The organism is Arthrobacter sp. NPDC056886 (genome assembly GCF_042788715.1).
Lineage (GTDB): Bacteria > Actinomycetota > Actinomycetes > Actinomycetales > Micrococcaceae > Arthrobacter.
The window spans coordinates 112,264-159,729 of the sequence record NZ_JBHUBT010000012.1 but is presented as its reverse complement, the minus strand read 5'-3'; the positions used below and the strand labels follow the sequence as shown (position 1 = coordinate 159,729).

Sequence of the window (47,466 nt, the reverse complement as noted above, 5' to 3'; positions counted from 1 at the left end):
GGCTACGGTCGCGTCGGACTCTCAATCTGCTACGACAGCTGGTTCCCAGAACATGCCCGCCACCTGGCCTGGAAGGGAGCAGAGCTAATCCTGAATGTCGTCCAAACTGCAACGGGCGACCGTGTTCAGGAAGTCGTCCTGGTGCAGGCGAACGCAATTGCAAACCAACTATTCATCGCCAGTGTGAACTGTGCCGCACCGACGGCAACCGGGCAAAGCCTGCTTGTCGATCCAGAGGGTCGGATTCGCACGTCGACTCTAGGTATGGACGATTTCACCCTCGTTGATGTAATCAACCTTGATCAGGTACAAGACGTTCGAAAGTTTGGCACGGCGGGTGTAACACGGCCATGGGCTCAGTTTTCCGACCTTGGTGCGGCCGTTCCATTGCCTTTCTATGGCGGTGAGATTAGCCCGGAGCGCTGGAGTGCCGTCTCCCTGGCCGACGGCAACTCCGGCGCGCAGGGCAGACACTAGCCTCCGAAACTTGGACGCTTCCACTTGTCTGCTGTTCCCAGGTGTCGGGCAGTCATCAGTCTCGTTCGCCTCTGCTGGCCACCCTTACAGAGATTCAGGAGCACCACCGACCTGGGCAGTCGCCCGCGGCCGGCCCTCGCCGCAGGGCCGGCCGCGGGGGAGGCGCACCCAGTCGATGACGGTCTACGGTTCGCAGCGGCGCTAGCATCGATCCACAAGGCCGCGCCCTGATCAATCGCCCCGTCGCTTTCGCAGGCTCCCAGCACTTGAGCTCGGGCGCAGTTAGGCCGTGGGACGGACCGACCTACGCGCATATCTGCTCGACCACCGCAGCATCAGAGGAACCGATGACGTCTCGCATCACGGGCACGGCCGCCGCGGGAATCGCCGCGGCGCTGCTGTTAAGCAGCTGCACCGCCGCCCACGCGAACGAGCCGGGCGGGCGCAAGGCCCGCTTCCGACGACGAGCCCGCTCCGTCGCCGTCCGCGACGTTCCCCCGACATGAACGACACCAGGATCTCGCCGGCACAACTCAAGGCTGGGTGATTTCCACCGATCGTCGCAACGGCCTGTTTTCAACGTCAGCGGCATTGCAAGCGGGCTGCTCGCACCCAGGCGAGGCATCGCGGGGCACCCCGTTCCGATTCGCCACGACTGTGGTGTGAGCGCTAAGAATCCGGCAACACCTGATTCCGAATAGCCGACGCCGGATCTTGCGAAGATGCAGCTTTATGAGATGACCGCGGTCGTGCGCCACCCGGTCGCGCAAGATAGGACGGACAGCAGCCATGCGAGGCAAACCCATTATCAGAATCGCGTCCACCGATCCGGGCCGCTCCTCCGTGCCAATCCCGGAGGATGCAAGCCCCGGTCGCACGAAGACTGCCCGGGAACAACCCACGCCGTCTCTGTCGGCTCAGGCATTCGACGTGCTGCTAACCGCAGAGCTTGAGGACCTGGGGAGACGGCGGCAATCCGGTCTGCACCAGCCTCGCTCAAACTCAAGCCGAAACGGCTCTGCGCAGAATTCCGACGTGTGGCGGGATCAACTCTTGGCGGAGATCGAGGAGCGCGCCCGCGAGCTGAGACGGAAGGCAGCCCGCTTTGCGTTGTTCTGCGCGGTCGAATCGTCCGATGAGGCCGCAGCCCGAGTCAATGCGGCCGCCGTGACATGGATGCAGGAAACCCTCGAGGATATTGCCGCCACGGCTCTGGGCATGGAAACGGCGTTCCGGGAAGCACTTCTCCATGCACACCAGGTCGATTTTCTCCGGGCGAGTGAGGCCGACAAGCAGGTGCGCCCATTCGGACGGGAAGACTCCATCTGAACGGGCGCTGTTCGCCGTGATATTGAGGGTTATTTGTCCTGACGTACTAACAAGCTTACATAAGGTCCATTATCGGCGTTGTTTATTCAGCCAAAAAATGTTGGCTTTTGCGGTTCCGACCGAGCAGCAAGCGGGGCGGCCGATATCGCCAGCGGACTCCCCGGCGGCGCTCGTCGACCATTACCTGGAGCTTACATTCTGCCAATTGACTTGCTGATGACTAGATTGTGAAGTTCGTGACAACTATTGACAGAATCCGTTTGCGATGGAATTCTTTCCGAGGTAAGGGGTAGGGAAGATCCGGCGACACCCCGTGTCAACGTGCGTTCCTGCCCTCTCATGCCGATTGCCGGCTCCTCTGAAAGGAAGTTCCATGACCGTTAAGACTGCCCTGCTTCAGGAAAGCTCCTGCAACCTCATCACAATCGCCAAGGGCCAGAAGCCTTCCAAGCCGAAGACGACCCGCGTCGGCAAGTAACGAACACGTGCAGGAAGGGCAGTGGCCGGGCACTTAGCGTGCACCGGCCGCTGTCTCCCACTTTAAGTGCGTTGGTTACTGCCAACCAATAATGAACTTGGGGACCATGTGATGAGAATCTCTCCCGCAGTAGCCGTATACACGGACAATGATCAAGATTTTTGGTTGGAGACCAGCACCGGTCAGCCTGCGGTGTTGATCAGCCCGGAAATGGCGGGCTTCTTGGAGTCAGTACGAACCGACGAGACGCTGAGCTCTGAAGAAATCGATAGGGTTGCCAACAAGACGGGCCCTGGCCAATTGACAGGCGAAGGCACTCAGGCAGTTTCCGCTGAAACTCTTCTCTCCAGTGAGCAGTCGCCCCCTTCGGGATACCATCAGGCGACTCGGGATCACCCATTTCTGGACATGTCACAGGGCATGGACGCTCGCATTGCAGACGCAAAGATCATGGCTGGCTTCGTCGAGGCCGACGAATACCCAAGCATTGTTCTCGAACCTGAATCCGATTTTGAGATACTTTTGGAAGATGCCACGCATCTGGGAATAGATGAGTTAAGGCACTCGATGACGTGCCAGCTGAGCCTGATCCTCTCAGGAACATTTGGCGCCCGCAGGCATCAGGCCGCCTATCATGATCCCGAAAGCGGCTACCGCCAGGTCGAGCTACTCAAGAAATCGATTCCATCGGGCGGGTCTCGTCATCCCTCCGACTGCTTTGTGTACATTCACCGTTCCCCATCCCTAAAAAGCGGAGCTTATTATTTCAATGGGCGCCGACATTCCCTTGTTTCCATTCAGAACGACACGATCCGAACCCTTCACCAGGACCACATTGCAGACTCCAGCGCCGACTGGGTCATAGGGGTAGTCATTGGCTCGATCGTACGGAGGGCGATGTTTCGATATCGGGACCCTAGAAGCTTCAGAGCTATTCTGGTCGATGCTGGTCACGCCGATGGTCAAATTGCGGCTCTCGCAAGCTACTGCAACTGGAGATACCGGTCCAAGTCCGACGTCAACTTCTCTATTCTCGAGGACACATCTGGATTGGGCCCTGCGGAGGCGCCCGTACTCATCTCAGGTATTTTGGAGGGCTGGGAATGACTGCGTCAATCTGGACTACCGCCGGTAAATACTCCGTTCCCGACTTTTGGGCTGACAAAAACTGGCAGCGTCCATATGCCTTCCTTCGCTCCGTGGAATCAGAGACCCGTGAAGCGGCTCACCGTTCTAATGCGCACCGATTTCTTGAAGATAAGATTACTTCGGGATTTGAGCTCAAGAGAGTGTTGTATCGGTCGAGCCTTACTAAGAATGCGGGGACCACCATCCCGTTTTCCGTGTTCTCTGAGATTCTTCGGACCGCTTATCAGGTCTTGCCTAGTCATCCGTACCTTTTTGCAGGTGTGATCACTCAATCTGTTGAAGGCTGGAAAGACGGTTATTGGATACTCGACCATTCTCCCCGCTCCATAAAGCCCACGTTTGTCGACTTTGATGAACATTCTGTGGCCGGGATGATCCAAGGTCAACAGTGGGCTTCGGGGCCCGGTATTTCGTTCCTGATAGGGATCGACTGGGAATATGCGCGCTCCGAGGCCGATGAGCGGGATGCGATCTATGCGCAGTCACTAATGGACGTTGGTCGTGCGGGCCATGCCTTGCTCCTTCGTGGCCTGCACAGCGGGTTATCGGCTCGCATGACGCCCGCCATACGGGAGTCCCTTGCGGCAGCAGCGTTCAACCTCGGACCGGAACGCGACTTCTTGTACTTTCTCAAACTGGCGTACCCGGCAGCGCACCCTGGAGATCAACCATGACCGCTGCCAACCTTGAGCGTGCGTCGGTAGCCAGGGCAGACCTTGAACAGCGAGGCTACACAATCGCCCGGGGTCTTCTCCCCTTGGATCTGTTGAAAGAAGTTCAGAAGAAGGTAGTCGCTGAGCTGAAGGCCCTGAATGTATGCACCGGAGAACTCAATGGCCAACACCAGCCTACGTTTGTTGCTACGGGAGACGACCCGATCGAAGCCGCGCTCCTCCCCCGGACGTCCAGGGACGAGATCTTGGAGGAAATATTTCAGTCGCACGAGGCCTTGGCGTTTGTCCAGCATCTGTTCGACGGTTCCGCCGTTTTCAGCCATCCAACTAAGTGGATGCGTGCCCTGCCGCCCTCGTCTTCGGACATCTACTCCCCGCCAGACGTACACCAAGACTTTCCTGAACTACAAGGCAGCGCGAACCAACTGACCATGTGGACTCCCATCTTTCCGGTGGATGCGGAGACCGGATCCTTGCCCGTCTATCGACGACCAGCCATCAAGCATGTACTACCGTTTGAGTTGGATTCGGGAAACCCATCCGGGTGGCGGATCCGGCAGGAATTCCTAAACGACCGCCACGTGCCCGAATTGCAACCTGGAGACGTGCTCATCTTCAATACTTTCACTCCTCATGGCGGTGCCAGTAACTCTGGGTCTGGGTGGCGAGTTAGCGTGGAAGCCAGATATCAACCGTTGAGTGAGCCCATCTGCGTTCAACATCTGTCGGCGCCGCTACAGTTCCCATCTTGGGAGGAGCTGTACGAGGGGTGGTCAAAGCACGCACATTACTGGGCCGACAGACGCCCAGAAATGATCCCGTTCGATGACTCGTGGGAAAGGTGGCGCGACGTCGAGGCACTTGATCAAGCGGCCAAGGGCAATCCAGAAGCACTCGTCGCTCTGAGAATCGCTGAGAGGTTTGCGAAATCTCCTAGCACTCGCTCCAGGGCCACCGATCTGCTCGGGCGGAACTGGTGATGAGCCCAACGACATCGGCGCGACGGGCCGGGCTTCAAGGGTCCATTGGTCGAGGCGGCCTTGGACGAAATTTCACGATCCTCTGGGCCGCGCAGGCTCTCTCTTCGTTCGGTGAGTTCCTACTCGCCAGCACCCTCACCGTTTGGATTATCACTGATATTGGGGGCGCCGACCCCGCCACACCGCTAATGGTGGGTGCCGTTGTTGCGGCCGCTGCCTTGCCACGCATCCTCATTGGGCCATTTGCCGGGGTGCTGACGGACCAATGGTCGCAAAAGAGGACAATGATCTTTAGCGACTGGACCCGCGTTGGGGTGATCGTGGCTTCGGCTGCGGCCATTAAGTACATGGAATCCAACGGTCTCGCGATCATATTGCCAATAATCATGATGACAGCAGCCGTGAGTGCTCTGGCGCAGTTTTTCAATCCAGCCCGCGCCGCGGTCATGCAGAGAATCCTTGCGCCGGAGATGCGGCTTGCTGCCGCTGCTCGATCAAGTTTTGCGACAACTGGTGTGGCCATCGTTGCTACCGCGTCTGGTCCTGCGTTGTACGCCTTGGCCGGACCTTGGTTTGCCTTGGCTTTCAACGCGGTTACGTTTGCGCTGTCCGCTTTCCTCCTCGTTTTTCTGAACGGCGCAGAATCGAACCGCGAGACCACGATGGAGGGCTCGAGCTACTGGAGCAAGTTTGCTGACGGATTCAAAACGATCTGGGGCGTCGGAGAGCTACGCCTTATCTTGTACGCCACGGCCCTATACGGCACGTCACTGGGCATCAACAACGCTTCATTGTCGCTCTTCGCGCTCCAAACGCTCGGGCTCTCTCCGGCACAATACGGAATCGTGGCCGCGATGTTTCCTGCCGGAAGCCTGCTAGTGGCAGTCATTGCGAGCAGGGTGCCGGCATTTGGACGCCAAGACCCACGAGTCTATGTTGGCGCGATTGTTGCTTTGGGTCTTTCCTATGTGGCGTACGCTTTCTCCACTTCATTTCAACTTGCGGCTGCACTCATGTTCCTGTCTGGCGTCTTCTTCTCAGTTTTTGCCATATGCCAGGGCCCGATACTGCAGCGAGCAACACCCCCCAGCTACATGGGCAGAATGACAGCCACTACAGCCCCCATCATGGCTATCAGCTCATTGGCAGCCACGATGCTGGTTTCAGTGCTCTTGGGCCCGGCCGGAGGCGAACACCAGTCCTCTTCTGGTCCAGGACCGCAGCTTGCGCTTTTGTGCTCGGCCGTAGTTTTAGTCGCCGGCGGCTCAATCCTGTGGCACCGTATCCGCGCTGATAGCGATCGATCCCTCGAAAATTCCGAATAGCCTCCGCCTTCCCTCTGTGGCTCGGTGACTTTACTAATGTGTTTGGAGCCCACCCCACCGGAGCCGTACCCGCTGCTTGGCGTTCGGGCAGGGACAATCCGAAGTGCGGCCGCACGGTTGCACCTGGTCAACGCTATTGGCGATGCAAACCCGGAAGACCCCAGCTACGACCGTCAAAAGGGCCCAACTTCCTTGCGCCCGGCTCGTGCGGCGTAATATGCCTGCGGCAGGCCGCCATGCTGTCCGCGGGCCGCAAAACCAAACCGGCAATCGAGGCCGTTGCGGCCGACCTCATTGCAGAGTTCGTCCCAGCCTATTCACCATTATTTCCAAGACCCCTCCAACGCACTGCCAGTGTTCGGATATCCATGGATCTAAGGGGTCGCCGTCCCTGTGTTTTGCCTTGTTCCGCCGCTTGGTCAGTTCGCTCAAGAGCAGCTTGTCCGAGTGGAAGTGCAGTTTATTCTCAGCGTTCGTTTCTTCTTCATCGCCGGGTTTGCTGTGGTGGGACCTCGACTGCGCCAACAAGTAGCCGGCCGCCTCGGCTGCTTCAATAAGCCTGGGCCATCTGGCGTTCTCCGGCAATTCTGGAAACAGCTCCCGCAAGGTTTGCTCCAACGCGGTATGAAACTCCTCAAGCATCACGGAAGGCTCGTAGCGGCCCAATCCAAAATCTGTCACAACGTCTTCGGTTATACGCAAGCGTGCTTGCAACAGGGGTGAGCCTTTCCCTGGTTCGACGAAGTCGAACACTGGGAAGTAAAGACTAGTCTCATCGACCGGTCTGAGGACTGGGCATCCATCTTCCTTACCTGTGTGCCTGCCGACCAGGAAGAGTTCCGTGAAGCCCAACCCAAGACGTCGCGCCTGAACGGGGGTCAATCCGCCGCGCACACCTTCGCAAATGATCGGCAGGTCGTGTTCTAAGACCCTGCCAAGCAGGTCCAAGCTTCGGGTTTGGCCATCGACGATGCAGCGAAGCCTCTGGAGACCCGGAAATCGGTTCACCCTCCAACGGCAACGAATCGAGTGCGCTCTGCGCTTGGCCGCCTCGATACATGCATCGACGTACAACTTTTGCTCAACGGAGTATGAGAAATCGAAATCGAATCCAGCCATGTCGCCCAGTTTCCCCGACTCTCCACGGCAACCCAATCAAGACGCGCTGTGTCGCCATAGAGGTGATGAATTGAGCACTGGATGATGAACAAATCACACTACACACGTCCGAGCCCCAGTTGCTGCTCGATCCATTTAGCGTTCCAGCCCGCCGCGCGCCAGCGTCTTTCCCTTCCCGCCCTGCTTGGCCATCTTCGATGTCTTGGCCAACGAAGGCGTCCGCGCCGCGGCCGCCAGCGCCGGCGCGCCTTGATGTTTGTCTGCCAGGAGGCGGGAAGTGACCGCCTCCCGGTCACCCTTGCTTTCCAGGCTTTCGGCCAGCTGCTGGCGCCGTTGTGCGGTATCCCACGCCGGTTCGCTCCTGTCGGCCCGGTCCTGGCGGTTTGCGGTGGCAACGGTAGCGGCGGCTACTGCTTCGTCGGTGCGGGCGGCCGAGGCTTTGGCCCGTTCGCCCTCGGCCTCCAGTCGGGTCTGTTGTGCGCGGGTGAGGGCTGCGGAGACGGAGGCTTCGTCGGCGCCGGTGTTGTTGACGTCGATGCCGTAGCGGGTCTGCACCTGATCTCGGATCCGCTCTGACGCCTGGGCGGCTTCGGGGTCGTAGGACTTCCACGCCGTGGCCGTTTGGTGGGCGCGCTCGATCATTGCGGGGGTGGCCTTGTCCCACCAGTCCTCGCGGGCGACAGGCGCGAGCTGGGCCCGGGCGGCGGCGTGCTGGGCGTCGAACCGGTCCTGCAGCTGCCGCGCCCGGTGTTCCTCCGTTGCGGCGATGGTGCGCTGGTCCTCTTCGCGCATTCTGGCCAGCTGCTCGCCGATGCGGCTGGCCACCATCAGCCCGGTACGCATCGCACCGTCGATCGCGTCGTCCATTCCGTCTGCTTCGCTCATGCTCTTCCCCTATCGCTCGATGCCTGGATTCGGATGATGGTCCCGGTTGGGTTCTAGAGGCCCGGTTGCCCCTGCCTGCTGCAGTGTTCGATCCGTTTTGGTGAGTGTCGTGGGGACGGGTGAGCCGCCCCGTGAGCGTTCGGCGATCAGCCGCGCCCGGAGGGCTTCTTCGCTGGCTCCCGGGTGTTGTTCGCGGAGCGCTTCCAGCGTCACGGACGGTGCCGTGGTGGTGTGTGCGGTGGCGCTGGCTTCAATGGTCTTGCTTGCGGCGGTGACGGCGGCTGCGAGGCCGCGTACGCGGCGGAGGTCGTCGGTGGCTTTGTGCATGTCGTGGATTGCTCGGGCGGTCTGGGCGAGCTGCCGGAACATCAGCGCGTAGGCGGCGCGGTCGCTCTTGGACGCCGCCGCCAAAAGGATCATGGACGCGCCGCGTGCCGACGGCAAAGCCACCGCCGGCCGTGGCGGGTAGCGCCGCAGCTGGGCCGATTTGGACAGTTCCCGGGCAGCGTCCGCCAGCGGCCCCGGCGTCGGTTCGATCCGCTTGGACCAGGCCCCGAAAGCGGCAGATGCCTCGCGGGCTGCCTGCGCCCAGGCAGCGTGGTCATCGTGCGGTGTGGTGGCCAGCCTCTCGCGCAGGGCGCTGACATCGTGGGCGTACTTGCTCCACAGTTCAGCGGAGGGCTGCAGTGTTTCCCGGCCCGGGCATACTGGTCTGCGGTTGCGTGCTGCGGCGTTCCATTCCGCGACCGCAGAGGTAGCTGTTTCGGGGGTGCTGTCCCATCCGGTCCGGAGCTTGGGCAGGGCGAGGTCACGTCCCAGGGAGTTCCCGCCGAACCAGACGGCACGCTCCCCCTTCCGGGGGCGTTCGGCGACGGAGTATCCGGTGACGACGTCGGTACGGCCGGCGGCGTAGCGGGGGCGCACGAGCAGGCCTTCCTGGCGGGCGCGGCGGACAAACTCTGGCTCGTCGGTTGATGCTGCGGCGCAGGTGCGGACCTTGCGTGCGAGGCTGTGGCGCTCGATTTCGGGCAGGCCATGGCGGATGGCCTTGGCCTGTTCCGCGGGAGTGAATCCGCGTTCTGCGCGGACGGCGTCAAGCTCGGTGAGCCCGTACTTTTTCTCCAGTGCCCGGGCGGCCTGCTGGGACTTGTATTTGCTCTTCCAGCTGTTCCATTTGGTGCCGTCGTCGCGGACCATGGACGCCACGATGTGGATGTGGTCGTTGCCGTTCTTGCTCAGTCCGTGGCGGACGGCGACCCACCGGGCCGGGGCCTTGCCGCCGTCCTCGGTGAAGTCCATGTCCTTCATGAAATCGTTCGCGATGGCGCCCCACTGGACGTCGGTGAGCTGGCCTTCCTCGGCGGCCAGGCTCAGGGAGCAGTGGAAGACGTGGCCGCCGTCCACATCTGTTTTGTAGAACTGCTGGGCGCGGTCCAGGGTGTTGGCGATGTCCAGGGCAGCGTCCCGGTTCAGCTCGTTGTCGTCGTGCCATGCCATGAGTGCGGAGTCGCCGGCGACAAGGTGCGGTTCCTCGTGTTCGTTCGCGCGCCCCGGGCCCGCGAGGTACATCATCAGGCCCGCCATGCGGTCGCCCTGGGTGATGTTCGGAATCACGGGGCAACTACCGGCCGGCCATGTCGGCGAGCTGCCGGTCGATACGGATGATGACGCTCTTCGCGTGGGCGATCGTTGCTGCCGCTTCGGGCGGCACTTCCCCGGTTGAGTTGGCGTGCCGGGCAATCTGGTTGATGTTGTTCGCGACGGACCCGACGAGGCGCTGCAGGTTGGACAGCTGCATGAACTGGTCGCGTCGTTCCGAGGGGCTTTCGCTGTCCTCGTTCAGGGCCGCTTCGATCAGAAGCCTCGGGATCGTGACGCGGTGCTTCTCCGCCAGGGCGAGAAGCTGGGCTTCTTCTTCGGGGCTGACCTTGACCTCATGGCGGTGCATTCTGCCGCCGTCGACGTTGGCCCGGCGGCGGCGGGACTTCCAACCGGCGAAGCCGTTGCCTTCACTCATTTGTCCCGCCCTTCGTTCCTTGCCAGCGCAGCGACCCGGAACTCCGGGATCAGACTTCAGTCTGCCGCGACCGGAACGCAGTTCTCGGTAGCGACACGAACTTAGCCCGGCTAAGTTCCCAGCTTGCTCCGGCGCTTTTCCGGATCGCTCTCTGCGCGGCGGTTCGTGCCGTGGCCTCGGGGATGTGGTGGTTAGGGTGGAGTCATGGCGAACCTCGACATTGAACAGACACGTAACCAGGCCCGCGCGCTGCTCGACTCGCGCATCGAATCCGTCACGCAGTTAGTCAAAGCCCGGCAGCGGGTCGCTGACCTCAAGGAACAACTCGCGGATGCTGAACGAGACGACAAACGCTCCTACGTCCGGGCCACCAAGGACGGGTGGAGCACCGAGGAGCTGAGGAAGCTTGGACTCGAACCAGGGGCCGTCTCACGACGGCGGAAAACCTCCGCGGCAAAGACCGCGTGTCAGGCGTCCGCTCCCCCGCACGGTGACATCCTGGACACCGCGACCACACAGTCCTAAGGAGCGGCGGGGTCCTTCCCCATGGTCCAAGACGGTGCGCCCCGGCACACCCCGGGTGAGGGGCCGGCTTTCTTCAGCCAAGGACCACAAAGAACACCCGCAAGCGGGTGCACCACACCCGCTGATTGGCCGTCACTTTTGGGTGGCGGCCAATCCTCGTGGTCTCCTCGACGTCTTGCCTGCTGCCCCGTCGAAGGGGGCCGGGCGGGGTCAGGTGGGCGGGTCGAGGAGTTCGGGTCCGTTGTTGCGGACGCTGTTCACCCGGTCCGTGACGACCCGTGGTGTCAGGACCGGTTCGGGCATGGCGTTCAGCAGCTCCTGCACGTCGTTCTTTCCGGTGGTGCCGGGGTTGAGCCAGGCCCCGTACATCTCCGGCGGGATGATGACCGGGGCCCGGTCGTGGACGTGGCCGAGGGAATCGTGGGCCGTGGTGGTCAGCACGGTGCAGCTGAGCAGCCACCGGTGTGGGTCATCCTCCGGCAGGGACGGGTCGGGCCAGAACTCGTAGAGTCCCGCAAATGCGAGCAGGTCATTCTTCTCGGAATAGAAGTAGTGCGGGATCTTCTTCCCGTCCCCGGTTTTCTCCCACTCGTAATATCCCTCGGCCGGGATCAGGGCGCGTCGCGTGATGGCTGCTTTGCGGAACGAGGGCTTGTCCAGGATGGATTCGCTGCGGGCGTTGATGAGCTTAGAGCCGATCTTGATGTCCTTGGCCCAGGACGGAACGAGACCCCAGCGGGCAATCAGGAGCCGGCGCTCCACGGAGTCCTCATCCAGCTTCTCGGTGATGATGGGGACGTCCTGCGTGGGCGCTACATTCCAGTTCGGCGGGGGCGGGCTGCCCTCAACTTCCTTGGCCTCGAAGTGACTCAGGAGATCACCGGTCGCCTTTGACATCACGTATCTGCCGCACATGCTTTCATTCTGCCCCAGCACCGGTTCCAGGGAACCCTCAGGTGGGTCAGTCCTCGCTGGTGGTTTCCTCGGGGATCTGCCCGGCAGCGATCCGGTGCGCGGTCTTCTCGTACGCGGCGTCAATGTAGGCCAGCAGGTCATCTTCCCGGACGCGCCAGACGTTCCGGCCGCCGAACTGCGCGGCCCGCAGTTCCCCGCTGCGCACCAGCGCATACACCAAAGGCGTGTTGACATTCAGGACCTCCTTCACCTGGTCCAGCGTCAGCATCCTGGGCAGCGCCGGACCAGCCGTGAGCCTCGGTGGCGCGTTGGTGTCCTCTGTCCGCTTGGCCATCATCAGGTTCCCTCGTTCCGGTGCTGCAGTTCATCTTTGGTGCGTTGTCCGCGGCGCAGTCCGCCGGCCGGGACAGGGGCCCACGCCCGGCCGGCGTTGTGCCGGCGCTGCAGCCGCTTCACCTCCCGCATCGTGGCCCGCACGATGAAGTCCGACACGGACGCGTCCCCCTCCAGGTGGCCGGCGGCCAGGAATGCCGCACGGACCTGCCCGGCCTCATCCTCTGTGAAATACGGTGTAAATGCCGCGATCTTCTTCATCCCGTTGATCTTCCCTCCCGCAGTGCCCGGCTCATGAATACTTGCCTCCGGCGTGGCTCCTGAGAGCCCGGTCCAGCAGGACCAGCCGGACACCCCAGAACACCAGCAGGAAAACACCTGCCGCGACCAGCAGGGCGTCCGGCCAGCTGAAACCCCTGTTCGCAAGCCGGGATGCTGCCGGGCCGGCGACTGCCGTGCCAACGACGATGCCCAGCCAGCCCATCCATCCGGCCAGCCTGGTTCCGTACCGTTCCCTCGGCGTCTTAGCCATCAGTCTCCCTGCATTCGTCTACTGGACGTTTCGGCCATGGTCGCACGCTCAGTGTGCCGGCTCGGTATCGGGAGCCGGAACGTTGATGCGGCCGGTCGGATTGGCCGCGAGGCCGAACCACGCATCATCGTCCCCGTACTCTCTGGCGGACAGGGCGAACCTGTCCGGTGGGTGCTCCTCGTCCTGCTCCGGGCCGGGACCGGTGCGCGTGACCTGCGCGGTCCTGCGGCGCAGGGACGGACCGATGTCCTCGACCTCGAGTTCGGTCACGGTGCGCCCCTCCCCCGCCCTGGTCGTAAAGGAACGGGACTTGAGGGTTCCGGTGGCGATCACACGCATGCCCTTGGTCAGCGACGCGGCCGCGTGTTCGGCGATGCCCCACCATGCCGTGGCGGCCACGAACACGGTGTCCCCGTCGGATCCTTTGCCGGCACGGGCCTCGAAGGTCCGGGGCGTGGAGGCGATAGTGAAGCGGGCGAAGGCCGTCCCGGATCCGGTGAATCTCAGCTCAGGGTCGGCGGTGAGATTACCGATAACGGTGACGCCGGCCTCGCCGCTCACGAGCGGACGCCTTCATGCGCGGCGGCTTCGATCTCGATGACCCGGGCGATCTTCGCCGGGTTCAGCCCTGACCAGTGGTCCTCGGAGTCGTCCTTGTCGTAGACCACGACGGGGACCTGGGAGTAGCCGAGCTCCTCGGTGATGTACTCGAAGGCGGCCTGGTTGGTGGTCACGTCGACCTCGGTGAAGGCGATGCCTGCGTCGGTGAACTTCTGCCTGGTCTTGGCGCAGCCGAAGCATCCGGCGGGCTTGGTGTAGATGGTGAGGGTCATTTCAGCACCTGGTTTCGCATCTCGATAAGTTTCGTTCGTCTGGCTGACCTGCTCCCTCCATTCTAGCAATCATTCAACTGAATGACTAGCCAGATTCCTTTGAATTCTAGGCGTTTTTCGCCTCAATTGCGTCAACGATCGAGGTGACCCGCCTGCGGTTTTGAATGGAGACGTAGCAACAGCTGCCTCCGCTGAGGGCGGGAGATGCTGCAGGCACCAGGCAATCTCCGCACCCATGTCGTCCATGGCTGACTTTTCGTGTTCGCCTGTGCACTGTCGGCCGGTTGCGAGCGTCCAGGGGCTGGGGTTGTGTAGCGTGGCGCGTGTAAACAGTCCGTGACAGAAAGGCAGTGTGATGGCCCAGGGTGACGTTGAGACTTACTACGAAGATGGCCAGTGGAAGAACCGGCGCGAGGGGACAGACCGTGCGTTTGGCGCCTCCTACGCCTCCAAGGACGAGGCGGTAGCCGACGGCCGGGAAGCCGCCGCCCGCGACAGTGTCGAGCACATCATCAAAAACCAGGATGGCCGGATCGGCGAGAAGAACAGCCACGGCAACGACCCGCGGAACGTTCCAGGCTAAACCCGTGCGGGGCCGGCACCCTGTGCCGGCCCCGCACGTCCTCGCGTCGTGCACCGTCGAAGACCGATACCCACGCCTCCGGTTACAGTGGTGCCATGACGCTGGGGGACACGGCCGCCGAGCCGCTGGTACACATCAAAGACTTCCGGATGGACTTCGGGGACACGACGGTCATCAAAGACCTCTCCTTCGACGTCCGGGCCGGGGAAACCTTCGGGTTCCTCGGCAGCAACGGGTCCGGAAAAACCACAACGCTCCGGGCGCTGCTGGGCATCTATCAGCCCACCGCCGGGACCCTGCACATCGGCGGCAAACCCTTCGCCCCGCAGGACGGGGCCCGGCTGGGGTACTTGCCGGAGGAGCGCGGCCTGTACAAAAAAGAGTCCGTCCTGGACGTGATGGTGTACTTCGGCCGACTCAAAGGCCTGGACAAAACACGGGCCAGAACCTGGTCCCGGGACTACCTGGAACGGGTCGACCTCGCCGATAAGGCCACCACCCGGCTGGATAAGCTCTCCGGCGGGCAGCAGCAGAAAATCCAGCTTGGCGTGACGATCATGAACGACCCCGAACTGCTGATCCTTGACGAACCGACCAAGGGCTTCGACCCGGTCAACCGGCGCCTGCTCATGGACATCATCGAAGACCAGAAACTCGTCGGCGCGACCGTCATTATGGTCACCCACCAGATGGAAGAAGTCGAACGCCTCTGCGACCGGGTGATCCTGCTCAAGAACGGCACCTCCCGCGCCTACGGCACCGTCTCCGACGTCCAGGAACAATTCGGCGGAACCGTCTACCGGCTCACGTACACCGGGACCCTGCCCTCCTCGGCCCTGTATGACATCGTCAGTGCTGGCGGCGGGCACGCCGAGCTCTCCCCACGCCCCGGCGCGGACGAGGCCACTGTCCTGCGCGAACTCATCACCCACGGCGTCGCCGTGAAGTCCTTCACCACCGCCAGGACATCCCTGGACGAGGTCTTCATCAAGGTCTACGGCGAAACCCACGACATGGCGGAGGCATAAGCCCCATGACACAGAAAACCTCCACACCGCTCCCCTCCCCCGCCCCGGCACCGGCCAGTCCGCCGCCCACCCCGAAGCGCCCCTTCGCCGGTCACAACCTCGGCACCGTCGTCGGGTTCGAATTCACCCGCACCGTGAAAAAACGCCGCTTCTGGATCGCCACCCTGGCCATCCCGGTCGTGATGGCGATCGTTTTCGCGCTCATTTACCTCAGCAACTCCTCCACCGCCGCCAGCGCCGACGCCCAGAAGACCGCGGCCATGTCCTTCACCTACACCGACGCCTCCGGACTCATCACCCCGGCGATCGCCACGGCCATGGGCGGCCGGCAGGCCAGCGATCCGGACAAAGCGCTGCAGGACGTCAAAGACGGCGCAACCGACGCCTACTTCGCCTACCCCGCCGACATCGCCACCCAGCCGGTCAAGGTCTACGGGCAGGACCATGGGATCTTCGACAACGGCAAGTACGACGCCGTCGCCAAACAGATCCTCACCGCCTCAGCCCAGGCCAGGATCGGCTCCCCGCAACTGATGGCCGCGGCCAGCGGCGACGTCAAGACCGAATCCCAGACCTTCAAGGACGGCCAGCCCGCCGGCGGCCTCGGATCCGCCGTCCCGCCGCTGATGTTCCTGCTGATCTTCTACGTGTCGATCATTCTGCTCTCCAACCAGATGCTCAACAGCACCCTGGAAGAGAAAGAAAACCGGGTCACCGAAATGATCCTCACGACCCTGAACCCGACCACGCTGATCATCGGCAAGGTCATCGCCCTGTTCATGGTCGGCCTGGTCCAGATCCTGGTCTTCCTCACCCCCATCACCGTCGGATACGCCTTCTTCCGCGACAAACTCGCCATGCCCGACCTGGACCTGTCGACCCTGAGCTTCGAACCCGGCACGATGCTTGTCGGGGCGCTACTGCTGCTCGGCGGCTTCACCGTCTTCACCGGTGTCCTGGTCGCGATCGGCGCGGTCATGCCCACCGCAAAAGACGCGGGCACGATCTTCGGGCCCCTGATGGCGCTGATCTTCGTCCCCTTCTACGCCATGACCCTGATCATTTCCGACCCGCACGCGCCCATCGTGCAGATCTTCACCTACTTCCCGCTCTCGGCCCCCGTGACCGCACTGCTCCGCAACGGCTTCGGCACCCTTGGCCCGCTCGAGGCATCCATCGTCATCGCCGAACTTTTCATCATCGGATTCCTCATCCTCAGACTCGCCGTGCACCTCTTCCGCTACGGGTCCATCCAATACTCAAGCAAACTCTCCATCGCCGGCACCTTCCGCAAACGCACCATACCCGGCGGTAAATGACCCCGCCCCGCCGAAACACGGCTGTCGCGCTAGGCGCTGGAGGCACCTGCGGCTAACTGTGGCCGACACACCTTGACCACCCGTCAAAAACCTACAGCTCACCTTTTGACTGGCTTTGTTTCCGGCAACGAGTTCTGACCACCGCTGTGGGGGCATTCGGGTCGTTTTCTGAGGCTTGCCATGGGCAGGTCAGAAACGGTCGTTTTTGACTGTCGCGGATAAGGAACGACCCTCACCGAGCAGTTTTGCGGGCGGGTCATGCGGGAATGTGCCTGGCCAAGCGCGTGCATACACTTGGTTCCGGCGGTCAGCACCAGAGAACGGGACCGCGACCGTCTCACCAGCAGAAGATGGCACCATGGCACCGAAGATAGGCCCCGAGACGATGCTCGCCGAATGGCTCCTCGTCGAGACAGTCTCCGACGTCCGACGGCGAAGCGAGGATCCGGGCGCGCGGAGCCGTTACGAATTGCTCGGGATCGCGCCGCTCCTTCGCAAGCTCCTCATCGACGGCCGTCCCCTCCTCAACACTGTTCGGGCCGCTCGCCCGGAGGTGCCGACGGAGTTCCGCATCAGGCAGTGGAGCGCTCCGGAGGACGGCCAGCAGGGAGAAGATCTGCCGTACGCCCTCCGGCTCGGCGGTCCCGAGTTGGTCGGCGGGTCTGAGGACCCGGCGCTGCCCAAGCTGAAGTACTTCATCGGCGCGAGGGTGGGCGTGGTCCTAGGACGACCGCTGACCGTCCTCGAGGTGGTGAAGTACTACGCCAATGTGGAAGGAGGCGTCCATTTCGGCGTGCCCGAGGAGAAGGCCGACCACGTCCTGAGCGAAATGGCTCCCTTGCTCCTGGGGCGGACGACGGGACAGATCGAGATCCTCGCCCACCTCGGCGCGATCGTGGTGGACGCGCTGACGCCGCTGTGCGAGTCGATCCTCGCCTCGCCCCTGATCGACACGCGCATGCACCGGCGCAACGACCGGGGCTTCTTCGACGGCCACTGGACCGCGGACCACTACGAGAATTCCAGCCAAGGGTAATAGCCGATGGCAGGGGGCCCATTAACCGCGGGCGTCTTGGCGGGAGAAGCCCGGTGACGACTGGCCACCCATCAGCAGCTCTTTAGTCTCGCTGAAGGTATGCCAGCATTTCAGGGGTGGTCAGTAGGACACGTGGTGAGGCTGCCTTGCTCTGGATGATGATGCCATCTAGTTCCTGACCGGCGTCCAGGAGTTTGGCGACCCATGCAGCCCGCTGCTTGTTCACGTAGCCGATCTTCTTCGCTGCGCGGCCCGTCGTGATTGCGACGGCGTTGGCGTCGTGTTCGTTGTTGGTTTCGCGGACAACCTGGACACGTTGCCCGTTACGGAAATTGAACGGTTTGTTGGGGTCCTCATGAAAGCCCATGCCAACGACGCGGAACGCGAAAATCTGAAAGTGCCGCAGCGCAAGGATCTTGTAATCGACCAGCTGTCCATCGGGGAGGGCCAAATCCAGGCCGTTGTTGGACCGTACCAGTCGAAGGGGCGGCATACCGTCAGGGTCGGCAACCAGTTCGCTCTTGGCTTCTGCCGGAGGAACATAACCTGCGCGGTAGCTCTTGACGCTTTGCCCGACCGCCGCCGCCTTTGCCTTTTCTGCCTCGTAGCTGCGCGCTTCCGGCGGGCGCCGCGGCAGTCCCCTCAGGTCCCCTCGCAACGACACCGGAGTCACCGCCGGTAGGTGCGCCGGTTCGGCGAGCTCCGCTGAAGGGCTCGTCAGCTCCGGAACGGCCAGAGATGCCCGTGCGGTCCCGCTAAAGATTACCTTGGCCTTGCTCCATACCCCCATGCGCTGACTCTATCGAGAGCGGTGGCTAAAAGGGCGCCTGAATCGCTGGAAGTAGTGAGGCGGCCTCGCGTGCCGAGTAATTGGACTCCCCCTAGCCCAGGGCAGTACATCGCCATCATGGACGGCGCTACGAAATTTGAGGGTCAGGTGTTACGCGTATTTACTGTCCAGCCGGTAGGTCTTCCTGCTGTAGGTTCGGTTTCCCGTTTCGCCGGCCTGGTCGAGTGGCTCAATATAATCCGTCAGTATGCCGGCGTCGACGAGCTCCCTCAGTCCTGTCTTCTTGGTGCTGTCTCCCAAGCCAAATCGACTTTTGAAAGTCGCCGGGGCGAACCAAATGCGATGGTCCTCAATATCGTTACGATGCACGCTTAGAACCACCAAGTACATGGCCAGCCCGGGGCCGCTTAGGGTACCAATTGCCCCGCCTGTCCATAAGTATTCGGGAACACGGAAATATGGATCTACGTGTCCTTTCTTGGCGGCCGCACCCGGCAACGTGTATCCCGCCCCGTTGGCATTTTCGCTGAGGAGCTGAACGGTTGGAGGCGATCCAGCGACCGAATGGTCCAGAGTGATGAAGCCACGCTTTTCGAGTTCGGTGAGACTTGAGCTAACCGTCCGTGCTCCTGCCGTTCCGGGGTCGTCCAGACCGATGAGCTCGGCCCAGAAGCGTGCCGGCCGGTTGGAGGCGTGCGGAGCTGCTGCTAAGACCCACAGTAGGGAGATGAGTACGGCGACCCTCGTTTTGCCTCCCCTGCCGCCACCTCCCTTACGGGCGGAGCGACCACTCATGATCTGGGAAAGAGGTGTGGACCCATTTGCCGACTGCACGAAGGATCGCCTCACTGGAGCACCCTTGCGTCCACCCATTCTTCTGGAGAGCTCGGCTGCCCGAGCGAGCTGGATTTCCAATATTTTTTCCTCAATTTTGTGCCCCTTGACCGCGGCCTATAGAGTAGCGATCAGGAGATATATCTATACGGGTTGCGCTAACGTAGCTATACCGGATGCACAAACGCTACCATCCGGGCGGTTGATTAGTAAAAGCTTGATTTTGCATTTACTTACGACTCCTATACGCTCTGACATAGATCAGGAGCCTTCAGTGTTTAGCGAAGTTGGAGGCATGCCGTCAGGCTAGGTCCCCCTTGTAAGAGGGGCAACCTGCCGGGTGTAGGTAGCGCTTGCGTTCCCTTCGTTCGAGACTCGTTTTGCCGACTCGGTAGGGCCTCGCGAGAAACCTGATCAGAGAAGGCCGGCGTCCGCGCTGGCCTTCTCGCTTTAACTTGGCCCTAAGGTCGGCTGGTTGCCCTGACATCCTGTGAGGGCATTCAAGTAATAGAGTTGCCGCAGTAATCGAAACGGGAAATAGGGCGGTGCAGGGACTAAATGGATAATCGTTCATCCGGCGCCGCTCTCCGTGGCCATATCTCGAGCTCCTTCGACCGGAGATTATGGGCTGCCGCGAACAAGAACGGCGTGCCGGCGTCACTGGTACATGCCCATGAAGTCCTTGGTTTGGAGCGCGGCGAACAGCTGGCGTTTGAGACGGTGATGTGTGATGGCAACCTCGTCGACATGCTCTTCGGGCAGGACAGCGGATTCGCAACACTGACCAACGGGTCCAGTAGTCTCGTAAGAATCTCAGATGACGACGGAGATTTTGTCGTCGCGAGCTGGGCAACTGCTCACCCGGGCGTATTCCATATCAGTGGGTCGGTTCCCACGAGTGACAGACGCTGGGCCCGCGTAAATCGATCCATTTCCCGTGCGCCGGACGTTATGCGCTGCTTTCTCAACGAGGACAAGTTCCGTCGCCTGGCCAGGAAGTTGGATTCGATTGGGCGTCCGGAAGTTGTGCGGATGGCGGCATGGCGCCAGTCCGATGCTTCATCCCTCAACAGGGGCTGGCCAGCTAAAGCGGATTCCTTCAGATATACGCCGGACGATGTTTTTGATCTGGCGAACCTGGAAGGAGCTTCAGTACGGTCGCTAACGGTCTCCGTGGAAAGTGATTTACTTTGCCACCTGCGCAGGACTAGCGGGGCAACTTTCTACTCAGGACAGTTCCGTGCATTTGCAGCCAACATCCTTGACTCCTTCGCAGCTTATGCGGCAGAACGGCTCGATCTACTTTCAAATCGACAGCGCGCTGTCGATAGGCCCCTTGGCCTCCCCTTGACTATCAACCTTGCTGAAGATGTCTTCTCCACCGCAGGTGACACCGAGCGCCTGCGACGCCTGATGGAGGACACTCAGCTAACCTCCGTGGCCGTGCTGCATGAAAACCCCTATCTACACCTCATGATTGCCGACCACGCCGACGGGTCCACTTTTGATGTCGTTGTCACCTCGCCAGTTGCTATAGACATTTACCCCAGTTTTCGCTCCAGTGCATCTTCCTTGGCCCGCCTCGTTCAGCGGATCGGGGAGCACTTCTCGGCTGAGACGATCGAGGAGTCCCTGCCGCGGCAGCGCGTGTCTCTCGAGGACCTGGTAGGCGCCGGATAAAATGGCACGCACTCCTGAGAGCCTTGCAAATTTGCGCGAGGGTTACCGTCGGTACGACGAGTATGTTGATGTCGTTTCGTGTTTTGAGTGGATGTTCGCGGGCGACGCGCTGGACCTTCCTGAAACCGTCAAGCACTTTGAGCGATATCCCAAATGCACAACGTCTGATGCCGGCTCAGCACCGCGCACCGTTACCCCCGACTTTCTGGTCGTGTTCCAAGATGATTCCGTCCTCGTTGGTGAGATTGCTTCGATCGCGAGACACGAGAACTCGGTAGACAAGCTCTGCAGCCAACTCCTGGGCTACGAAGGTATTCAAGAAGTCGCGCTGGCCGACGGTTCATCAGTGGCCCCGAGCCGGATAGACGTGATGTGGCTCGTGCCTGTTGAATTGTCCAACGATGCCTGTGCACGCGTCCTGGATGACCGGTTCCACAACCCTACGCACTCATATAAGCCGGGTAAGGCTCCGTGCATCGTCCAATATGCGAGGCTGACGCATAAGTACACTTTTGCTCGCATACCCCGCCCTGATAACGGCGTTCTCGTCAGTGGACTCCCGGACCTCAGCATCGCCAGCTACTTGGATCGAAACCTGAATATCAAGCCCGAACACTTCGTCCACATCAAGACATCGCGCGGATTCATGAATGATCCCGCTGAACCGCTCTATCTCGCCACTTACATGTACGTCCGCGTTTGGCCGTTGATGTTCGGTCCTGGAACCTCGGAAGAACGAGTCACCAGCCAAAGCATTTCCCAAGAGCTGCAGAGAACCTACAGGTATGGGAGGCACAAAGAAGTGGTCACGGCACTCGATCTCCTTTCCGAAGCAGGACTGGCTACTAGGCAATCGGATGGATCTTGGAAAGTGAAGCGCAAGGTGCTTGGTACCAAAGGGGACCGCGAAGCCCACGCCAAAATCTTGGAGCTTGTTGAATCGACGCAAGAACGCGAAAGGACTCGGTCCCGCAGGGCCATACGCCACCAAATCCCTGCACAACTCAGTCTCTTCGACGCCTCCGAGCTTTCCTGAATGGGACCAGGGAAGGGCAATGCCACGGGGCGAATCCGCAGACCTCTCGGAGCGTCCCTGGGATGCGCAAAAGCTCAGAATGTCACTATCTAGAGCCCGTAACACTCTTCGGCTTTGCGATATAGTGCGTTAAACGGTGAGGGCCGGCACTGTAGTGCCGGCCCTTCCATGGTTTTCCCTCTGCAAAGGAAATCTGTGGTTCAGCTTAGCTGAACGGTTTGTGCTGCTGCCACGGGCCGGTTACCTCGTTGTTCCTAGTCCCGCGAGGTGGTGGTCGGCCGGTCGCGTTGTCGCGGCTAATGGCGGTCCGTCGCTGGTGAGTGGCTGCTGTGGTTCGCCCGGGGCGGCGGACCGCCCGATGTGCGGGAGGTTCCTGGCCCTTGCTCGGGTGAGTGGCCGGGCGGCTGTATTGGGGGGTCAGCCGCCCGGCTCACTGTCCGCTACTCGGTGTCGGTGGTGTGCTTGTCGATGATGATCTGCTCGACGGCGCTGGCCGTGTACCCCCAGGCGGTGAGCTGGTTCAGGTAGTGGAAGTGCCGCTTCTCGGCGCTCCGCCATGAGTCTTTCTGGATGGTCTTTTCATACCCGGCGCAGATAAGGGCGAGGAGGGAGAACTCGGGGCGTGTGGTGGTTTTGGCGGTGTGGTCCCGCAACGGGTTCCAGCCCCACCGGTCGTTGTCTTCCCCGATCTTGGCCCCGATCATTTCGGTGGCGACCGTGCCGTCGTAGCCGCTGGCGGTTTCCGGGTCGTGGGTGATGGCGTGGACTGTGAAGTACTGCCAGCCCTTCGGTGCGGTCTTGCGGGACAGCAGGGTCTTCACAAACTCACGCCTTACCTTCGTTGCGCTCTCCATCTCGCGATTATTCGCTATCAGGGTCTTTCGTTCGGCCTTCTGCTCCGCGGTCATGGGGCCTTTCTGGGCCTGCGTGCCGCCGTCGTAGCGTTCGTACTTCGGGGTGAAGCCCAGGTCCTTCCAGCCGGTGATAACCGGCTGGGCGTTGTGCTGGCCCCGGTAGTCGGTGCTGATCAGGTAGGCGTTGGCGTCCTCGTCGGTGGCCGGTTCCCCGTCGGCCCGCTTCGCGGCCGACACGTACAGGTTCTCTTCGTTGGCGTAATGCCCGGCGTCCTCGACGATGGTCTTGCCCTCGGCCTCTAGCTGGGCGATGAGTGCGGCGAGGGCGGCGGCGCGGTCGCGGCGGTCCCGGAGCATCTGCGCGACGTGCAGGAGCTGATCGGGTTCGTCCGCGATCACAGACTCTAATTCCTCCGTGGCGTCCTGGTTCCCTTCAAACTCGGCCATGATGAGCGCTTCATCAATGCTGTATCCCTTGCCCAGGGCGGCGGCTCCCGCGGTCGAGACTTTGGCTTTCAGCGCCCCTTCCACGGTGGTCTTAGTGCGCCCGGTCTTCTTGGCGATCGCGGCGGCTGAAACACCGATCAGGGACAGCTGGTGGTAGGCGTCGGCCTCGTCCGCTTCAGTCAGTTCCGCGCGCTGGATGTTCTCCACGACCTGAGTCACGATCCGTTCGGCTTCCTCGGGGGACTCGATGATCATCACCGGGATGCTGGTGCGCCCGGCTTCAACGGCGGCGCGGGTGCGGCGCTGTCCCATCAGGACATGCACCACGCCGTCCTCCTTGCGGTGGGCGATGACGGGTTCCATCACGCCGTGTTCCTTGATGCTGGCAATGAAATCGGCTGTCAGTGCGGCGTCTTTGCGGACGTTTATGTCCACGGTCAGGGTGGCCGGGTCGAGCATTTCGAGGGTGGGTGTGGTGTTCATGGTGTTGCTCCTTTTGCAGAGGATTCCGGTGGGTGGGGCGGCTCAGGTGACCGGCCAGCGTCCCCTTCTCCCCCCGTTGTTTTTTGGTTGCTGGCAAGCTCGCTTGCTCGGCGGCCGACGGAGCCCTGTCTACCCGCAGGGCAAGGGGCAGGAAATTCCCGGAGGAAACCAGCGACGCAGGAGCGCCGGAGGGACATTTCCTGCACCGCAGGCCCGGACGAAGGAGGGGCTAGACGGGGTGGAGCGGACGCCTAGAATCCGAAGGACAGCAACCAAAAGACGTCGAAGACGTAAGAAACGGGCCAGGGCGGGCCGGAGCCCTGCGACGGAGGCACTGGACTCACCAGCCGGCCGCGCCAGCGGACGCCCGAACGGGTGCGAGCCCTGCGAGCATGCCCTGCCCTTCGTCTCCCCTGGATCCGCCCGTGCCGGCCCCGCGCTCGGTCTGGCCGGCACACCTGCTGTTCCGCCTGCGGTCCTCCCGGAGATGGCGGTCCGCCGCCGGTGACCAGCAGCGGCAGCCAACCACCGGCGGCGGACCGCCCGAACCCTTTCGGCCGGCCCTGGTCCTTTGTTGGGGCGGGGTGGGCCTTGCCGGGCGGTGGTCCGCCCGGCAAGGTTTCAGCCGGTTTAGGCGACGTTGGCCATGTAGGGCATGCGGTACCGGCTGGGGAGTTCGGCGGCGGCTTCGGGCAAGTCGTCCGGGCCGTGGGCCTGGCCGTTCCTCCAGTGGAAGAACGCATGTTCGCTGATCGCGTCCCATTGCCGGCCTTCGTCCGGTAGTAGGTCACCGAGCATTATTCGCTGGATGCAACATCCGTGGCTCTTCCGCAGCGCCAAGGTTGCCCTCGCGGCAGATTGGGAACGTCTTAAAGTCGCAGAGGCCGGCCCCGCCGGGGGCCGGCCTCTGCGACGTCAACTGTCAGAAGACCAAGAGGATGTAGCTAGGAGTCCCGTTCTAGCCGTCGTCACTCATTCTCTCGGCCTGGGAATCATGGCGACGAGCATCCTGCTGATAGCTCTCCGCGATGCCGCGTAGCACCCGGGCAGTGCGCGGCCATCGAGTAGAAATCTTTACCGCCATCTCTCGGTACTGCTTTTCGAGTTCGCGTTCCTGATCTCCTCCATCAAAAACCCCTCGACTGGTAACGCCACGCTTGTTGATCTTGCCCATGTGCACTCCCGCGTCGAGCCGGGCGTTACCAATGTTCTCGATGATCTCTCGGACCGGTTCCGCGGGCCAAACTCCGTCAGTACCGACGGGACTTGACGCGAGGATCTGACCGATCTGTTCATCGCCGATTGCTACGCGCTGACTGTCAGAGAAAGCGAGGCGGGCGCCCCTCACCCAAGCAGTCAACTGGGAACTATCAATGGTGCCATCTTCGGCGAGACCTGGCAGGGTATGCCAATGCTGAAGAACGGTGAAGGACCGATGGGCGAACGCTTTCTCCTGAGCAGTCAGGGACCGTTTTTGTTCATCATTGCCACGGTATAGAGCGTTGATCATTCTTACGAAGTCGCTTGGGTCCGTTCCCAGCGCGCGGTAGAGCGCAGCTGACGGATGGTGATCATGTAACAGGTCAAAAAAGGTGAACTCGTAGACTGGGAGCTCCGTGTCGTCGGGAAAGTGCTGCTCCATGTATTTCAGGACATTGCCGAGGTAGTAGCTGTTCATGGTCGTGTCGTGGACGGGACCGGGTCCGTTGAGGAGCGCGTTGAGGACTGCCTTGACGAGGCCAACGCTCGGTTCGCCGTTGTCGTGGAGCATGTCGCTGAGGAGCGCTACTGCTTCCCATAGGCGATCGTGCTTGACGAGCAGATCAATCGCCTCTGCGCGTTCCTCCGGGGCGGCGTAACGATGTTGCGCTCTGTTCCAATATGCTGCCTCGAGTTCCATTCCGAGGGCGGCAATCTCAGTCCAGTATTGTTTGAGGAACGGGACGGCAGCCATGAGTCTTTCCTGTGATTCCGGCTCTTTCAAAGCAGGGCTGGTAAGCGCAGCCTTGACCCAGGAGAAGCCTGCAACGTGGATTCTGTCGCCGGCGAAGATCAAAGCGGCATGTCGTAGGTTTTCTTCCTGACGGCTGATCCAACCGAGGATCGCCTGCTCGGGGGCGTCACCCCTTGCCGCGAGCATGCGACCAATGATGTGCGGCGTTTTCACATCAAGTGTCAACGTAGCCAACGCTTCCGGGTCGAGTGTGAGGACCTCCTCGAGGGCCTGACTTTGTAAGCGGGCGAGTTCGACGTCGTATCCTTCTTCTCCCCACTTGTAGTTAGGGATACGCGGGCGCCAGTCAAAGAGATTCGAGAAACGGCGGGCGTCATGATCAGGAGTCAGGTCATCAGCAACGGCACGAAGAAGGGCAACATCGTCGGTGGACATTGCCCACTCGGCCTCCGCATACTCTTCGTGTTTGTCTGCCTCCCCGATCAATGCTTCCCACATCGCATACCGTTCTTCCTCCTTCCAGGTGTCGGCGCCGACAGCCTCACGAAGCTTTTGGATAACAACACCCCGTTCATCGATGGGCAGCATAGCGATCTTGGGAAGCAGCTCCAGCCACCGTTCCGTATCAGTTCCGATGACACCCATGGCCATGGCAACAAGCCTGTGGACGAAATGACCCCAGTCTGCGTAGGTCACTGTTTGCTTGACTGGATTCCAATCGCGGAAGGCAGGCGCGTGAGGGGGAAATGCCGTCGCATGGTTCTCAGGCCACACCCCCATGAGGAGCTTCCAGCCAACGCTTGGCTCGCGCTGAAGAATCCGCTGGACTACCGCGAGTTTGTCATCAACCGTAGCCCCGCTCTGAGGAAGCCAGCCAGTTACAACGGTCTGAAGACTCACGATCGGACGGTTGCTGAGCCGGCCTCCCGGGTCGATCAAGGAAAGCTGACCGAGCAGAAGCGCCGCGCGGCCAAAATATGAGGGCGACCAGCAAAGCGTTTCAATTGCCCACAAAAGACTCGGGTGAGGCGATGACGGGCCGAACAGAACGTCCTGCGCTTGATCCCTAAACATTGTGCGGAGGACAGGATGCGGTTGCTCAAGGCCGAGCTCGACGGCGTCCAGAAACACCTCCGGCGACGCTTCGGCCAACGCAGGCAAGGAACCTGCCAGCCGCGCCCAGGTCTCGCCGGTGGCATCGTCGTTTGCGGCTGTAAACAACCCGTGGACGATCTTATCCACCCGACTTTGCATTTCCAGGTGCGGTGGAAGTTCGCCGTCGCTCGCAGCCGAAAGCGCCAAACCGTTCGCGAGCCCCTTCTTCAATATCTCCGAATATCCCGGCTTCGTGCCCTGCGCACTCGCTGTCATTCGGCTAACAGTGTCCATGCCTTGAAAGGGATCGGGTTCCAGCAGAACCTGCGCAACCACTTCAGCCCAGCGGGCCATGTCGCTGGTCGTCAACGTAGGCAAGAGGAGCAAGGCCGCCTCCACTGGCGATGTCAACCTCCACGTACCTCCCGAGCGGACAAAAGGGGCATCGCTACGGCCGGCCAGGCTCGTGAGGAGTCGCTCTATCTCGTCCCGTGCCCGCCCAGTCAACTCCTCCAGGGCCACGAGGTCTTTTTCATAGCCTGACCACGATCCGGTCAATACCAGGGGCGCCAGAATGCCAGCGGACTCAGGCTTAGCTGCCCAGCCTGGCTTGCGGAAGCGTGGCTCAACTGCAATAGAACGGATGAACGCGGCCATACTCCGACGGGCTAGGGCCACCATGGCTTCCGCATTGTCTGAGTCGGGAACTACTGCCTTCAGAGCCTCGCGAGCGGAAACTCGATCGATCTTTCGGAGCTCGATTCCTTTACCACTGCGAACGACGTCGTCAGCCTCGGCGAGTAGGACGACACGGTGTCCGCCGTTTACCGTCGCCGCAAGGTCTGGCTCGCCCTCGAATAGCGGCACAAGGATCAGGGGAACCTGCGACTCGACCAACCGCTGCCACGCGGCTTTATCAGTCACTACGACGGTGCGATAAAGAAGCTCTTCATGGGACGCCAATGCTGAGAAGAGGAAGGCCAGAGCGTCGTCCTGCCAGTGAGCGGCCAGCGTCACGATCGCATCGGCCTGCGCTGCACCCGTCAGCGCGGCACGCAACTCATCGGCTGCGGCTGAACGCCCTGCGAGGAAGAACTCCGGCGGAAGCGCGATCTGGATGCGCCCCTGAAACGAGTTCCACCACCGTTCGATGGTCTGTGCGTCGCGAGGCCGGTACCCGAGGCGCTCGGAAATCCAGTAGTGCACCGAAGGAGATGCTTGCAGCCACCCCTCAACGCGGTGTGCATCGAGGGCCACAACGCCGGCGAACTTGGATTCGGCTACTCGATCGGTTGCCCACTTCTTCGCTCCTGCCCAGTTGCGGGGTGTCGCGAACACGAATACTGAGTCCGCGTCATTAGGGAGTGCCTCTATGCGCTTCTTGTAGTCCCTCTGCGCCTTGCCCTTCGGGTTGGCTTCGGTTCCGAACTCGAAACGCAGCTCACCGGAGGGGAGATATGTGCTTCCGCTGGATGTCGCGGTTCCATCCCATCCGGGCGCGGCACCACCTTCGTGCGACCGCACGTCGACGTTGGTGATGCCAGGAGTCACAGCCAAAAGGCGACGGATCAGTTCCGGAAAGGATCCTTTGGCATCATCCCGTGCCGCCCAACTTTCCAGTTCGTTAGCGCTGATCAGCTCTGGCCCGTCGGTCCGAAGGGTGGGGGCTACTGATGATGTGCTTTCGCCGCGTTTTTTGAGAAGACGCTCGACCTCTGTTCGGGCGAAACGATGCTGCGATGAGTCCGGCAGACGCGCTGAAATCAATGTGCCCCCTCTCACCCAGTTCCTGACGGTGTTCTCATGCACACCGAGCAAGGCGGCCGTTTCCCGCACATTTAGAAATGGGCTGCTTTCACCTTCACTACTCATACCAAAACAGTAGCACATTGTGGACTTTGTGGACTTCTCAGCGGCGATGATGGAACCTGGCATTGGACCAATTCCAAACCGTCCCCTAACCCAACAGCCGGCCGCGCCAGCGGACGCCCGAACGGGTGCGAGCCCGGCGAGGATGCCCTTCCCGAGTAGGGTGAGGGCATGACTGGGCCGGCTCCACGTGATAACCGCCCGGGCCTTGAGGGGCGCGGTGCTGGGCTGGATTCTCCGCGGGTCCTCCGGGTCCTGGCCGTGGTGTTCACGGTTGCCGCAGCTGGTGCGCTGGCGCTGGTGGTCCTCGATCTCGTGATCGCCCGGCCGGCGGCGGGCGATGTCTTCATTACCGTCCTGAATGCCCTGGCGGCGTTGCTGTTGTGGCGCCGGGTGTTGGAACAAACCCGGGCATGAGGAAAGGCCGGCACCGAGGTGCCGGCCTTTCCGGGTTTTCCCTCTGCAAAGGAAATTTGGGTGGGCAGCGTCCCGCTGCCTGGTGGTTAGAGGTTGTGGTGTTCCTGGGCCCAGCCGATGTTCGCGGGCCCGGTTGGTTCGCCGGCGGTGAGCAGACGAATTTCGATGATGTCTTCGGCCAGGCTGGGTTCGGCGTCCGGTTTGTCGTCGTCGGTCAGGATGTATTCGGTTCCCATGCTCACGCTTCCCTGGTCGGTGCAGTGTTCGTGGGTTCACTGTAGCCGTGGTTTCTACACGCTTGCTGGTTTCCGGGCTGCGCCCGCGCGAGCGTTCGGCGGCCGGAGGAGCGGAGCGGGGGAGGCCGCCCCGCCACGGGCAAAAAGGGCCGGGCCGGGATCTCTTGGTGATCCCGGCCCGACCTGTCTCGTTTAGTTGTTGTGGCGCTGGTCTCCGTTTAGTTGTTGTGGCGCTGGTAGGAGGTTTCCGGGTCGCGGGCGACGTCTGCGACTGAGCCGCGGTTGATCAGTTCCAGCAGCAGCCCTGCCAGCCGGAACCCGGGTGTGTCTGTGTCCGCGTGCTTGAGGTACCGGCCCGCCTGGGTGCCGTTGCCTTTGAGCCATTCCAGCCACCCCATCAGGGTCAGCATCGGTGCACGCTGGCCAGCCGGGACAGCTTTCATCAGCTCGAACGCGATGGACTGGGCCCGGTCCACCCGCTTCCAGTCCGGTCGTCCGGTGAAGGTCCCGAGGATGACGTCGGCGAAGTTGCCGTTCTGAGTGGTGATGGTCTCGCGGAACAGAAAGTCCCGGACCATCTTGTGCTGGAACGCTCCCGCAATACTCCGCGCCGTGTCGCTGTCCGGGGTCCCAGTGCTGTGCAGCACGGCCGCCCACGCGGCGCATGCAGCCTCAATGTCCGCTTCGGTGCCCTCCGGTGCTTGTACCGGCATGGCCCAGATACCCAGAAGGGCGGGGTTGTAGGCGTCGATGTCCGTGGCGCTGCCGAAGAAGGTAAACGTCGCGTTGGCATGGCTGTCGGTGATCTGCTCCAGCGGGTGGTCCTCGTCCGTGCCGAACTCCGTCCAGTGAGTGGAGGTCACGAGCCAGACGTTCCGCACGGGCATCCGGGCCGCAGCCAGCTCGGACACCAGTGCGGCGACGTGCGCGGCGTAGGGGTAGCTGTCCTGGTTCTCGTCGGTGTAGACGACAACGTAGGACGCCGTGGCCTTCTCATCGTTGGCGGCGTGGCTGGTCAGCGTCTGAGCATAGTTGACCGGCTCGACGTGTTCGGGTGCGTCCACCCGCAGGGTCGCACCGAGGGCCCCTGCATGGGCGGTGAGGACCACGAACGATTTCGAGGGCGTGATCCCCAGCAGGTGCGGGATGGTCGCCAGCAGGTCGGCAGGACCGGTGAGGTTGATCTTTTCAATCATGGTGTTGCTCCTTTTGCAGAGGATTCCGGTGGGTGGGGCGGCTCAGGTGACCGGCCAGCGTCCCCTTCTCCCCCCGTTGTTTTTTGGTTGCTGGCAAGCTCGCTTGCTCGGCGGCCGACGGAGCCCTGTCTACCCGCAGGGCAAGGGGCAGGAAATTCCCGGAGGAAACCAGCGACGCAGGAGCGCCGGAGGGACATTTCCTGCACCGCAGGCCCGGACGAAGGAGGGGCTAGACGGGGTGGAGCGGACGCCTAGAATCCGAAGGACAGCAACCAAAAGACGTCGAAGACGTAAGAAACGGGCCAGGGCGGGCCGGAGCCCTGCGACGGAGGCACTGGACTCACCAGCCGGCCGCGCCAGCGGACGCCCGAACGGGTGCGAGCCCTGCGAGCATGCCCTGCCCTTCGTCTCCCCTGGATCCGCCCGTGCCGGCCCCGCGCTCGGTCTGGCCGGCACACCTGCTGTTCCGCCTGCGGTCCTCCCGGAGATGGCGGTCCGCCGCCGGTGACCAGCAGCGGCAGCCAACCACCGGCGGCGGACCGCCCGAACCCTTTCGGCCGGCCCTGGTCCTTTGTTGGGGCGGGGTGGGCCTTGCCGGGCGGTGGTCCGCCCGGCAAGGTTTCAGCCGGTTTAGGCGACGTTGGCCATGTAGGGCATGCGGTACCGGCTGGGGAGTTCGGCGGCGGCTTCGGGCAAGTCGTCCGGGCCGTGGGCCTGGCCGTTCCTCCAGTGGAAGAACGCATGTTCGCTGATCGCATCCCATTGCCGGGCCTTCGTCCGGTAGTAGGTGCAGGTCACGTCGCCCTCGCAGTACGTGGCGACCCCGAACAGGTTCCCGACGCTGTCAGCGGTCCGGGTGGCGGCGACCATGACATAGGGCCAGCTGCCGAGGTCCCAGCCGTCACAGCCCCAGCTCGGGATCACGGCCCAGCCGTGTTCGCCGATGAGTTCCATCCAGTCGTAGCCGCCGTTCATGTGGTAATCGCCCAGCACCGTCGCGCCGTCGATGGTTTCCCCGGTGTCCTGGGTGGTCACCGTCTTGGTAGTTACTGCGTTCATGGTCTTGCTCCTTTTGCAGAGGAATCCGGTGGGTGGGGCGGCTCAGGTGACCGGCCAGCTTCCCCTCTCCCCCGTTGTTTTTTGGCTGCTGGCGAAGCTTGCGGAGCTGTGGCCGACGGAGGCCCGTCTACCGCAGGCAAGGGCCGTGGAATCTGCGGAGGAAATCAGCGACGCAGGAGCGCCGGAGCCGATTCCGGGGACCGCAGGCCCCGGAGGGACGGAGGGGCTAGACGGGCCGGAGCGGACACGTACAATCCGAAGGACAGCAGCCAAAAAACGGTAATACTGGAAATGCCCTTGAGCCGGCGTGACCCAGCAAAAAACTGACGTGCCTGGCGGCACTGTCTTTCCGACGATCTGTCCGCCGGCTCAAGGTCCGTCAAGGGGGTGTAGAGCCAGGCGGACATGACTTCATAGGAGCCTGATCCGACCAGTCCCATTACCGTTTTGTCTGCCCACCTGGCCTGCGCCCCGTTCATCAGCCATCGATCTCGACTGGGGGCAAGTTCCATCTTGGCAACCGAAACAAGCAAAGTCATCGCCGGTATCGACACCCACGCCGACACACACCACGTGGCCGTCATCAACGAACATGGCAAGCCCCTCGCGGACAGGGAATTCCTGGCCGTGGGATCCGGCTACCGGAAGATCGTGGACTTCATCACCAGCTACGGCACAGTCATCGCCGTAGGGGTCGAAGGAACAGGATCCTACGGGGCCGAACTCAGCAGGACCCTGCGCGGTGAAAGTCTTTGTGCGCTGGAAGTGAACCGTCCAAACCGGGCCGCGCGCCGGCTGAAGGGAAAATCCGATCCGCTGGACGCCTACCAGGCCGCCCAATCGGTACTCGACGGCCGGACCAAATCGGTCCCGAAAGCCAAGACGGTCCCGTTGAATGCCTGCGAATCCTACGTGCCGGGCGCAAATCGGCAGTGAAGGCCCGCACCGCAGCCATCAATCAGATCAAGGGCCTTCTCGTTTCAGCTCCGGACAAACTTCGGTCGAAATACAGAGGGCTCGGAACCTCGGCGGTAATCACGGCCCTGCAGCGCACCCGACCTTCGGGCCATATGGATGACCCCGAGTACGTGTGCCTGCTGACGCTGAAAGCCCTGGCCACCCGCTGCCACTCACTCGCGGCAGAAATCGCCACCGCTGACACCGCGCTCCAGGAAATCCTCGACACCTATGCGCCGATGCTCTGTGACCTTCCAGGTGTCGGAACGGAAGTAGCCAGCCAGCTCCTGGTCACCGTCGGAGACAACCCGGACCGCCTTGGAAATGAGGCCAAGTTCGCGCCCTCGTCGGGGTCGCCCCCATACCCGCGTCCTCGGGCAAAACAACCCGTCACCGGTTAAGCCGCGGCGGCGATCGCAACGCCAACCATGCCCTGTACCAGGTCGTCCTGGTCCGCATGGCATCCTGCCGGCGGACAAAGGACTACGTGTCCAAACGCACCGCGGAGGGCAAAAGCAAACGAGAAATCATGCGCTGCCTCAAACGCTACGCAGCCCGGGAAATCTACCGTCAGATCACCAACCCACAAGCCGCCCCAAACTACACCGATCTTCGCCAGCTGCGCAGCGCACTCGGTTGCACCATCACAACAGCGGCGCTCGAACTTGGGCAATGGCCCTCGAAGATATCTCTGCTGGAACGGGGTTTGATCCGCAACGACAACCTCGCGACTAACTACCGTCGGTGGCTGAAAGAGCAGGGGGCCGAGTCCACGACGTGAACCTCAAGGGATCTTCGCTTTCCGAGCAGAAACACATGTTGGTCGCAGACTGTTCAGTGATCCTGCCATAGCGCGCCAGACACCGGCAATGGCGCGTCGCATTCGGAGAGGGAGGGAGCCCGTTCGAGCCGGGCCAGGTCCCGCTAAGCCGGCTCCGAAACGGGCTGAATCTGCTGGCAGCCGACTGGCCAGGACCCGGTCGGAAACGGTTGGCCCTCGGCCCCATTCAATACCGTGATGGCGGGCCGCCGAACGTGGACCAGAACCATAAGATGTCCATGACGGTCGATCGCCCCCGCAAGGTGAGCATGCTCACCTTCGGCAATTTGATTTCAGGGAGTCAAAACTGACCGTAGGCCCGTTCCTGCTGCGAGTTCCTCCAATGCTGCCCCCGCCTCGGACAAGGGACGGACTTTGTCGATCAACTGATCGAGCGGCAAGTGGCCCGCCAGGTGCAGCCGCGCCAGGCGGGGGATGTCCACGCGGGCCACGCTCGAGCCATAGTTGCAGCCCAGGATGCTCTTGCCCTGGTCGGCCAGGTCGAAGGGATCGATGCTAGACCGCGCGCCGATGCGGGTCATGCCCACCAGAACGGCCGCGCCGCCAGGAGCCAGCAGGCCGGGAAGAGTCTCAATAACCTTCTCGTTCCCGATCGCCTCGAACGCGTAGTCCACGCCGCCCAGCTCGTCCCGCACATACGCGGCAAGGTCCGTCTGGCGGGGATCGATGGTGGCGGTTGCCCCGAGCTCTTGGGCCTTGGCACGCTTCTCCGGCGAGAGGTCCACGGCTATGATTGGGTTGGCTCCCGCAAGCTTGAGACCCATCACTACGGACAGCCCCACGCCTCCGCAGCCAATGACGACGGCGGACGCGCCCGCCGGGACCCGCGCCGTGTTGAGGACAGCGCCGACCCCGGTGGTTACTGAGCAGCCCAGCAGGGCACCGACAGTGAACGGCAGTTTGTCGTCCACCTTGACGGCGGCCGATTCGGGGACGACGACAGCCGGCGCGAAAGTGCCCAAGCCGAGGTACGGCCAAAGGGGTTCGCCGGCGACGTCGTTGAATGCCGTGGTGCCGTCCGGCAGGGTGTTGGAAAGCGCTGTGGTCCCGGTGCAGAGCCAGGCCCGCCCGGCGGCGCAGTTGGTACAGCGCATGCAGGGCGCGAACCAGGACAGCACCACGCGGTCGCCGGGGTGCAAACCGGTGACGCCGGGGCCGGTCTCTTCAACCACGCCGGCGGCTTCGTGGCCGAGGACCAAGGGCTCCTCCGCCGGCCAATCGCCGTTGACGATGTGCAGGTCCGAGTGGCATACACCGGTCGCGCGGATGCCTACCCGAATCTGGCCCGGACCGGGCGCGGCAATCGTGACGGCCTCCTGTGCGACCCCGCGTCCGCTGCGGTAGGTGGTAGCTTCAATCATGGTGTTCTCCTATTTCTGGTTCTGAGCGGAAAGCTGTTCGTCGCTGTGGCGCCGCGCGGCTTCTTCCGCATTGAGGTCGAGTGAGCGGCTCAGCAGCCAGTAGGCGATTGACGCCGTGGCGAGGCCGACGAGCCAGGCGATGTCGACGTCGCCAAGTGCGGCCGCCAGCGGACCGATGTAGCTCCAATCGCCGATGGCGGGGAGCACCATGAACGGGATTTCGCTCAACAGGCCGATGCCGAAGGCGGTGAGTCCCCGCCAGCCCCAGCCACCGTAGATGCCGTTCGGCGTGAAGAGGTCCGCGATGGCGTAGTGGCCCCGGCGGACCACGAAGAAGTCCACCAGGTTGGTGGCGGTCCACGGCACCAGGATGTAGAGCATCAGGGTCAAGGCCGAGAAGACAGTGGCTACCGAGCTTGCGTTGATAAACGAGGCGACCAGGTACCAGAGCACGGCGAGCACGAGGATGGTCACCACGCGGGCGGTGGTCTTCGGTTTGATGGGGCGTACGGAGTCGATAGTGGTCAGTACCGTGAGCGCCCCGCCGTAGGCGTTCATGCCCATGGTTGCGGTCAACGCGAGTGCGGAGAGCAACGCGGCTATGTCACCGAGCGGCGCGAAGATGGTGTTTCCGGCCAGTTGGAGGCCCGCGAGCCCGTCGGTTGCGCCCAGCGCGATGGACAGCCAGGCGCCCAGGGCAATCAGCCAGATGGCCGAGGACGAGGCGCCGAAGAATACTGCGGAAATGACTGATCGGGCCGGCGTGCTGGTGGGAAGGTAGCGCGAGTAGTCCGAAACGTACGGCGCGTAGGTGATGTTGTAGGCGGCGCAGGCAGCAAACTGGGCCATGAACGCCGGCCAGGTGAAGTCGTACTGCGTGGCGTCCCACGATCCGCCGGCACCCCCGCTGACGACGCCTATCGTCAGGATGGTCATGACGGGCAGAGAGACGTACAGCAGGATGCGGAACGCTTTGTGCAGCCAGTCATGGCCGAAGATCGCCAGGCCCGCTCCGGCAACGGTGGCCAGAATGGCGATGAGGGTCGGGTCCCAGGCAAAGGAACTGCCGAGGCCTTCGCTGAGGAGGACGGTGTCCGCCACATTGAATGCCACGTAGGTAAACAGCGTAGCTAGCAACGGAACAACCACGCCGCGATACCCGAACTGGGCCCTCGACTGAATCATCTGCGGCAGCCCCATGGTGGGTCCCTGCGAGGCATGGAATGCCATGAAGACCGTACCGACGCCGATGCCAAGCACGCTCGCAAGAATGGTCCACTCCAAGGAAAGCCCCATGGATGGGCCGATGAAGCCGATCGGGATAGAGAAATACTGGAAGTTACCCAGAAACCACAGAGGACCTTGGTGCCACAGTTTGCCGTGGCGTTCGTTCTCCGGAACCCAGTCTATTGAGCGGGCCTCGATGAGCCGCGCAGGGCTTCCTTGTCCAGGCAGATTGCTGGTCATGACCTTCCTTCCGATGGAGGAATGTCCCTACGCGAGAGCCAGGGACGTGGAATAGAGGAGCGTTGATGCCGACAAAGTTTCTTGGCAGACAACGAATGTTTTCAATAGCATATGGCCTGGATCACATTTAACCAAATGCGATTTGGTTACTTCGTGCTCGAGATTGTTGCTGCGATACTCGATGCATGGCTAGACCTCGAACGCAGCTCCTTTCCCGTGAGATCATCCTCGACGCCGCTCTGGAGCTCATCGACCAACACCAAGACTTCACAATTCTCGGAATCGGAAAGCACCTTGGCGTCAATCCGTCTTCGCTGTATCACCATCTCAGCGGCGGCAAGGACGAGATCGTCAACTCATTGCGCGAGAGGTTCTACAGGAGCATCGATGTCAAATCGATGAAGGACAGCAGAACGTCCTGGCAGTCCCGAATCGAACGCTGGGTGCGCACGTACCGGGAGGCCGTAGCCCAGTACCCGGCAGCAATTCCCCTGCTGATCGGGCGCGTCGTCGACGACTCCCCAACCCTCACCGTCTATGAGGCGCTGGCCGCGCTGCTGTTTGAAGCAGGAGTCCCCGCCCGAAGCCAGTTGGGGATTATTGCGATGCTTGACGCCTTGGTTTTCGGATCAGCCATCGACGCAGGGTCTCCTGAACCGCTTTGGGTACCAACACCGGACGGGCAGCCCAAACTGCGCGCGGCGGTCGCGTCCAGTGACGCGGCAGATCGTGTGGCCGATGGCCTCACTTTCGGGATCGAGGCGGCAGTCCGCCTCATTGAAGGGCTGATCCCGGTGCCAAGCCGTTGAATCTCCTGCAAAGGCAGGCAATCAATTCCGAAGGCCTGACCCTGGACCAGCTCGCGGCCGCAGACCGCATGCCCATCGCCCGCGCGCTGACCACCGCACCAGTCACCTCCACCTGGAGACGGCTGAACTCGCCGCTGGACCTCGACCTGGACTTCGACCTCAACGGCACGGACTGACACCCGGAAAGGTTTCCCCCGGCGGGAACCCCCGAAAAAATGGGCAGCCAGACCCCTGGTCCCCCGCTTGACCCGCACGGGACGGACCGGGCCGGAGCGCCGGCGCGCACCCGATCCGACTCCGGAGAGCTCTGCGACTCCAGACCCCGGGACCGACAACCGGCCGAGCGCCCGCGGACGCCCAAGAGCACTGTCTTTGAACCTGCCGTGCCTGTCCATGTTCCGGGACGTCCGTGGCAGGATGGGCCCATCATGGACAGGCGATTGCGGCGCGCTCCCGACGCCGAATGGGTGCTGATGTACCGGCTCGGACTGAGCCGGCAACGCATCGCCGCCCTGGTGCGCGCTGAACCCGCCACTGTCGGATACCACCTGGTCATCGCCCGACGCCAGGACCCCGGTCTCGAGTCCGAGCACCAGGCCGCCGCCGGCGCCGCGCCCGTTCCTTACCTCTCCGCCAAGGATCTCGCCCGCATGGACGAGCTCATCGCCTGGGTCAAGGCCGAAGGCCGGCTTCCCCGTGACCGGTCCGGGCAACGGAGTGAAAGGTCGATGGCGCGGTGGCTGTCGGTTCGCCGGCGTGAAGCCGCCGAGGGGACCCTGCAACCGGCCTACCGTAACGGTCTGGCCCACGTGCCCGGGTGGCTGGGAAACCTCAGGGAAGTCCAGGACGAGGCCCGCTGGCACCACCGGCTGGCACAGCTCGAGGACTTCCGGCACGAGGGCAACGACTGGCCCCGCCACAAGGACTGCGACTCAGAGCGTGAGCACACCCTCGGGGTGTGGATCCACACCCAGCGGTACAAACACCGCCGCGGCGAACTCGACCCAGTGAAGGCCAGGCTCCTGGACGACACCGTTCCCGGATGGCAGACCGGAAGAACCCGGGGCCGCCTTCCCCGTAGATAACCCGAAGTCGCGCCTCCCGGCGGCCCGCGGGCTAGGGACGTCACGCCAGCTAGTAGAGTTACACCGGTTCTCCAGTCCCCCCAGCTTGGAGAACCGGGAGCCTCCGCGCTTGAGTCCATGGATTCGCGCGGAGGCTTTCCTCGTAGGTCCCATCTAAGCCCCTCCCCGGTTGTGCCCATTGGGGACAGGTGGAGCCCACCGTGCAGCTCAGGCTGGGTGCAACCCGTTCGATTGTCGGACCCCTCCCCCATACTCAATCCTGCACATCTTCGAATAAATTTACTAGGCGGAAAATTTGTCATCGAATATAAGTTCTAAACTGAGGATATGAACCCGGAACAGGCGACCCGGCTGCAGGCGCAGTACGCGCGCCGTGCCAGCCCGATCGGGCTGACGGTGGAAGAGCTCGATTTCGAGCACTTCCCCGCCAAAAACGGGTTCCCCGGGATCCCGGTGAAGGCGTGGATCCGATTCCCGAACTGCGCCGAGCTGGTCGACGGCGAGGTCTATGCCTGGACGGCCAAAGCCGCCGAAGTGACGTGGAAGGACGGTCCGGTGACCTACCGGACCTGGGTGTGGAGCTCGGCAGTCACCCGCCGGGAAGAAATGATGACCAGGAACTTGGGAGAGCGCGTAGAACGTGACAGCAGTAGCGAATGAAACAACCCTGGACGTTGCCGTGGACGTCCGCTTCACAGCGGCCGGCACACCCCTGGCCGTCCGGTTCGATGGCCGGATCTGGGCCGTGGCCGCGGAACCGGTGCACTGGTTCGCCCGGGACGCCTGGTGGGACACCCGCCGCGACGCGGCCGTCGGCAGCGGCGACCTGGTGAGCATCGAATACTGGCGCGTCCAGGTCCGGCTCGGGTCCACCTCGGCGCTGCGGACCTTCACGCTGCGCCGCGACCCGTTGTCCGAGCAGTGGCTGTTGGAGTCCATCTCCGACAACTGAGCCCGGCCTGCGTATAGCGTGGGGCTATGGGACCCATTTACGATGACCCGCGGCTGGCCGGGCTCACGCTGATGCGCATTGCGGCAGAGGAATCCCAGGGCCCCGGCGAACTGACAGGGCGCATGCATGCGGTCCTGGACGACCTGGCCCAGCGAAACGGGACTGGGTATCTGGCCGAGCTGGCCATCGCCATGGCCCGGACCGGGTTCATCGCCCTCGATGAGCTGGCCAGGGTCACCGGCAACAGCACCACCGAACTGCTGGACGCGGTGGAACTCGACGCACTCGAAGGACTCGATGACGGCCGCTAGACCGCCAGCCGGAACCCGAATACTGGGTTCGGGGCGCCAGTCGGGTATTTCCATTTGGAACCCGCAGCTGCAGCTCTTCTATGTGCCCGGCCAGGCCGGGAAGGTTTGCTTCACCCCTTGATAGCTGTGCCAGATTTGCGGCTTCGCCGCCGGACGCAGGAGCCCTCCCGCCCAAAAAGGGCCCGGCGGTGCATGTTTGACCTCACGAAACAGGCCCGATAGCGGCTTCACAGGGTTTCCGCAGGGTCGAGGAGGCAGGATGTCGGTTATCTGGCTGGGGCGTTGGACTCCAGGACTCGTTCCGGTCAGTGCGCCGGGCGGGGCGATACTGCTCATACTTGTCACGCCCGGCGCCAGCTCCCGCTCTCGCTCGCAGACTTGAATACTTCGCCCGTACCGCAAGTTGCAGGAGCGGCGTCAGGGATTGGACAGCGGAAATGCCGGTCACCAGCAATGTCGCCTGGGACGAACGACTCGAGGCCTACAAGGGCAGGGACACTGCTCACTACATCGAGACGGTCAAGGCCTCGGCCAGCCGTTGCGCGGCCTGCCGGCTGCCTCTTGGCGCCGGCGCTGCCTTGTCCCTGACGGTGGACATCACCGAAGGCCGCGATCTGGACGGCATACCGTCGCTGACCTTCGATGCTGCCGTCTGTCATCTGCAGTGTCAGGAACCCGGCCTGTGGGTCTCCCAAGCAAGTGGTGTTATGCGGGACCTTTCCTCGTGTGGCGCCCGGATGGTCCTGAGCAGGGGCCCGTCGGGAACGATGAACATTCCCGTGCTGGCCTACACCCTCGTGCCGAATATGGTCTTCGGGGAACCGGGCGGGGAAATGACCTCCGCGCTGGTCGCGCTCCTGCTTCAGCATGGATTCCAGATGTCATTAAGTGCCAGCTACACGGAAATTCTTCAGCGCGCTGTCCATGCGCGGGACACATGTACCTGCACCGTGGCGGCCGGAGGTGCCGTTCAACTGCATGTTGATGGCTTCCTGATGCATTCCCAGCAACTGGACACGACGGACCCGAATGATTCCCTATGGCTGCAGGCAGCCGGGGCTGGGCATGTCCTGGTCATCAGCGGCGACAATCTGACGTTCACGGAAACTGGCCTGGAGCTGGCTGCCGCGGCGCGCCTCGGCACCCTGGTCACCGGATTTGTCCCGGCGTTCGCCGGGCACTGATACGGTCTGCCCATGGATGAACTAGTGCAAGCCCCGCTCGCATTGACTGTGGAAGATCTTTCCAATCGTCCCGGGTTCGATGAACAGTTCCTGGGTGTCAGGGTTGGCATTCCGGCCCTCGAGGGCGTCGAGTCGGTCCTGCTCCCCTACACCCACTTTTCCGTCCTAATGCGACTGGACAAACGCCTGGCCGCCGTCACTGCGCTCGGAATAGACGGCACCAAGATGATCGACCTGGACCGGTCCGGGATCCCGTGGAGACTGGATCCCCGGCTGCGGGCAGACCAGCAGACAGGCGATACCGTCTACGCCCACAACGACATCGACCGCGGCCACCTCGTCCGCAGGGCATCAGCAGTCTGGGGCGACACCCGGGCCGAAGCCGCCCGGGCCAACGCGGACACCTTCCACTACACGAACGCAGCCCCGCAGGCGGCCAAGTTTAACCAGGGACTGGACCTCTGGCTCGGTCTGGAGTCCTACCTGCAGGAAAACGCAGCCGACAACGCCCGGCGGCTCGTCGTCTTCACGGGCCCGATCTTCAGTGACACCGACCCCGTCTACCGCGGCGTGCAGATTCCGCTGAAGTTCTTCAAAGTCGCCGCATTCATGCACAACGGCTCCCTCGCCGCCACCGGATACGTCGTGGACCAAACACCGCAGCTGGCGGACCTCCCGGACGTACCCGGCCCTGGTGCACTCGACGAAGCTCCCCCACTGGGTCCGTTCCGAACATTCCAGGTACCCATCAGAGATATCGCGGTATTGACCGGGCTCGACCTGGAACAACTGAGCGCCGTGGACCGGATGCCCATTGCGTCAACCCTGCCCACCGCCCGGATCGCTTCAACCTGGCGGCGTCTTAGAACACCGCAGGACCTTGATCTCGACTTCGATCTAAGCGACTAGGAAGTCGCGACACGATCTACACGGGTCGAGGCTACGGTCAGCGGCGCGCGCCCCGATTCCTTGGAACCGGGACACCTGGCAGGACTCTACCGCACCCACCGCGATGCAGTTCGGGCTGTGCCGGTCCTCCGGTCAACCTTGGGCAAGTTGGGCGGCAGCAATGGCCAGCCCAGGAATGGAACCGATAAATCCAGCCGCAGCTGGACGGTAAATCGTTTCTGCCATCGTCGCCCAGCGTCCCCGCGTTGCCCCATCTGACTGACCGGCGGCCGCGTAGAGAGCAACCCATAGATCGTATAGCGACTGCTTTAGATCCGTTTCCCCGAACGCACGCTCTTCTGCGATACAACTGCGAATCGTTTGCACGATCTTGGATACGTGCAAACGAAGCTCCGGTGACAGGTTCTGGTCCTCCCCCAAAAGAGAAACGACATCGTCCAAGTAGGCCATGATTTCCATAACTCGTTCCGGAGTAGGTTCCGGTACGTGACCATCTATAGCGGCGGCCAAATTCTCCAGCGTGTCCATGGCGTGGACGGTAAAGATGCTTCCGTTGGAAGCAGAGTTCCACGCGTGCGGATAGTTGAGAATGGCTTTGGTCCAGAGGCGGAAGCTGCGTCGAAATGATTTGACGCGGTAGCCCCCGCGCTCAAGGTCGTCGATGCTGAACTTCATGGCTGCTAAGAGGCACATGGCGTGAAGATGCTCGTCTAGAGCGTTATCTTCATCTGCCTCAAGCCCCCGGGATTGGAGCGGGCTTGCCCCTGGATGCTCACCCCACGTCTCAAAGAGTTCAAGTAGTTCGTGCGCGGGGTTCCTCAACTAAGTCTCGCTAACTCTAGAAGTGCATATCCCCTGATCTTATCCATTGGGGCAGACACCATTTCTCCCGACCTCCACTCCCTCTGGAAGATTCCACCCCTCTCTCGCGGAACGATCTCCAGGTCGGACTTGTCCGGCAGCCAGCGGCCGCCTTAGACGGTGTTTCATTTCCTTGAAACCGGGACACCAGATGGAGCACTCCCGAGGATTCCTTCACCGGGGCTCGCGGGCACGGCTCCGGTCGAGGCTACTCGCCTGCGGACACTTCTTGGGGTGCCTCCACCTATGTGCCGACAACGGCGTACTCGCCGTTCAGTTTCTCGGCCAGGCGTTCGAGGTTGAACGTTGACACCTGGCCGCCCGCGATTTGGCTGAGGTCAACAACCATCCAATTCTTGCCTCGAACGAGGGGGATTTTGCCCTGACTTGAGTCAGCCAATATTTGATAGCTTTTCTCAAGAGCGTCCTGATTCGGGTAAAGGTCTATCTGGACATTTTCCGAACAGAGTCTCTGCGCCGAAGTGAGGCGGACGCCATCGCCCATGGGAACAACCGGATCGCCACCGGGTTTGGAATCGCAGCCCAAGACGTCATCGACGGCAGCGTAGGCCTCATCAATGGAGCCAAAAGATTGCGGGTCTTCGCCTCTTGGCTGCTGCCCCGCGCATCCCGTGAGCGGGACCGCCACAAGAGAAATCGCGACAAGGATATCCAGCCAACGACTGCACTTCATCACTTCTACCCCCAAGGTTATTGACGGCACTATTCCACACTGAGCGCCCCCGAGAAACCCAATCGTTGCCAGGTTCCATTTCCTTGAAACCGGGACAGCCATAGTGGGACGCTCCCCCGCTGACCGCGAAAAGCAGCCCGCCGTGTAACCTTGCCGTCTCATATGTTGTTCCACAACCCCCGCCACAATGACCCGTCACCAGTGCAACTTTCGGTACGGTGCACGGATTGTGACTGTTAACCCCGGGACAGCGGTTAAATCGCAGCCTGAAATGGCGGTTTTGCCGTTCTGTTTACGGAACCCTCACCGGGACAGTTCCGGCCCCCTTGGACTGAAGGCGGTGGGTTCGCTGATTTCTTTGCCAACGAGGGGCGTGAGGACCAATGCTCGGGAAAGTCACGCTAACGGGTTGATGACCCTTGAGCGTCGGGTAACGACCGTCTATCGACACCTGGCCGCGAGGAACGAAACACCGTGAAATCCACGTCGACAAGCCGTGTTGGGAAACAACGACGGAAAACCCTGGTGACAACAGAATCGACATGCTCAAGAACAAAATTGCCGCCAAATCAAGGAAGACCAATCACTAACGTGACTTTCCCGAGCATTGGTCCTCAACACCCTCGACTGGGGGCTGGCCCGCTCAACTCGGGAAAAGTACGTTCGGCAACTGGAAGATGACCATGGTCTCGCTCTCGGTTGTCACTTCCCCGGACTCGTCGCTGGCAGGGCTCTCATCTCCCCTGTCGCCTGATTGCAAGGCGATTCAAAGTGTCGGCCCACGCCCGGAGCAGAATCGGAGTAGACAGGGAGTGGGTCGCGAGATGCGCGACCGAATGGGAAGGCAGCTATGGCGACCGAGATCACCGAGAACAGCGCGGAAACCCAGGACGCGATCGCACGGATGCGCGACATGACGCTGCCGCTCGAGGAGCGATTCGATCCTGATTTTGTCGACCACGATCCCGCTGACGGCCAGCCGGCGGGTGGCGGCGGGCTCGCCTGGTACTGGGAGCAGTTCGGCACGTCGTTCTCGGACATCGAGCGGAACGTTCTCGAGACAATCGTGACCCCGACGAAGTTGATCACGATCATGGACCTGTCCGGCACCCACACCGGCGAGTTCCTCGGTCATGCGCCGACCGGCAGGCGCTTCACGGTGCGGAACGTGCAGGTCGTGGGGTTTCGCGACGGCAAAGTGGTCGATCGCTGGGGATCGACGGATGAGCTCGGGATCCTGACGCAGCTCGGGCTGGTCTGAGCCACCGGTCCCGTACCCACGTTCGCGGTACCATCCTCGGAATCGCTTTGCGGTTGGCCGGCACGCTGCCGAACCCTTTCCTCATTCCCCTGTTCGGGGCGCGAGGTGCGGCGCTCCTTGGCTGTCGTCTCGCGGGCCTGGGCTAGTTCGTCGCGCAGTTGGTCGACTTGGCGGCCGTAGGTGTCGTGGAGGTCCTTGACGCGCTGCTCCCCATGGGTGCGTTCACGCTCGACGTCGGCTCTGGCCACCTCACGTTCCGTTGCCAGGTTGCCAGGTTGCCACGCAGGTCGGTCACCGCGTCACGGGTACGCTCAAGGTCGGCCCGGGCACCCTCGAGCTTGCCCCGCACCTCCTCGGTCGCGGCCTCTCCGCGGCTGGCACGCGCCGCCTCCGCGTCGGTCGCGGCTCTCGGCCGCGATTGCATGCCGCTCTGCCTCGTCGCGGGCTCGCTCCTCCGCCTCGGCCCGTTGGGCCACGATGTCACGTTCCTGCTCGACCTGTCTGAGCTGCGCGCGTGCGGTTTCGAGGTCGGCCTGCAGCTCCGCGGCTTCGGTCTGAGCCTGCTCCCGGGCGGCCGCGGCGTCGCCTTGGAGCTGGTCATCTTGCCCGGGGGTGCTGATCCGGGTGTATCCGAGAATTGTGGATCGCAGCGGTAAAAGGCGTGGTTTCCGCAGCGCTTTATGGCCGAAGGACGCACGCAAGCGGATCCCTCAGCGGGCGCGCTCGGGCTGCCACCCCGGGCGCTAGAGGTTCGCCGGCAGGCCCGTTGCGGATCTCAGCCTGTGAACTGGCGTACGCGGCGCCAAGCCGGGTCAGGGGCAGACTCGATGGAAAGATGTCGAGCTCGAACCCAATCGGACAGCCCGGCTGCTACGTTCTGGTCTTCGCCGTCGGTGTAGACGTGGAAGGTGCGACGTCCGGAGGCGGTCTCGTGGCCAATGACCAGACCACGAGGACCAAGCAGCGATTCCAGCTCATCCTCGAGGCTTCGGAGTGAGTCGAGCGCGGCCCCGTCGGCTGGAAGTCCATTGTCCTGGGATGCAAATGAAGCATGGACACCGTGGTGAACGTCAAGAGTCGGGTGGTCGATCCAGCGCAGAGATCTTCTAAAGCTCGCGAACGCGGGAGTGCCATTGGCGTCTTCCCATCGGGATAGTGTCCACTTATCAGGGTCGTGGTGTTCGGCGATCGACTCGACAGCGCGGAGGATGCCGTCGCCGTTGGTGGAGTCCACCGAAGGCGCTGTAAGTGCCTCAATCTGGCCCAGCCAGCGCTCGACGTCATCCTCGCCGAGAAGCCAGTCAAGAACGAGGAATGACACTTGCAGTCTCGTGGACTCCGGAAGGTCCCGGAACACCGGGTGGTACACCCCGACATGGACCCTGAGCTCCTCCTCGGCGGTTTCGACGCGGAACTCGGTTTTCGACAGATCGAGCTTACTGCCGGCGATCTCCAACACGGTGCCCAGAGCGTTCGGGTCTGCTTCTTGGCTCGAACGGAACTCCCAGGTCGGATCTGCAGGCGGGGCAGCACGGAGCCAGCGCTGGGCCGAGGGCCGCACCTCCGCAGTTCCGCCCGCCGACACAGTGAGCCGGTGTTCGGACTCGCTTCCGGCGCCGAAGTGCCATGTCAGGTCCGGATGGATCGCTGCAACCCTCTGACTCAGCTGTTCAATAGCAGGCGATTGGTTCCGGGGATCGAGCATGTGGCCCTCCCTTACCCACCACTCCCAAAAGGCAGAGATAGGGTGCACGGGAGCGGACGGTTCTTTCCTACGGAAAAGGCGCATGGCGTAAAGAATTCCACGAAGGCTAATCCCTTACAACCTGCGGTTTTGTAGCTTCATGGGTTTTTGCGGTGGGGGTGGAGCGACTAACTGGCAGGTATTCCTGCTTTTAGGCGAAGATTCTTGATGTGCATGATTTGATCCTTTCCGCCCAGATCCAGCTAACCGCCAGGTTCGGGGCTGTCCCAGCACCGCCCTCGTACGGAGTGAGGCTAGGAGTCGCCGAAAACGTGCGATCACGTGATGTTCTTCCACTCAATGGCCTGAGGCATCCCGCCGCGACCGGGACCAGTGGCTGGTTCATCTGGCGCGGCGAAGAGATAGGAACCGTGCACGACTTCTTTGTTCCGTTGCACATCGAGCATCTGGATAGCTTGTGCCCGGAAGTCATTCCCTATCTCGCTTTGCCGCCGGGGTGGCGCTTCCTCTTGGCGCCTGGCTACGAAGACGTCTGGTATGACGATTCATTGCTGGACGTCTGATCAGAGGGCGATGACGCGGGCTCAGGCTCCACCCGCGTTCACCGCCCGGTTGAGGATCCCTCACCGGGCGGTGGCGTTCTGTGCGTCCTAGGCATGATCGGGGTCGGACGAAGCTACGTGAAAGTCCACGACGTCGACGAATGCGTCGGCCGGCATAGCCGGGTAGTGCCGTCGAAGACTTTCGAGGTAGCCCTCGACTGTTCCACCGTTAGAAAGGCGGAGTCGTTCGGGAGTTAGGCCATTAATCCGGTACCGCAGGACCTCAAGGATCTTCCCACGCAGTGGTGGACACTCCGCATCATCCTCGAAATAGAAAATCGCAAGCCCAACTGCAATCCGCTCGTCCCAGCGGACCGAAGAGGTTTTCCGTCCGCTTGCGACCGCGTCATAGTAGCGCCGGTTGAACCGGAACACTCGCTCGGCCTGCGCATCTGGAAAGAAGTATGTGTCCGAAAGGAGCTTGGCGATAGGGCGCATCTGGGGACCAGCAACGGTTGGGATCGCGACAAGAATATCGGGATGCAGATCGAGCATCACCTGCCGACAGCGGCCACACGGCGAAATGAGACCCCGTCCTCCATCGCCGGCGGCTGCCATCGCGACCAATGGACCAGCTCCGGCGGTTGCGGCAACCCCCAGCGTGACAAGCTCGGCGGAGGGTCCGCCGGTGAAATGATAGACATTGACAGCTGTGTGTATCCGGCCGTTGGTGTCCATGGCGGCGGCTGCCACGGTGTGGTTTGTGTCGTTACCGAGCGATCGAGCCAGCGCCTCTGCCGCCTCGATGACGCGGCGTTCCATTCCCAGGGGTTCCATGAGTAACAGCATCCCACGAGCCGTGCGACTCGCTAAGGCGTCGAAAAGGCGATCCTTTCCGGACTCGGTGGTCACTTCGCAGCGGTGAGCAGCCTGATGGCGGCGAGCTCCAAATTCACCAAGTCTGACTTGATCGCATTTATCTCTTGGTAGGCGGAAACCCGATCGTCCTCACTGTCCCTGCCATTGGAATGAAGGACAGC

General features: G+C 62.2%; 54 protein-coding genes (1 of these 54 only partly in view). 28 read left to right on the top strand and 26 right to left on the bottom strand.

Annotation, left to right across the window (positions count from 1 at the left end; translation table 11 throughout):
* The 5 genes from ACFRJ8_RS19950 to ACFRJ8_RS19930 all read left to right on the top strand — a co-directional run.
* A partial coding sequence (locus ACFRJ8_RS19950; protein ID WP_377988111.1) for a carbon-nitrogen hydrolase family protein occupies window positions 1–477 on the top strand: 477 nt, incomplete at its 5' end.
* Between the two features lie 347 nt (window positions 478–824).
* Window positions 825–983, top strand: coding sequence for a hypothetical protein (locus ACFRJ8_RS19945; RefSeq protein WP_377988110.1), 159 nt, complete (start codon window positions 825–827; stop codon window positions 981–983).
* A gap of 547 nt (window positions 984–1,530) precedes the next feature.
* The gene (locus ACFRJ8_RS19940) at window positions 1,531–1,806 is read left to right on the top strand and encodes a hypothetical protein (RefSeq protein ID WP_377988109.1); all 276 of its coding nucleotides are present in this window, start codon (window positions 1,531–1,533) and stop codon (window positions 1,804–1,806) included.
* Window positions 1,807–2,449: 643 nt separating this feature from the next.
* Window positions 2,450–3,391 (top strand): hypothetical protein, encoded by a 942-nt coding sequence (locus ACFRJ8_RS19935; RefSeq protein WP_377988108.1) that lies wholly within the window; start codon window positions 2,450–2,452, stop codon window positions 3,389–3,391.
* The gene (locus ACFRJ8_RS19930) at window positions 3,388–4,107 is read left to right on the top strand and encodes a hypothetical protein (RefSeq protein ID WP_377988107.1); all 720 of its coding nucleotides are present in this window, start codon (window positions 3,388–3,390) and stop codon (window positions 4,105–4,107) included. Before ACFRJ8_RS19935 ends, ACFRJ8_RS19930 begins: the two co-directional genes overlap by 4 nt.
* Here ACFRJ8_RS19930 and ACFRJ8_RS19925 read toward each other — a convergent pair.
* Complete coding sequence (locus ACFRJ8_RS19925; protein WP_377988106.1) at window positions 4,098–4,430, bottom strand: hypothetical protein; 333 nt, start codon at window positions 4,428–4,430, stop codon at window positions 4,098–4,100. The two genes, ACFRJ8_RS19930 and ACFRJ8_RS19925, sit on opposite strands and share 10 nt — an antisense overlap.
* Before the next feature lie 656 nt (window positions 4,431–5,086).
* Here ACFRJ8_RS19925 and ACFRJ8_RS19920 point away from each other — a divergent pair.
* A complete protein-coding gene (locus ACFRJ8_RS19920; RefSeq protein ID WP_377988105.1) occupies window positions 5,087–6,412 on the top strand; it encodes an MFS transporter in 1,326 nt (441 codons plus the stop codon).
* 291 nt (window positions 6,413–6,703) lie between these two features.
* On the opposite strand, the gene ACFRJ8_RS19915 is transcribed toward ACFRJ8_RS19920, so the two are convergent.
* From ACFRJ8_RS19915 to mobC, 4 genes are all read right to left on the bottom strand, one after another.
* Window positions 6,704–7,531 (bottom strand): hypothetical protein, encoded by an 828-nt coding sequence (locus tag ACFRJ8_RS19915; protein ID WP_377988104.1) that lies wholly within the window; start codon window positions 7,529–7,531, stop codon window positions 6,704–6,706.
* 135 nt (window positions 7,532–7,666) lie between these two features.
* Complete coding sequence (locus tag ACFRJ8_RS19910; protein ID WP_377988103.1) at window positions 7,667–8,416, bottom strand: hypothetical protein; 750 nt, start codon at window positions 8,414–8,416, stop codon at window positions 7,667–7,669.
* 9 nt (window positions 8,417–8,425) lie between these two features.
* Window positions 8,426–10,030, bottom strand: a complete 1,605-nt coding sequence (locus tag ACFRJ8_RS19905) for a relaxase/mobilization nuclease domain-containing protein (protein WP_377988102.1) — start codon at window positions 10,028–10,030, stop codon at window positions 8,426–8,428.
* 7 nt (window positions 10,031–10,037) lie between these two features.
* Complete coding sequence (mobC, locus tag ACFRJ8_RS19900; protein WP_377988101.1) at window positions 10,038–10,433, bottom strand: plasmid mobilization relaxosome protein MobC; 396 nt, start codon at window positions 10,431–10,433, stop codon at window positions 10,038–10,040.
* Between the two features lie 204 nt (window positions 10,434–10,637).
* Here mobC and ACFRJ8_RS19895 point away from each other — a divergent pair, with 204 nt between their 5' ends.
* Window positions 10,638–10,958, top strand: coding sequence for a hypothetical protein (locus ACFRJ8_RS19895; protein WP_377988100.1), 321 nt, complete (start codon window positions 10,638–10,640; stop codon window positions 10,956–10,958).
* Window positions 10,959–11,168: 210 nt separating this feature from the next.
* Here ACFRJ8_RS19895 and ACFRJ8_RS19890 read toward each other — a convergent pair whose 3' ends face one another.
* The 6 genes from ACFRJ8_RS19890 to ACFRJ8_RS19865 are packed head-to-tail and all read right to left on the bottom strand — an operon-like array spanning window position 11,169 to window position 13,571.
* Entirely contained in the window at window positions 11,169–11,873 is a 705-nt protein-coding gene (locus ACFRJ8_RS19890) for an SOS response-associated peptidase (RefSeq protein WP_377988099.1), read from the bottom strand.
* A gap of 46 nt (window positions 11,874–11,919) precedes the next feature.
* A complete protein-coding gene (locus tag ACFRJ8_RS19885) occupies window positions 11,920–12,207 on the bottom strand; it encodes a helix-turn-helix domain-containing protein (protein ID WP_377988098.1) in 288 nt (95 codons plus the stop codon).
* 2 nt (window positions 12,208–12,209) lie between these two features.
* Window positions 12,210–12,467, bottom strand: a complete 258-nt coding sequence (locus ACFRJ8_RS19880) for a hypothetical protein (protein WP_028278114.1) — start codon at window positions 12,465–12,467, stop codon at window positions 12,210–12,212.
* 31 nt (window positions 12,468–12,498) lie between these two features.
* Window positions 12,499–12,738 carry a hypothetical protein gene (locus ACFRJ8_RS19875; protein ID WP_377988097.1) on the bottom strand — a complete coding sequence of 80 codons (240 nt, stop codon included), beginning with the start codon at window positions 12,736–12,738 and terminating at the stop codon, window positions 12,499–12,501.
* A 48-nt stretch (window positions 12,739–12,786) separates the two neighbouring features.
* Window positions 12,787–13,299, bottom strand: coding sequence for a single-stranded DNA-binding protein (gene ssb, locus ACFRJ8_RS19870; protein ID WP_377988096.1), 513 nt, complete (start codon window positions 13,297–13,299; stop codon window positions 12,787–12,789).
* Window positions 13,296–13,571, bottom strand: a complete 276-nt coding sequence (locus ACFRJ8_RS19865) for a glutaredoxin family protein (protein ID WP_377988095.1) — start codon at window positions 13,569–13,571, stop codon at window positions 13,296–13,298. The genes ssb and ACFRJ8_RS19865 overlap by 4 nt, the downstream gene beginning before the upstream one ends.
* Window positions 13,572–13,926: 355 nt before the next feature.
* Here ACFRJ8_RS19865 and ACFRJ8_RS19860 point away from each other — a divergent pair, with 355 nt between their 5' ends.
* From ACFRJ8_RS19860 to ACFRJ8_RS19845, 4 genes are all read left to right on the top strand, one after another.
* Window positions 13,927–14,154 carry a DUF2188 domain-containing protein gene (locus tag ACFRJ8_RS19860; RefSeq protein ID WP_377988094.1) on the top strand — a complete coding sequence of 76 codons (228 nt, stop codon included), beginning with the start codon at window positions 13,927–13,929 and terminating at the stop codon, window positions 14,152–14,154.
* A 95-nt stretch (window positions 14,155–14,249) separates the two neighbouring features.
* Complete coding sequence (locus ACFRJ8_RS19855) at window positions 14,250–15,182, top strand: ABC transporter ATP-binding protein (RefSeq protein WP_377988093.1); 933 nt, start codon at window positions 14,250–14,252, stop codon at window positions 15,180–15,182.
* A 5-nt stretch (window positions 15,183–15,187) separates the two neighbouring features.
* On the top strand, window positions 15,188–16,501 hold the full coding sequence (locus ACFRJ8_RS19850; RefSeq protein ID WP_377988092.1) for an ABC transporter permease: 1,314 nt from the start codon (window positions 15,188–15,190) through the stop codon (window positions 16,499–16,501).
* Window positions 16,502–16,859: 358 nt separating this feature from the next.
* Window positions 16,860–17,537 (top strand): hypothetical protein, encoded by a 678-nt coding sequence (locus ACFRJ8_RS19845; RefSeq protein WP_377988091.1) that lies wholly within the window; start codon window positions 16,860–16,862, stop codon window positions 17,535–17,537.
* An 82-nt stretch (window positions 17,538–17,619) separates the two neighbouring features.
* On the opposite strand, the gene ACFRJ8_RS19840 is transcribed toward ACFRJ8_RS19845, so the two are convergent.
* Window positions 17,620–18,327, bottom strand: coding sequence for an HIRAN domain-containing protein (locus tag ACFRJ8_RS19840; protein WP_377988090.1), 708 nt, complete (start codon window positions 18,325–18,327; stop codon window positions 17,620–17,622).
* A 150-nt stretch (window positions 18,328–18,477) separates the two neighbouring features.
* Window positions 18,478–19,242 carry a hypothetical protein gene (locus ACFRJ8_RS19835; protein ID WP_377988089.1) on the bottom strand — a complete coding sequence of 255 codons (765 nt, stop codon included), beginning with the start codon at window positions 19,240–19,242 and terminating at the stop codon, window positions 18,478–18,480.
* 477 nt (window positions 19,243–19,719) lie between these two features.
* On the opposite strand from ACFRJ8_RS19835, the gene ACFRJ8_RS19830 reads away from it, so the two are divergent.
* Together ACFRJ8_RS19830 and ACFRJ8_RS19825 are read left to right on the top strand one after the other, a co-directional pair.
* The gene (locus ACFRJ8_RS19830; protein ID WP_377988088.1) at window positions 19,720–20,841 is read left to right on the top strand and encodes a hypothetical protein; all 1,122 of its coding nucleotides are present in this window, start codon (window positions 19,720–19,722) and stop codon (window positions 20,839–20,841) included.
* Window position 20,842: 1 nt separating this feature from the next.
* On the top strand, window positions 20,843–21,877 hold the full coding sequence (locus ACFRJ8_RS19825) for a hypothetical protein (RefSeq protein WP_377988087.1): 1,035 nt from the start codon (window positions 20,843–20,845) through the stop codon (window positions 21,875–21,877).
* A 440-nt stretch (window positions 21,878–22,317) separates the two neighbouring features.
* Here the strand turns inward: ACFRJ8_RS19825 and ACFRJ8_RS19820 are convergent, their stop codons facing one another.
* The 3 genes from ACFRJ8_RS19820 to ACFRJ8_RS19810 form a co-directional block, all read right to left on the bottom strand.
* Window positions 22,318–23,661: a ParB/RepB/Spo0J family partition protein gene (locus ACFRJ8_RS19820; protein WP_377988086.1), complete on the bottom strand. Its 1,344-nt coding sequence runs from the start codon at window positions 23,659–23,661 to the stop codon at window positions 22,318–22,320.
* Between the two features lie 630 nt (window positions 23,662–24,291).
* Window positions 24,292–24,459 (bottom strand): hypothetical protein, encoded by a 168-nt coding sequence (locus ACFRJ8_RS19815; RefSeq protein ID WP_377988116.1) that lies wholly within the window; start codon window positions 24,457–24,459, stop codon window positions 24,292–24,294.
* A gap of 160 nt (window positions 24,460–24,619) precedes the next feature.
* Window positions 24,620–28,582 carry a helix-turn-helix domain-containing protein gene (locus ACFRJ8_RS19810; RefSeq protein ID WP_377988085.1) on the bottom strand — a complete coding sequence of 1,321 codons (3,963 nt, stop codon included), beginning with the start codon at window positions 28,580–28,582 and terminating at the stop codon, window positions 24,620–24,622.
* Window positions 28,583–28,750: 168 nt separating this feature from the next.
* Between ACFRJ8_RS19810 and ACFRJ8_RS19805 the strand changes: the two genes are divergently transcribed.
* Complete coding sequence (locus ACFRJ8_RS19805; RefSeq protein WP_377988084.1) at window positions 28,751–28,996, top strand: hypothetical protein; 246 nt, start codon at window positions 28,751–28,753, stop codon at window positions 28,994–28,996.
* Window positions 28,997–29,082: 86 nt separating this feature from the next.
* Here the strand turns inward: ACFRJ8_RS19805 and ACFRJ8_RS19800 are convergent, their stop codons facing one another.
* The 3 genes from ACFRJ8_RS19800 to ACFRJ8_RS19790 form a co-directional block, all read right to left on the bottom strand.
* On the bottom strand, window positions 29,083–29,238 hold the full coding sequence (locus ACFRJ8_RS19800; protein WP_377988083.1) for a hypothetical protein: 156 nt from the start codon (window positions 29,236–29,238) through the stop codon (window positions 29,083–29,085).
* Window positions 29,239–29,450: 212 nt separating this feature from the next.
* Window positions 29,451–30,428 carry a DUF4192 family protein gene (locus tag ACFRJ8_RS19795; protein ID WP_377988082.1) on the bottom strand — a complete coding sequence of 326 codons (978 nt, stop codon included), beginning with the start codon at window positions 30,426–30,428 and terminating at the stop codon, window positions 29,451–29,453.
* A gap of 630 nt (window positions 30,429–31,058) precedes the next feature.
* Window positions 31,059–31,487 carry a hypothetical protein gene (locus ACFRJ8_RS19790; protein ID WP_377988081.1) on the bottom strand — a complete coding sequence of 143 codons (429 nt, stop codon included), beginning with the start codon at window positions 31,485–31,487 and terminating at the stop codon, window positions 31,059–31,061.
* A gap of 513 nt (window positions 31,488–32,000) precedes the next feature.
* Between ACFRJ8_RS19790 and ACFRJ8_RS19785 the strand changes: the two genes are divergently transcribed.
* From ACFRJ8_RS19785 to ACFRJ8_RS19775, 3 genes are read left to right on the top strand one after another with little or no spacing between them, the layout of a single operon-like run.
* Window positions 32,001–32,423, top strand: coding sequence for a transposase (locus ACFRJ8_RS19785; protein ID WP_377988080.1), 423 nt, complete (start codon window positions 32,001–32,003; stop codon window positions 32,421–32,423).
* Window positions 32,420–32,845, top strand: a complete 426-nt coding sequence (locus ACFRJ8_RS19780; protein ID WP_377988079.1) for a hypothetical protein — start codon at window positions 32,420–32,422, stop codon at window positions 32,843–32,845. Before ACFRJ8_RS19785 ends, ACFRJ8_RS19780 begins: the two co-directional genes overlap by 4 nt.
* A complete protein-coding gene (locus ACFRJ8_RS19775) occupies window positions 32,806–33,225 on the top strand; it encodes a transposase (protein ID WP_377988115.1) in 420 nt (139 codons plus the stop codon). Before ACFRJ8_RS19780 ends, ACFRJ8_RS19775 begins: the two co-directional genes overlap by 40 nt.
* Before the next feature lie 332 nt (window positions 33,226–33,557).
* Here ACFRJ8_RS19775 and ACFRJ8_RS19770 read toward each other — a convergent pair whose 3' ends face one another.
* Window positions 33,558–34,646, bottom strand: a complete 1,089-nt coding sequence (locus ACFRJ8_RS19770; RefSeq protein WP_377988078.1) for an alcohol dehydrogenase catalytic domain-containing protein — start codon at window positions 34,644–34,646, stop codon at window positions 33,558–33,560.
* A gap of 9 nt (window positions 34,647–34,655) precedes the next feature.
* Window positions 34,656–36,113: a purine-cytosine permease family protein gene (locus ACFRJ8_RS19765; RefSeq protein ID WP_377988077.1), complete on the bottom strand. Its 1,458-nt coding sequence runs from the start codon at window positions 36,111–36,113 to the stop codon at window positions 34,656–34,658.
* Between the two features lie 185 nt (window positions 36,114–36,298).
* On the opposite strand from ACFRJ8_RS19765, the gene ACFRJ8_RS19760 reads away from it, so the two are divergent.
* From ACFRJ8_RS19760 to ACFRJ8_RS19725, 8 genes are all read left to right on the top strand, one after another.
* Window positions 36,299–36,922 (top strand): TetR/AcrR family transcriptional regulator, encoded by a 624-nt coding sequence (locus ACFRJ8_RS19760; protein WP_377988076.1) that lies wholly within the window; start codon window positions 36,299–36,301, stop codon window positions 36,920–36,922.
* The gene (locus ACFRJ8_RS19755; RefSeq protein WP_377988075.1) at window positions 36,919–37,098 is read left to right on the top strand and encodes a hypothetical protein; all 180 of its coding nucleotides are present in this window, start codon (window positions 36,919–36,921) and stop codon (window positions 37,096–37,098) included. Before ACFRJ8_RS19760 ends, ACFRJ8_RS19755 begins: the two co-directional genes overlap by 4 nt.
* Window positions 37,099–37,350: 252 nt before the next feature.
* The gene (locus ACFRJ8_RS19750; RefSeq protein WP_377988074.1) at window positions 37,351–38,007 is read left to right on the top strand and encodes a helicase associated domain-containing protein; all 657 of its coding nucleotides are present in this window, start codon (window positions 37,351–37,353) and stop codon (window positions 38,005–38,007) included.
* A gap of 327 nt (window positions 38,008–38,334) precedes the next feature.
* Window positions 38,335–38,667, top strand: coding sequence for a hypothetical protein (locus tag ACFRJ8_RS19745; RefSeq protein ID WP_377988073.1), 333 nt, complete (start codon window positions 38,335–38,337; stop codon window positions 38,665–38,667).
* Window positions 38,648–38,959: a hypothetical protein gene (locus tag ACFRJ8_RS19740; RefSeq protein ID WP_377988072.1), complete on the top strand. Its 312-nt coding sequence runs from the start codon at window positions 38,648–38,650 to the stop codon at window positions 38,957–38,959. The genes ACFRJ8_RS19745 and ACFRJ8_RS19740 overlap by 20 nt, the downstream gene beginning before the upstream one ends.
* 26 nt (window positions 38,960–38,985) lie before the next feature.
* Window positions 38,986–39,270, top strand: coding sequence for a hypothetical protein (locus ACFRJ8_RS19735; protein ID WP_377988071.1), 285 nt, complete (start codon window positions 38,986–38,988; stop codon window positions 39,268–39,270).
* 437 nt (window positions 39,271–39,707) lie between these two features.
* On the top strand, window positions 39,708–40,454 hold the full coding sequence (locus tag ACFRJ8_RS19730) for a hypothetical protein (protein WP_377988070.1): 747 nt from the start codon (window positions 39,708–39,710) through the stop codon (window positions 40,452–40,454).
* 12 nt (window positions 40,455–40,466) lie between these two features.
* Window positions 40,467–41,363: a DNA/RNA non-specific endonuclease gene (locus tag ACFRJ8_RS19725; RefSeq protein ID WP_377988069.1), complete on the top strand. Its 897-nt coding sequence runs from the start codon at window positions 40,467–40,469 to the stop codon at window positions 41,361–41,363.
* A 132-nt stretch (window positions 41,364–41,495) separates the two neighbouring features.
* Here ACFRJ8_RS19725 and ACFRJ8_RS19720 read toward each other — a convergent pair whose 3' ends face one another.
* On the bottom strand, window positions 41,496–42,038 hold the full coding sequence (locus ACFRJ8_RS19720) for a hypothetical protein (protein ID WP_377988068.1): 543 nt from the start codon (window positions 42,036–42,038) through the stop codon (window positions 41,496–41,498).
* A 430-nt stretch (window positions 42,039–42,468) separates the two neighbouring features.
* A complete protein-coding gene (locus ACFRJ8_RS19715; RefSeq protein WP_377988067.1) occupies window positions 42,469–42,948 on the bottom strand; it encodes a hypothetical protein in 480 nt (159 codons plus the stop codon).
* Window positions 42,949–43,768: 820 nt separating this feature from the next.
* Between ACFRJ8_RS19715 and ACFRJ8_RS19710 the strand changes: the two genes are divergently transcribed.
* A complete protein-coding gene (locus tag ACFRJ8_RS19710; protein WP_377988066.1) occupies window positions 43,769–44,179 on the top strand; it encodes an ester cyclase in 411 nt (136 codons plus the stop codon).
* A 185-nt stretch (window positions 44,180–44,364) separates the two neighbouring features.
* A complete protein-coding gene (locus ACFRJ8_RS19705) occupies window positions 44,365–44,835 on the top strand; it encodes a hypothetical protein (protein WP_377988065.1) in 471 nt (156 codons plus the stop codon).
* A 119-nt stretch (window positions 44,836–44,954) separates the two neighbouring features.
* Here the strand turns inward: ACFRJ8_RS19705 and ACFRJ8_RS19700 are convergent, their stop codons facing one another.
* On the bottom strand, window positions 44,955–45,884 hold the full coding sequence (locus ACFRJ8_RS19700) for a DUF695 domain-containing protein (RefSeq protein ID WP_377988064.1): 930 nt from the start codon (window positions 45,882–45,884) through the stop codon (window positions 44,955–44,957).
* A 311-nt stretch (window positions 45,885–46,195) separates the two neighbouring features.
* On the opposite strand from ACFRJ8_RS19700, the gene ACFRJ8_RS19695 reads away from it, so the two are divergent.
* Entirely contained in the window at window positions 46,196–46,447 is a 252-nt protein-coding gene (locus ACFRJ8_RS19695; RefSeq protein WP_377988063.1) for a hypothetical protein, read from the top strand.
* An 87-nt stretch (window positions 46,448–46,534) separates the two neighbouring features.
* On the opposite strand, the gene ACFRJ8_RS19690 is transcribed toward ACFRJ8_RS19695, so the two are convergent.
* Complete coding sequence (locus tag ACFRJ8_RS19690) at window positions 46,535–47,248, bottom strand: ASCH domain-containing protein (RefSeq protein WP_377988062.1); 714 nt, start codon at window positions 47,246–47,248, stop codon at window positions 46,535–46,537.
* Window positions 47,249–47,334: 86 nt separating this feature from the next.
* Window positions 47,335–47,466: the final stretch of a helix-turn-helix domain-containing protein gene (locus tag ACFRJ8_RS19685; protein ID WP_377988061.1), read on the bottom strand. It continues 870 nt past the right edge of the window; the window shows 132 of its 1,002 coding nt (coding positions 871–1,002); the start codon falls outside the window, past its right edge; it ends in the stop codon at window positions 47,335–47,337.

Coding starts and splice junctions, on each gene's coding strand:
- ACFRJ8_RS19945 (WP_377988110.1), top strand. CDS start 825: ATGACGTCTCGCATCACGGGCACGGCCGCCGCGGGAATCGCCGCGGCG.
- ACFRJ8_RS19930 (WP_377988107.1), top strand. CDS start 3,388: ATGACTGCGTCAATCTGGACTACCGCCGGTAAATACTCCGTTCCCGAC.
- ACFRJ8_RS19925 (WP_377988106.1), bottom strand. CDS start 4,430: ATGGCTGAAAACGGCGGAACCGTCGAACAGATGCTGGACAAACGCCAA.
- ACFRJ8_RS19920 (WP_377988105.1), top strand. CDS start 5,087: ATGAGCCCAACGACATCGGCGCGACGGGCCGGGCTTCAAGGGTCCATT.
- ACFRJ8_RS19915 (WP_377988104.1), bottom strand. CDS start 7,531: ATGGCTGGATTCGATTTCGATTTCTCATACTCCGTTGAGCAAAAGTTG.
- ACFRJ8_RS19910 (WP_377988103.1), bottom strand. CDS start 8,416: ATGAGCGAAGCAGACGGAATGGACGACGCGATCGACGGTGCGATGCGT.
- mobC (WP_377988101.1), bottom strand. CDS start 10,433: ATGAGTGAAGGCAACGGCTTCGCCGGTTGGAAGTCCCGCCGCCGCCGG.
- ACFRJ8_RS19895 (WP_377988100.1), top strand. CDS start 10,638: ATGGCGAACCTCGACATTGAACAGACACGTAACCAGGCCCGCGCGCTG.
- ACFRJ8_RS19890 (WP_377988099.1), bottom strand. CDS start 11,873: ATGTGCGGCAGATACGTGATGTCAAAGGCGACCGGTGATCTCCTGAGT.
- ACFRJ8_RS19885 (WP_377988098.1), bottom strand. CDS start 12,207: ATGGCCAAGCGGACAGAGGACACCAACGCGCCACCGAGGCTCACGGCT.
- ACFRJ8_RS19880 (WP_028278114.1), bottom strand. CDS start 12,467: ATGAAGAAGATCGCGGCATTTACACCGTATTTCACAGAGGATGAGGCC.
- ACFRJ8_RS19875 (WP_377988097.1), bottom strand. CDS start 12,738: ATGGCTAAGACGCCGAGGGAACGGTACGGAACCAGGCTGGCCGGATGG.
- ACFRJ8_RS19865 (WP_377988095.1), bottom strand. CDS start 13,571: ATGACCCTCACCATCTACACCAAGCCCGCCGGATGCTTCGGCTGCGCC.
- ACFRJ8_RS19860 (WP_377988094.1), top strand. CDS start 13,927: ATGGCCCAGGGTGACGTTGAGACTTACTACGAAGATGGCCAGTGGAAG.
- ACFRJ8_RS19855 (WP_377988093.1), top strand. CDS start 14,250: ATGACGCTGGGGGACACGGCCGCCGAGCCGCTGGTACACATCAAAGAC.
- ACFRJ8_RS19850 (WP_377988092.1), top strand. CDS start 15,188: ATGACACAGAAAACCTCCACACCGCTCCCCTCCCCCGCCCCGGCACCG.
- ACFRJ8_RS19845 (WP_377988091.1), top strand. CDS start 16,860: ATGGCACCGAAGATAGGCCCCGAGACGATGCTCGCCGAATGGCTCCTC.
- ACFRJ8_RS19840 (WP_377988090.1), bottom strand. CDS start 18,327: ATGGGGGTATGGAGCAAGGCCAAGGTAATCTTTAGCGGGACCGCACGG.
- ACFRJ8_RS19830 (WP_377988088.1), top strand. CDS start 19,720: ATGGATAATCGTTCATCCGGCGCCGCTCTCCGTGGCCATATCTCGAGC.
- ACFRJ8_RS19825 (WP_377988087.1), top strand. CDS start 20,843: ATGGCACGCACTCCTGAGAGCCTTGCAAATTTGCGCGAGGGTTACCGT.
- ACFRJ8_RS19820 (WP_377988086.1), bottom strand. CDS start 23,661: ATGAACACCACACCCACCCTCGAAATGCTCGACCCGGCCACCCTGACC.
- ACFRJ8_RS19815 (WP_377988116.1), bottom strand. CDS start 24,459: ATGCTCGGTGACCTACTACCGGACGAAGGCCGGCAATGGGACGCGATC.
- ACFRJ8_RS19810 (WP_377988085.1), bottom strand. CDS start 28,582: ATGAGTAGTGAAGGTGAAAGCAGCCCATTTCTAAATGTGCGGGAAACG.
- ACFRJ8_RS19805 (WP_377988084.1), top strand. CDS start 28,751: ATGACTGGGCCGGCTCCACGTGATAACCGCCCGGGCCTTGAGGGGCGC.
- ACFRJ8_RS19795 (WP_377988082.1), bottom strand. CDS start 30,428: ATGATTGAAAAGATCAACCTCACCGGTCCTGCCGACCTGCTGGCGACC.
- ACFRJ8_RS19790 (WP_377988081.1), bottom strand. CDS start 31,487: ATGAACGCAGTAACTACCAAGACGGTGACCACCCAGGACACCGGGGAA.
- ACFRJ8_RS19770 (WP_377988078.1), bottom strand. CDS start 34,646: ATGATTGAAGCTACCACCTACCGCAGCGGACGCGGGGTCGCACAGGAG.
- ACFRJ8_RS19765 (WP_377988077.1), bottom strand. CDS start 36,113: ATGACCAGCAATCTGCCTGGACAAGGAAGCCCTGCGCGGCTCATCGAG.
- ACFRJ8_RS19760 (WP_377988076.1), top strand. CDS start 36,299: ATGGCTAGACCTCGAACGCAGCTCCTTTCCCGTGAGATCATCCTCGAC.
- ACFRJ8_RS19750 (WP_377988074.1), top strand. CDS start 37,351: ATGGACAGGCGATTGCGGCGCGCTCCCGACGCCGAATGGGTGCTGATG.
- ACFRJ8_RS19745 (WP_377988073.1), top strand. CDS start 38,335: ATGAACCCGGAACAGGCGACCCGGCTGCAGGCGCAGTACGCGCGCCGT.
- ACFRJ8_RS19735 (WP_377988071.1), top strand. CDS start 38,986: ATGGGACCCATTTACGATGACCCGCGGCTGGCCGGGCTCACGCTGATG.
- ACFRJ8_RS19730 (WP_377988070.1), top strand. CDS start 39,708: ATGCCGGTCACCAGCAATGTCGCCTGGGACGAACGACTCGAGGCCTAC.
- ACFRJ8_RS19725 (WP_377988069.1), top strand. CDS start 40,467: ATGGATGAACTAGTGCAAGCCCCGCTCGCATTGACTGTGGAAGATCTT.
- ACFRJ8_RS19720 (WP_377988068.1), bottom strand. CDS start 42,038: ATGAAGTTCAGCATCGACGACCTTGAGCGCGGGGGCTACCGCGTCAAA.
- ACFRJ8_RS19710 (WP_377988066.1), top strand. CDS start 43,769: ATGGCGACCGAGATCACCGAGAACAGCGCGGAAACCCAGGACGCGATC.
- ACFRJ8_RS19700 (WP_377988064.1), bottom strand. CDS start 45,884: ATGCTCGATCCCCGGAACCAATCGCCTGCTATTGAACAGCTGAGTCAG.
- ACFRJ8_RS19690 (WP_377988062.1), bottom strand. CDS start 47,248: ATGGAACGCCGCGTCATCGAGGCGGCAGAGGCGCTGGCTCGATCGCTC.